General features: G+C 46.2%; 51 protein-coding genes (1 of these 51 running past the window's edge). 21 read left to right on the top strand and 30 right to left on the bottom strand.

The genetic code is table 11. The annotated features are described in order from the left end of the window. From BMY62_RS05660 to BMY62_RS05645, 4 genes are all read left to right on the top strand, one after another. Positions 1-211 carry the final stretch of an efflux RND transporter periplasmic adaptor subunit gene (locus BMY62_RS05660; RefSeq protein WP_090657530.1) on the top strand. Its footprint begins 941 nt before the window's first position, so the window shows 211 of its 1,152 coding nt (coding positions 942-1,152); its start codon lies beyond the left edge, outside the window; it ends in the stop codon at positions 209-211. An 11-nt stretch (positions 212-222) separates the two neighbouring features. Next, on the top strand, positions 223-981 hold the full coding sequence (locus BMY62_RS05655; RefSeq protein ID WP_090657528.1) for an ABC transporter ATP-binding protein: 759 nt from the start codon (positions 223-225) through the stop codon (positions 979-981). A gap of 86 nt (positions 982-1,067) precedes the next feature. Then, positions 1,068-2,291, top strand: a complete 1,224-nt coding sequence (locus BMY62_RS05650) for an ABC transporter permease (protein ID WP_090657526.1) — start codon at positions 1,068-1,070, stop codon at positions 2,289-2,291. Between the two features lie 119 nt (positions 2,292-2,410). Next, positions 2,411-3,070: an exopolysaccharide biosynthesis protein gene (locus BMY62_RS05645; protein WP_090657524.1), complete on the top strand. Its 660-nt coding sequence runs from the start codon at positions 2,411-2,413 to the stop codon at positions 3,068-3,070. Between the two features lie 223 nt (positions 3,071-3,293). Here the strand turns inward: BMY62_RS05645 and BMY62_RS05640 are convergent, their stop codons facing one another. From BMY62_RS05640 to BMY62_RS05630, 3 genes are all read right to left on the bottom strand, one after another. Next, positions 3,294-3,908, bottom strand: coding sequence for a hypothetical protein (locus BMY62_RS05640; RefSeq protein ID WP_090657522.1), 615 nt, complete (start codon positions 3,906-3,908; stop codon positions 3,294-3,296). Continuing rightward, complete coding sequence (locus BMY62_RS05635) at positions 3,905-4,495, bottom strand: SCO family protein (RefSeq protein WP_090657616.1); 591 nt, start codon at positions 4,493-4,495, stop codon at positions 3,905-3,907. The genes BMY62_RS05640 and BMY62_RS05635 overlap by 4 nt, the downstream gene beginning before the upstream one ends. A 138-nt stretch (positions 4,496-4,633) precedes the next feature. Continuing rightward, positions 4,634-6,025 (bottom strand): YncE family protein, encoded by a 1,392-nt coding sequence (locus tag BMY62_RS05630; RefSeq protein WP_256207442.1) that lies wholly within the window; start codon positions 6,023-6,025, stop codon positions 4,634-4,636. Positions 6,026-6,474: 449 nt separating this feature from the next. On the opposite strand from BMY62_RS05630, the gene BMY62_RS05625 reads away from it, so the two are divergent. Further along, positions 6,475-7,662, top strand: coding sequence for a porin (locus tag BMY62_RS05625; RefSeq protein WP_090657520.1), 1,188 nt, complete (start codon positions 6,475-6,477; stop codon positions 7,660-7,662). Between the two features lie 488 nt (positions 7,663-8,150). On the opposite strand, the gene BMY62_RS05620 is transcribed toward BMY62_RS05625, so the two are convergent. Beyond that, positions 8,151-8,402 (bottom strand): hypothetical protein, encoded by a 252-nt coding sequence (locus BMY62_RS05620; RefSeq protein WP_090657518.1) that lies wholly within the window; start codon positions 8,400-8,402, stop codon positions 8,151-8,153. 668 nt (positions 8,403-9,070) lie between these two features. Here BMY62_RS05620 and BMY62_RS05610 point away from each other — a divergent pair. After that, a complete protein-coding gene (locus BMY62_RS05610; protein ID WP_090657514.1) occupies positions 9,071-10,123 on the top strand; it encodes a multicopper oxidase domain-containing protein in 1,053 nt (350 codons plus the stop codon). Between the two features lie 33 nt (positions 10,124-10,156). Beyond that, positions 10,157-13,012, top strand: coding sequence for a multicopper oxidase domain-containing protein (locus BMY62_RS05605; protein ID WP_090657512.1), 2,856 nt, complete (start codon positions 10,157-10,159; stop codon positions 13,010-13,012). A gap of 214 nt (positions 13,013-13,226) precedes the next feature. Here BMY62_RS05605 and BMY62_RS05600 read toward each other — a convergent pair whose 3' ends face one another. Beyond that, positions 13,227-13,727, bottom strand: a complete 501-nt coding sequence (locus tag BMY62_RS05600; RefSeq protein ID WP_090657510.1) for a hypothetical protein — start codon at positions 13,725-13,727, stop codon at positions 13,227-13,229. A gap of 51 nt (positions 13,728-13,778) precedes the next feature. Next, positions 13,779-14,981, bottom strand: coding sequence for a tyrosine--tRNA ligase (gene tyrS, locus BMY62_RS05595; RefSeq protein ID WP_090657614.1), 1,203 nt, complete (start codon positions 14,979-14,981; stop codon positions 13,779-13,781). A 175-nt stretch (positions 14,982-15,156) separates the two neighbouring features. Between tyrS and BMY62_RS05590 the strand changes: the two genes are divergently transcribed. Both BMY62_RS05590 and BMY62_RS05585 read left to right on the top strand, forming a co-directional pair. After that, entirely contained in the window at positions 15,157-16,497 is a 1,341-nt protein-coding gene (locus BMY62_RS05590) for a M23 family metallopeptidase (protein ID WP_090657508.1), read from the top strand. A gap of 157 nt (positions 16,498-16,654) precedes the next feature. Further along, a complete protein-coding gene (locus tag BMY62_RS05585) occupies positions 16,655-17,752 on the top strand; it encodes an anhydro-N-acetylmuramic acid kinase (protein WP_090657612.1) in 1,098 nt (365 codons plus the stop codon). Between the two features lie 26 nt (positions 17,753-17,778). Here the strand turns inward: BMY62_RS05585 and erpA are convergent, their stop codons facing one another. From erpA to rplM, 6 genes are all read right to left on the bottom strand, one after another. Beyond that, positions 17,779-18,141 (bottom strand): iron-sulfur cluster insertion protein ErpA, encoded by a 363-nt coding sequence (erpA, locus tag BMY62_RS05580; protein ID WP_371264072.1) that lies wholly within the window; start codon positions 18,139-18,141, stop codon positions 17,779-17,781. 71 nt (positions 18,142-18,212) lie between these two features. Next, entirely contained in the window at positions 18,213-18,623 is a 411-nt protein-coding gene (locus tag BMY62_RS05575; RefSeq protein ID WP_090657506.1) for a bactofilin family protein, read from the bottom strand. Between the two features lie 14 nt (positions 18,624-18,637). Continuing rightward, positions 18,638-19,366, bottom strand: a complete 729-nt coding sequence (locus BMY62_RS05570; protein ID WP_090657503.1) for a DUF6776 family protein — start codon at positions 19,364-19,366, stop codon at positions 18,638-18,640. A 41-nt stretch (positions 19,367-19,407) separates the two neighbouring features. Beyond that, on the bottom strand, positions 19,408-20,442 hold the full coding sequence (argC, locus tag BMY62_RS05565) for an N-acetyl-gamma-glutamyl-phosphate reductase (RefSeq protein ID WP_090657498.1): 1,035 nt from the start codon (positions 20,440-20,442) through the stop codon (positions 19,408-19,410). A 104-nt stretch (positions 20,443-20,546) separates the two neighbouring features. After that, positions 20,547-20,939: a 30S ribosomal protein S9 gene (gene rpsI / locus BMY62_RS05560; protein ID WP_090657497.1), complete on the bottom strand. Its 393-nt coding sequence runs from the start codon at positions 20,937-20,939 to the stop codon at positions 20,547-20,549. 6 nt (positions 20,940-20,945) lie between these two features. Then, complete coding sequence (rplM, locus tag BMY62_RS05555; RefSeq protein ID WP_090657495.1) at positions 20,946-21,380, bottom strand: 50S ribosomal protein L13; 435 nt, start codon at positions 21,378-21,380, stop codon at positions 20,946-20,948. A 306-nt stretch (positions 21,381-21,686) separates the two neighbouring features. Here rplM and BMY62_RS05550 point away from each other — a divergent pair, with 306 nt between their 5' ends. After that, entirely contained in the window at positions 21,687-23,381 is a 1,695-nt protein-coding gene (locus BMY62_RS05550; RefSeq protein WP_090657493.1) for a glutamine--tRNA ligase/YqeY domain fusion protein, read from the top strand. Between the two features lie 131 nt (positions 23,382-23,512). On the opposite strand, the gene BMY62_RS05545 is transcribed toward BMY62_RS05550, so the two are convergent. The 5 genes from BMY62_RS05545 to BMY62_RS05530 form a co-directional block, all read right to left on the bottom strand. Beyond that, positions 23,513-23,692 (bottom strand): hypothetical protein, encoded by a 180-nt coding sequence (locus BMY62_RS05545; protein WP_090632102.1) that lies wholly within the window; start codon positions 23,690-23,692, stop codon positions 23,513-23,515. A gap of 97 nt (positions 23,693-23,789) precedes the next feature. Beyond that, complete coding sequence (locus tag BMY62_RS05540) at positions 23,790-24,467, bottom strand: Bax inhibitor-1/YccA family protein (protein WP_090657491.1); 678 nt, start codon at positions 24,465-24,467, stop codon at positions 23,790-23,792. A 201-nt stretch (positions 24,468-24,668) separates the two neighbouring features. Continuing rightward, the gene (locus BMY62_RS05535; protein ID WP_090657490.1) at positions 24,669-25,094 is read right to left on the bottom strand and encodes a YdbL family probable chaperone protein; all 426 of its coding nucleotides are present in this window, start codon (positions 25,092-25,094) and stop codon (positions 24,669-24,671) included. Positions 25,095-25,162: 68 nt separating this feature from the next. After that, positions 25,163-25,345: a hypothetical protein gene (locus BMY62_RS15920; RefSeq protein WP_143058759.1), complete on the bottom strand. Its 183-nt coding sequence runs from the start codon at positions 25,343-25,345 to the stop codon at positions 25,163-25,165. Between the two features lie 21 nt (positions 25,346-25,366). Continuing rightward, positions 25,367-27,265 (bottom strand): intermembrane phospholipid transport YdbH family protein, encoded by a 1,899-nt coding sequence (locus BMY62_RS05530; protein ID WP_143058758.1) that lies wholly within the window; start codon positions 27,263-27,265, stop codon positions 25,367-25,369. 19 nt (positions 27,266-27,284) lie between these two features. Here BMY62_RS05530 and BMY62_RS16475 point away from each other — a divergent pair, with 19 nt between their 5' ends. Further along, complete coding sequence (locus tag BMY62_RS16475) at positions 27,285-27,410, top strand: hypothetical protein (protein ID WP_256207441.1); 126 nt, start codon at positions 27,285-27,287, stop codon at positions 27,408-27,410. 14 nt (positions 27,411-27,424) lie between these two features. Here the strand turns inward: BMY62_RS16475 and cysM are convergent, their stop codons facing one another. From cysM to BMY62_RS05495, 7 genes are all read right to left on the bottom strand, one after another. Next, positions 27,425-28,312 carry a cysteine synthase CysM gene (gene cysM, locus BMY62_RS05525; protein ID WP_090657608.1) on the bottom strand — a complete coding sequence of 296 codons (888 nt, stop codon included), beginning with the start codon at positions 28,310-28,312 and terminating at the stop codon, positions 27,425-27,427. A gap of 122 nt (positions 28,313-28,434) precedes the next feature. Beyond that, positions 28,435-28,734, bottom strand: a complete 300-nt coding sequence (locus BMY62_RS05520; protein WP_090657484.1) for a ComEA family DNA-binding protein — start codon at positions 28,732-28,734, stop codon at positions 28,435-28,437. A gap of 225 nt (positions 28,735-28,959) precedes the next feature. Then, positions 28,960-29,850 carry an alpha/beta fold hydrolase gene (locus tag BMY62_RS05515; protein ID WP_090657483.1) on the bottom strand — a complete coding sequence of 297 codons (891 nt, stop codon included), beginning with the start codon at positions 29,848-29,850 and terminating at the stop codon, positions 28,960-28,962. Positions 29,851-30,138: 288 nt separating this feature from the next. Continuing rightward, complete coding sequence (locus BMY62_RS05510) at positions 30,139-31,386, bottom strand: D-alanyl-D-alanine carboxypeptidase family protein (protein ID WP_090657481.1); 1,248 nt, start codon at positions 31,384-31,386, stop codon at positions 30,139-30,141. 349 nt (positions 31,387-31,735) lie between these two features. Continuing rightward, a complete protein-coding gene (locus BMY62_RS05505) occupies positions 31,736-32,839 on the bottom strand; it encodes a lipocalin-like domain-containing protein (RefSeq protein WP_090657479.1) in 1,104 nt (367 codons plus the stop codon). Next, positions 32,839-35,400 (bottom strand): FtsX-like permease family protein, encoded by a 2,562-nt coding sequence (locus BMY62_RS05500; protein WP_090657477.1) that lies wholly within the window; start codon positions 35,398-35,400, stop codon positions 32,839-32,841. Before BMY62_RS05500 ends, BMY62_RS05505 begins: the two co-directional genes overlap by 1 nt. Continuing rightward, positions 35,397-36,062 (bottom strand): ABC transporter ATP-binding protein, encoded by a 666-nt coding sequence (locus BMY62_RS05495; protein ID WP_090657476.1) that lies wholly within the window; start codon positions 36,060-36,062, stop codon positions 35,397-35,399. The genes BMY62_RS05500 and BMY62_RS05495 overlap by 4 nt, the downstream gene beginning before the upstream one ends. 273 nt (positions 36,063-36,335) lie before the next feature. Here BMY62_RS05495 and BMY62_RS05490 point away from each other — a divergent pair, with 273 nt between their 5' ends. The 10 genes from BMY62_RS05490 to BMY62_RS05445 all read left to right on the top strand — a co-directional run bounded on the left by BMY62_RS05490 (position 36,336) and on the right by BMY62_RS05445 (position 51,814). Then, entirely contained in the window at positions 36,336-37,733 is a 1,398-nt protein-coding gene (locus BMY62_RS05490) for a TIGR03013 family XrtA/PEP-CTERM system glycosyltransferase (RefSeq protein ID WP_090657606.1), read from the top strand. A 24-nt stretch (positions 37,734-37,757) separates the two neighbouring features. Beyond that, complete coding sequence (gene prsK, locus BMY62_RS05485; RefSeq protein ID WP_090657475.1) at positions 37,758-39,848, top strand: XrtA/PEP-CTERM system histidine kinase PrsK; 2,091 nt, start codon at positions 37,758-37,760, stop codon at positions 39,846-39,848. Between the two features lie 176 nt (positions 39,849-40,024). Next, positions 40,025-41,386, top strand: coding sequence for a PEP-CTERM-box response regulator transcription factor (prsR, locus tag BMY62_RS05480; RefSeq protein WP_090657473.1), 1,362 nt, complete (start codon positions 40,025-40,027; stop codon positions 41,384-41,386). Between the two features lie 99 nt (positions 41,387-41,485). Further along, positions 41,486-43,051: an acyl-CoA ligase (AMP-forming), exosortase A system-associated gene (locus tag BMY62_RS05475; protein WP_371264071.1), complete on the top strand. Its 1,566-nt coding sequence runs from the start codon at positions 41,486-41,488 to the stop codon at positions 43,049-43,051. After that, on the top strand, positions 43,048-44,283 hold the full coding sequence (locus BMY62_RS05470; RefSeq protein WP_090657469.1) for a pyridoxal-dependent decarboxylase, exosortase A system-associated: 1,236 nt from the start codon (positions 43,048-43,050) through the stop codon (positions 44,281-44,283). The genes BMY62_RS05475 and BMY62_RS05470 overlap by 4 nt, the downstream gene beginning before the upstream one ends. A gap of 120 nt (positions 44,284-44,403) precedes the next feature. Continuing rightward, positions 44,404-46,254 carry an asparagine synthetase B family protein gene (locus BMY62_RS05465; RefSeq protein ID WP_090657467.1) on the top strand — a complete coding sequence of 617 codons (1,851 nt, stop codon included), beginning with the start codon at positions 44,404-44,406 and terminating at the stop codon, positions 46,252-46,254. Positions 46,255-46,269: 15 nt separating this feature from the next. Further along, entirely contained in the window at positions 46,270-47,064 is a 795-nt protein-coding gene (locus BMY62_RS05460; protein ID WP_090657465.1) for a PEP-CTERM/exosortase system-associated acyltransferase, read from the top strand. Positions 47,065-47,145: 81 nt separating this feature from the next. After that, positions 47,146-47,586 (top strand): type 2 periplasmic-binding domain-containing protein, encoded by a 441-nt coding sequence (locus BMY62_RS05455; RefSeq protein ID WP_256207440.1) that lies wholly within the window; start codon positions 47,146-47,148, stop codon positions 47,584-47,586. Next, positions 47,558-48,877: a porin family protein gene (locus tag BMY62_RS05450; protein WP_090657463.1), complete on the top strand. Its 1,320-nt coding sequence runs from the start codon at positions 47,558-47,560 to the stop codon at positions 48,875-48,877. Before BMY62_RS05455 ends, BMY62_RS05450 begins: the two co-directional genes overlap by 29 nt. Positions 48,878-48,892: 15 nt before the next feature. Continuing rightward, entirely contained in the window at positions 48,893-51,814 is a 2,922-nt protein-coding gene (locus BMY62_RS05445) for a bifunctional diguanylate cyclase/phosphodiesterase (protein ID WP_090657461.1), read from the top strand. 36 nt (positions 51,815-51,850) lie between these two features. On the opposite strand, the gene BMY62_RS05440 is transcribed toward BMY62_RS05445, so the two are convergent. The 6 genes from BMY62_RS05440 to BMY62_RS05415 all read right to left on the bottom strand — a co-directional run. Then, positions 51,851-53,881 carry a CopD family protein gene (locus tag BMY62_RS05440; protein WP_090657459.1) on the bottom strand — a complete coding sequence of 677 codons (2,031 nt, stop codon included), beginning with the start codon at positions 53,879-53,881 and terminating at the stop codon, positions 51,851-51,853. Between the two features lie 2 nt (positions 53,882-53,883). Then, on the bottom strand, positions 53,884-54,294 hold the full coding sequence (locus BMY62_RS05435) for a copper resistance CopC family protein (protein ID WP_177170300.1): 411 nt from the start codon (positions 54,292-54,294) through the stop codon (positions 53,884-53,886). A gap of 169 nt (positions 54,295-54,463) precedes the next feature. Next, a complete protein-coding gene (locus BMY62_RS05430) occupies positions 54,464-55,036 on the bottom strand; it encodes a hypothetical protein (RefSeq protein WP_256207439.1) in 573 nt (190 codons plus the stop codon). A 191-nt stretch (positions 55,037-55,227) separates the two neighbouring features. Further along, a complete protein-coding gene (locus BMY62_RS05425) occupies positions 55,228-56,490 on the bottom strand; it encodes a methane monooxygenase/ammonia monooxygenase subunit B (RefSeq protein ID WP_090657453.1) in 1,263 nt (420 codons plus the stop codon). Beyond that, entirely contained in the window at positions 56,490-57,314 is an 825-nt protein-coding gene (locus tag BMY62_RS05420) for a methane monooxygenase/ammonia monooxygenase subunit A (RefSeq protein ID WP_090657451.1), read from the bottom strand. Before BMY62_RS05420 ends, BMY62_RS05425 begins: the two co-directional genes overlap by 1 nt. Before the next feature lie 171 nt (positions 57,315-57,485). Beyond that, a partial coding sequence (locus BMY62_RS05415) for a methane monooxygenase/ammonia monooxygenase subunit C (protein ID WP_218142940.1) occupies positions 57,486-57,671 on the bottom strand: 186 nt, incomplete at its 5' end.

Below are 57,671 nucleotides of genomic sequence, written 5' to 3'. Positions count from 1 at the left end.
GCAGCAGCGACCTGCCGGACAGCCCGGTCAATCCGTGATTTACCGGCTGATTGACGGTCACCCTGTTGCGACATTTATATCCAGGGGAATTACAGACGGTCATTTCACTGAAATTGTCGCCGGCACCGTTAACGCTGGCGACAATGTAGTCATACGGGAAAAAAGTGATACGAAGGATTCTCAGACCAAATTTAGATTCAGGATGTTCTGATAGACTCAAACATGTCGACAAACCAGCCAGCACCCTCACCCTCTGCACTCATTCGAATTGCGCAACTGCACAAAAGCTACAAACTCATAGATGCCGATGGCAAAACGATCGAAAACGCGGTGTTACAAAATATCAATCTGAATATTGAAAAAGGTGAATTTGTCGCAATCATGGGCCATTCTGGATCGGGCAAATCGACTCTGATGAATATACTCGGCTGCCTGGACACACCAACAAGCGGGGATTACTGGCTGGAAAACCAGAATGTGGCCATGCTGTCAAATGATGCACTTGCCCGGCTTCGCAATCGTTATATCGGTTTTGTATTTCAGGGTTTCAACCTGTTAAATCGCATGACAGCGCTTGATAATGTTGCAGTTCCGCTATTGTATGCCGGAGAAAACCGCGCCAGCAGTCGACAACAGGCTATGGAGCAGCTACGGCGCACCGGGCTGGAAAAATTCGCCATGCACCATCCCAATCAATTATCCGGCGGCCAGCAACAGCGCGTGGCCATCAGCCGCGCGCTGATCAACCAGCCGCCATTGATACTCGCCGATGAACCCACGGGTAACCTTGACACCCAAACCAGCCAAGAGATCATGGTTTTATTTGAGCGGTTAAACCGTGAACAGGGAATCACAATCGTCCTGGTAACGCATGAAAAAGACATCGCGGCTTACGCCAGAAGGTTGATTCTTATCAAGGACGGCAGCATTGTATATGATGGCGATCAGGCACTTGAGAACGCACTTGACCCGGTTATATGATTCATTGTTATCATCACTCCTTCCGTTTGATTGCACACCATGATGCCATTCCCTGATGTTGACCTCTTTCTGATTGTTGCCGTGATATGAAGTTGATCACTATCATCGGAGAAGCAATGCGTGCTCTGCGCATGAACCGTTTGCGCACTGGGCTAACTATGCTCGGCATGATCATCGGCGTAGCCGCCGTGGTCCTGATGCTGTCTATTGGACAGGGTGCGCAAACAAAAATCAATCAATCCATCGAAACGATGGGCAGCAATTTGTTCATCGTACTGCCGGGTGCAACTTCATCAGGCGGCCTGAGTTTTGGCAGCGGGAGTGTAAAGACGTTGACGGTAAATGATGCAATGGCCATTGCGGAACTCCCCACGGTCAATGCAACGGGGCCGGTCATCAGCGGTACGGCACAATTAAATTTCAATGCAAAAAACTGGAGTACGTCAATCACAGGAACCACGCCGGATTATTTTATGGTTGGAAACTGGACAATCGAAGACGGCTCGATCTTTTCCGAGACTGATGTACGTTCAGCGGCGCGTGTCGTCGTATTGGGTTCCGTCACGGCTGAGAACCTGTTTGGCACGATTAACCCGGTCGGCAAAACAATCAGGATCACCAATCGACCATTTCTGGTTGTCGGCGTGCTTGCCGCCAAGGGTCAAAGCTTAAGTGGACGCGATCAGGACGATAACGTCTTTATTCCCATTACGACCAGCGAACGCCAGATAACCGGCAATCAGTTTCCGGGCTCGATACGTTATATGCTGGTTCAGGGAAAATCTGCCGAAACAATGGAAGAAGCAGAAATTGAAATTACACAGCTTCTGCGGCAACGTCACCGTATCTCCGATGGTATGGAAAATGATTTTACAGTACGTAATTTGACCGCTATTGCGGATGTCGCTACCGACACAGCTAAAATTTTGTCTATCGTCCTGGGCGCTATCGCCTCGATTTCATTACTGGTTGGCGGTATCGGCATCATGAATATCATGCTGGTTTCCGTCACCGAACGCACCCGTGAAATCGGCATTCGTATGGCTATCGGAGCCAACAGGAATGCTATTCTAATTCAATTCCTGCTGGAAGCCATAATGATCTGTTTTATGGGTGGTATGATCGGTGTCATTCTGGGGATTGGCAGCGCTTGGATAATCAGTCAGCTTATTGATATGCTCGTGGTCATCACTCTAAGTATGGTTTTTCTGGCCTTTCTGTTTTCCTCGGCAGTGGGAATTTTTTTCGGTTTTTATCCTGCCCGAAAAGCCGCGTCGCTGAAACCGGTTGATGCCCTGCGGTATGAATAACGCAATCAAAATCCATTCAGAACCACCGGCTTTCATGATCAGCAACAAAAACCGTTCATTACGACTTTACCGGACACCAATTATCTGGAAAGATACGGCCTACAGTGTAGGAAAAACCGATGAGCACTAACCCGAGCAATAATAACAATTCATCAGCGCAAAACAATCATAACGCAAAAGAGCGTTCCACCTCTGAGCTGTTGGAAACAGTCGTTGTTGTTTATAGAAGCGACACAGTGACCATTGGCGAGATCAAAAACTCTCTGCACGAACGCGGTTTTGGCATTCTGCTGGCAATCGCAGCTTTGCCGCTCTGTCTTCCGGTACCGGTACCCCCCGGTTACACCACTTTTTTTTCGATTCCACTCTTTATTTTCTCAGTCCAGATGATCATCGGCATGCAATCACCCTGGCTGCCGCTATGGATCACGACCAAAAAAATCAAACGCGAAAGTCTGGAGAAACTGATTGCTAAAGCCAATCCATGGCTAAAAAAAATAGAAAAACGGTTGCAGCCACGACTGACTTATATCAGCGTGCACACCTGGGAACGAATCATTGGCATTTTTACGTTTGTTTTCGCATTATCAATATCGCTTCCCATACCATTAACCAATTTTCCACCTGGCTGGGGCATTCTGATAATGTCACTTGGGCTGCTGAGCAAGGACGGCATCACCATACTAATCGGTATGATTATTGGCACCATAGGTGTCGGCATTACCATGATCATTCTCGTTTTACTGTGGATGGGAATGTCGCTGCCAACGTTTTATTAACAGCACACTTTGCATCATCGCTTTCTACCAGGCAAATTTCAAACATCTATTTGCATTTTCCTATACCAGCTGTTGCATACATTATTCAATTTCTCCCTGTTTGTGCGAATTTCCACAGATAGTTTCCCGGTTTTTTTATCAGATTGCCACAAAACAGCACAGGACAGTAAGACGGACAGATAAAACGAAAACAACTCACACATCGTTCAAAAAATTGTGCCGTCTATTTTTTTGGTGAACAAATATTGTTCAGCAATGTAATCGCTGATATCTGCTTGGGCTGCGCTCGTCCACGCCTGGCCTGATCATGGACAGCGTTAATCTGCAGTGTGTCTTCCTCTACGGTGGCTTCCACTGTATAAGCGTCAAAACCGAAATCTGCGCCGAAATTAATCCAGTCCAGCGGCATTGTAAATTTCGTTCCCCGTTCAATACGTGTCGCGTCAAATCCGGCATATTCGCTGCTTAGCGGCGATTCTTTAAAGGTAATCGCGGTCAACGGACTATCCGGCTCCAGTGCGGCCTCATAAATCCGAACTGCCTCATTCGCATCACTATTTAACGGAATAATCAGTGCATAGGTTTTTTCGTGCTGAATATGAAGCATCACATAATCATTACTTTCCCCGCCTACCCGCTCTCCCTTGGTTTGCACCTGGAATACCAGATGGTTGTCCGGTGTGACATCGGAAGTGACACGCAAAATATCCTGCTCCGGCGGTAACGATTTATCCATAAAAGAAATGATAACGCGCGGATCAGCCTCCAGCTGCATGGCTACAGCGGGTCCAACCAGCAAACTGAGCTGAAAAAACAGCAAGGCGATCCTGGCAATCATAAGAACAATTCCCCGTTTTCCTTAAACAGTACGGCAATGTCAGCTGCGTCTTTGACTGCATCGAACATCACCTTGATCCTGCCTTCCGGATCAATCAGAAAAGCGGTCGTGCTGTGATCAACCTGGTAATTTTCCATATTTCCTGCACTTTTCGTATAGAAAGCGACTTCAACACCGAAAGCATTTTTAAATTGCTCCAGTTGCTCACCTTCAAAACGTAAATACGAAATATCAGATCCGAACCGCTCTGTATAGCTCGACAACGCAGCAGCAGAATCACGATCAGGGTCGATTGAAACGAAAGTGCCGTTTAATTGAATATTCTCAGCGGAAGCAGCCTGAATCAGCATATACAGGTTGCCAAGCGAGGTCGGGCAAATATCCTTGCAGCGGGTAAACCCGAAAACCACCAGTTGCCATTGATCGCTTTCATTGGCGTTCACATGCGCCTGTTTCAGATGCGCGATTGTCTCTGCCTGCAGCGGGACGGGGCGCGGCAGAACGAGTGGCGCCGCCGCAAGACCGGTCTGCATGAAAAGCAGCACCGCAGTTATCACTGCAAACACGCTGCTCTCATGAAAAAACATTTTTTTCAACTTAGCATCTCCTTTTAGATTTAACACAAAGAATCGGTGCAGCGTTTCAAAAACCCACCAGCCAGAGACCGGCACGAGATCTACCGTGAGCTGCCGATGGGTTTTGACTTGCACTATAAACGCTTAGCTTCAGCGAGTTCCGCCTGCTGCAAAAATACCATGCGGCTGCACCAGACCGTCCTCAGGACCCCACTGTTTAACAACCTGGTCTGTCACCGTGTCTATTTTCAACACATAACCAGAAACCCAGCTTGCCACGATCAGGTACCGGTTGTCCGGCGTCGGGCTGATGGTGTGCGCAACAGAGTAACCCTGCGGCAGTTCATGCCCCGGTTTCATCCGCTTAATGAAACGCGGATTGTAGCGATCGGTTAAGTCCCAGACTGAAATATAACCGTCTTCACCAAAGTTATAATCCAGCGTATCTTCTTCAGCCAGATAAAGTTTGCCGTTGACAACCGCCAGATCGGAAGGCGAACGGAACACACCACGCCCGTTCACACGTTTCGTATGGCGAATGATTTTCGTAGCAGTCCCTTCAACGGTGTCCAGCAACCATACACTCGGAGGAATAATCCTTCTGGTGGTGTCCGGCGTCAGTGACGTTTTATCAAACTGCATCGAGGCCGTTACAGCGAAACGCTCGTCCAGCCAGTAGACAAAATGTGTAAAGGCGGCATGTCTTTTTTCATTACCCAGCATGATCTGGCCAACCACTTGCAATTCGCCTGTCTCTCTGTTGGGCTTGTATACATCGATCATGCTATTGTCGAAGAAATACCCAGTGCCCAGTCCGACGGTACCTGACCGATTGAAGTTAATACCATGCGTTTGTTCCGTATAACCCGGTATTGCAATCGGGTCGACACTGGCCAGCTGATTCGTTTTCAGATCGACGACCCGCACTCTGTCCGAGGTAAATTCGGTCATATACATGAAATCCGAATAAGGCAGCAGCGTATTGCCGTGAATCTGCGTACCTCTACCAATCAGCCAGTTGGGTACATTCTGGACATCATTGACCGGTTCGACGAAAGGCAGTTCGGCCGGTGTATTCGGGCTGTCCGCCACCATCAGCGATTCCAGATTCAAAGACACGGTCCCTGCATTCCAGTCAATGTCGAGCACTTTTAATGCAATCACATAAGACGGGTGGTTTTCCGTATTATCAGATGTGATATAGATCATATCGCCCTCAGGCAATACCGCGGTATGCTGCAGCGGTATATCACCCGGCCAGCCGTTAATACTGGTCAGCGGATCAATGATAATCAGTTTGTCGTTTTCATAATTAAACAGGTAGATCACACGAGTGTGGTAGTCGATCGCGGTAACCACAGGCTGCAAATGCTCATTGTAAACAGCCTGATTGTGATTGCCTGAATAGTTAGTACTGCGGAAATGCACTTCATTATCACCGTCGAACTCAGTTTCTTCGGCGCTGATCGTGCTGGCTGAGAATGCCAGCATAAATGCTGCTGTTAGCGAGGCCATATGGCCAGGCTTTATTTTTGAAATCATTTAAATTCCTCCAAGATTGACATGAAATTCCTGATTCATTGTGCATAAGTGACTCAATGAATCAGGAAAACTGAACCGCAAGCTGTTTTTGAAACAGCTTCCGGTTTTAAAACCCGGAACTGAACCGGAAGACCCGCCCAATTACGGGGCACAACTTAACGTAAAACGCCCGGCATCATAATTTGAAACAGGCGTCATTCCCTGTGAGTTTTCCCACATTACCCCGGTCAATTTATCGTTTATGGACAATCAATCTAAGGTGTGAGAATCCCCACATCTTTCGCGGTCCGACTGCTTTATCGTTCGGCTCCGTTTTCATCAAAATGAAACGATTCGGCTTTATCTTCCCACTTGCGCAGACCTGGAAGGATTGTAGAAGTCATTTGTTACAGGCTTATAAAGCTTTGTTTTCAAATTTATTAAACATTTCATACAAAAAGAGGATTATGATGAATAAGCATTTGATTGCTATAATATTGACCGGTCTTGTCACATTAATTGCCACAGCATCCGCTTTCGGATCTAAATTTTCTGTTGTTGGCAGAATCCAGTCTGAATACAGTCATATCAATATCGAGGGATATTCCAGTCAGTCCACGGTAAACGACCCAACGTTTTTTTCCTCATGGGGTTTCCGTGTGTTTGAAGACCTGGGCGGGGGGTTTCAGGCAATGGCGATGATCGATTTCGGTTTCAATACCAACGGCGCAACCCAGGGCAGCCGGGAAATTTTTGTCGGCATCAATAACGACAAAATCGGCACATTAAAAATAGGACGTACGCATTCGCCGTTCGCGGATTTTGCCGGTGGCTGGACCATTGATCCATTTGTTTATACAACCTTGCAGGCTGCCGGCAGTGGCGGCACCATGGTTGCCAGCGCCAACGGCCTCGGTGCCGGCGCGTATTCTGCGGTCAATAGTGTTGTCAGGTTTACCTCCACAGAATTTCATGGTTTTTCTTTCGCCGTCCTGTTTATGCCCGGAGACGCTGAAAAACTGGAAGCTCATCTCGGTGGCGCTCTCGGTGGTGACGGCTTCAACATCGGCGAAACCGGTGGTGAAGACGGTGAGTGGGACGTTCAGGTTGCCGCGAAATATAATTTTGATTTTCTGGCGCATAAATTCCAGGTCTTCGGCGGATACTCAAGGGACAACGTCAGTACGTTCCAGAAACGAGTGACAACTGCCAACCTGAAAACCGAAGAAGTCGGTCGCATCGGCGGCATCTGGTCATATAATGATTTTCAGCTGCAGGGTCAGTATGAATTCGTCAGCGATGCGATAGGCGCCGCAACCTGTTCGGACGCTGCCGCGCTCGGTTCAATCAAGGAAACAGCAACCCGTCAGTGTAACTCTGCCATGAATCCCGGCGGCGATGGCGACGTCTGGTATGTTGGCGGTCAATACAAACTGGGTAACGCCACCCTGGTTGCGCAAGGCGGAATGACCCATGCCGAACGTACGGTTTTTGCGAACAAGCGCGATGCCAAAAGCTTTACCCTTGGCGCACTGTATCATCTGAGCAAGCGGACGAATCTTTTCGGCGGCTATCAACGTGTCAATGTCATCGACAGGAATACGACAGTCGACCGTGACCGCAACACCTGGACAGTCGGCTTACGACACCTGTTTTAACCCCACCCGACCTAACACCCCTTCACAGGCCGTAAAACAGGTATTCAAGTCAAATCTCAGAATTGGCGAAAACAAGCGGCCCAATTACTCAAAGCGGATTCCGGATGACCCGGAATCCGGTAACAGCGCGATACAGAGAATAAAATTCAGGAAAATACTCCAACTGCTGATTAATACAATACAACACTATTTGCGATCGCTGCCCGCCTTAATGTAGCAACGTCATACCTTGATGGAGCGCTGACAGGTTATCTGCCGCACTGCGCGGGATAGCAGAGCAGTTGATTATCGAAAAAAAAAACAGCCTTCCATGAAAACGGGCGTTTCCGGAAGGCTCGAGATACAAATCGAAAACTGCGAAAACCAGGATGGCTTTACACAGTTTTTATTGCGTGTGGCGTGATAAATGAAAAATTGTTAGAACTGAACGAACAGTCGAAAAGTATTTACTCATCAACAACTGTCACGACTATTCATCAGGCATGGTTCTATTTGGCCTCGAGCTTATTTTTATAACGCTGGACAATACTGTCACCGGTAGCTAAGGATGACGATTCCTTACGTAATTTCAATAATTTTTCTTTGATCTGCTTACTGAGCGAACTGGTTGCAATGCCCACAGCATTTTCCCGAAAACTTTTTTTCAGCGCAGTTTCATTTTTGGCAAATGACGGACCGCTTGTCATCGCAATGGCCAGTGCAAAGATTACCAATCCTCCAGAGATATTTCTGTACTTCATGTTTGACACCTCGTAATCATTAAAAAATTTACTATAAAAACAACAATGTTGCAGGAACACACGATACACTGCATTTATGTACAGAGGATTACAGATTATTTAACTTTTTATGAAATTTCGTGTAATGGCATGCATTGATTTGCCATATTTTCATGAAGCTGTATTTATACGCTCATCGCTGGTCCGGATTTTTGTTACACACATTTTCATTCCGGGCAAATACTCAATAAGTATTTGATAAATAATTCATCAAACGCGGCTTGATCTCCAGTCTTTTGTGCTCATCTCATCACACTGTCGAAAAATTTTACACTGCATTTTGGGCATAGGTGCGACAATTTGTCGCACCTATGCCTGTGAAAATTGCATAACTTTCAACAAATTGAAACCATTTTGTAACATTTCTAATGTTTCAATAACCTTATGAAAAATAGTGTCTTTAGCACTTAAATTGTGTCGAAATATTTTACTTAATGTCATTGTGGTCTTTTGTTTCGCGATGCAGCCCGTACAGCAAAATTTATACGACATATAAATCAACAACTTAAAATAATTAAGCATTTCTGGCACAAAAAATGCTTGGAAAAACATTGACGTATTCTTCACTGGAATTACGTTTCCTGAATTTGGCACCAATCTAGATAAATAATTAACGGAGGGAGAATTAAATGATACGTAAAGTAATGCATACCTTACGGTCGAAACATTCGCGCTTTGCGCCTACGGCAGCAGTGCCTGCTCGACGGGGCGCGCAAAAGCAGACCAAGCTTGTTTTTCATATTCTGACCATGCTAGCGTTAATGTTGTGCGTCCAGACCGCATTCGCTGCCAGTGCGGGAAAAATGCACATAATCGAACTGTGGGCCGAGAAAATACCGGCCGGCGTTGAAGGCGGAAACGATCTGTTTGCTTACCGTATGGCACAGCACATCGTTAAAAGGGGCAACAAGGAGACCGATGTGACATCCAGGTATGTATCCGAGCCGACGATACCGGGACCAACCCTGGTCATCGACGAGGGTGATGAAGTCGTGCTCACGTTGAGGCATGTATTTGATCCGGGCAATTCGGCCACACTTGAACAGGTCAGTGTACATGTACATGGTGTGCATTACGATATTCACAGTGACGGCACCCTCGAATACATTAATCTGGTTGCGGACGAAAGCGCCACGCCCACGATGAGCTACACGTATCACTGGATTGCCGCACCCGGCACAACAGGGACATGGGCCTACCACGATCATAATATGATCACGCTCAATGGCGCAGAGGACAGAGGGTTGTATGGCGCAGTCATTGTCAATGGCAGCACCAGTATGCAGGCCCTGAACAAGGCCGGAAAGTTAAAAAATGTGCCTGTTTCCAGTATCAAAAAGGAATATGTCCTGTTTATTGGCGATGACGCATTTTGGGGAACGGAAATCGATAACCAGACAGGCCAGCAGACGCCACTCTGGCATAACCCGACGCTCACGGCCCATCAGGGCAACAATGTCCGCTTCCATCTGATTGCGCTTGGTTCCAATTCACACAATTTCAAAATGAACAATTACGGATGGATCGATCCCGGCACAAATCTGATTATTACTGAAAAAGTAATCGGCCCATTAGAGAAGCATGTTTTTGCTGTCCAGGCAGCATGGGATTCACAGTATAAGGATGACACCTTTCCCGGTAATTCACTGGGCATGCAGGGCAACTTTAACGTTAATCCCTAATTGAAACGTAATTCTCAATCAAAGGACAGAAGAATGAAATTTATTATCTTTGGATCGAATAAAAAAACAGTGGCGGCAACGGTTGTGTTCATAGCCGCATTGTTCTTTTCAAGTATCGCGCTGGCAGCCACGCATGATGGGAACATATATTATTTTAAAGATGGGTTGTTGCTCAAAAAAACCAAAGCCGAATCCATTAGCGCTACTACCACGCATACAATCAATCTTTCAGCGGAGACGCTGCCAAACGGCCAGCTTGGCTATAAAATGATCAGCCACGCCGGGTCGAATCAGAATTACCCGGCAGAAACAGCCATACCCGGTCCGACGCTTTTTGTTCAACAGGGCGATACAGTCAACATTTCACTGACGAACAACACCAGCGTTCCCGTTGGCATTAATATTCCCGGCATTCTGGAAAACGCGGCCGAGGCTGCTGCCGGCGGCGGTTCGCAGAATTATTCCTTTACTGCCAGCAAAACCGGCACATATCCGTATTATGACGACGGATCCGGATTGCTGGGCCTGTTTGGCGCTCTGGTCGTCAACGCCGCCGACGGTTCGGTGCAAAGCTATATCGACGGTGACGGCACCATCATCCCGACCGATATCGCCGATCTGGACAAGGAATACATCATGTTCATGGTTGGTTCCACGTTCTGGGGCGCCGAGATCGTCAACGGTACGCAGACTCCTCTCTGGACCAACCCGGTACTTGGCGCCAATCTGGATGAAATAGTGCGCTTTCATGTGTTGTCACTTGAGCACGACCATACATTCCATCTGCACGCACACCGCTGGCTTGACGAGGTCGACCCGATTAACCAGGGCCACACTCCGCATATTATTGACGTCAAAATACTGGCCGGTAAGGCCGACAGTCACGCCTTCACGCTTAAGTCAGGCACCGGTGTCGGCGCGGGCATGTGGCACTTGCACTGCCACGTGGTATCGCATATGGAATCCAACATGGCGGCGCGGTTCCGCGTGGATGAACCCGGCGCTGCATCCGGCGTCAGCGTTGCGGGCGCGTCACCGTATGGCGCGATACTCCTGAGTCCCAACCAGAGCGATCCCGGTCTGGTGACCTTTGAAATTTCGGACGAGCCCGGCAGCTGGTTCAGAAGCACGCGCAGCGATGCGATCATCGACCCCGCCGGTCCGATCGGTGCGCTTAATATCAAAACCCGCTCACTTGAAGTAATGGCCCCCGGCAGCAGTGCGCATTTCATTATGTCGGACACCAACGCGGTGCACACCATTACAACCCTGATCTGGCCAAGTGATGCGGACACGGATAACAAACATGACATCCCGTTTGATCAGACCAAGGCCTACCGCGGCGGCGGCATTGTACAGCTCAACACACCGGGTCTGTATGTATTCACCTGTAAAATCCACCCTTATATGTTTGGCGCCGTAATTGTAGACGACCCCAGCACGGATGGACTGGATTTGGGCGAAGCTATTGATCTGGTGGTTGGCATCCATGATCTGCCAACTACCAGCGATCTCGCTACACGCTTGCTGAGAACATTTTTTGTCGCTACGACCCAGGGAAACTGGCAGGATTACACATCTGCCGCGCCATGGCATGCGGAATACCCGAACGTTGACGTACGCTTGAGCGGTGGAGCGGTGTTGAATCTGAAAGCTGTACTCGAAAGCCGGTATGGTCAGGACATTGCCTTGGGTCCATTGTCCAATCCCGTTACGCCAGGCGTTGGCGAGGTATGGATCAATACGCAGTTTGAAAAAACGGCCAGTAAAACCAAACCCGGAACCATCACTGTGCTCGACACATCGGACTGGACGATCAAACGCAAGATTGCATTGCCGTCAATCAATATGAATCATCCACATAATATGTGGGTTGACCGAAATCAGTCGACCGTTTTCCAGACGCAATGGTTCGACAACAAGCTGACGTTCATTAATCAGTCCAACGGCCAGTTGATCGACAATATTCGAATTGGCGATTCACCATCGCATGTCATGACGATGCCGGACAGTGATGATATTACCGTGGCCATTAATGGCGAAAACAGGGTGGTCACCATTCCGGCAGGCACGACGACGCCGGAATCCAGCATTCCTACGCAATTGCCTGGACAGGTACCGGCAAACCCGCATGGTCACTGGATTACACCGGCAGGTAAAATCGTTACACCGAATATCAACACATCGGATACCGGTTTTTATGACGGCAATTCCGGGCAGATCATGGCACGTCCGGCCGCTGGCGGCAACTTTCCACACGGGCCACACCCAATCGCGATTGGCGTCGGCAACGACAGAATTTACGCCGCCAACCTGCTGGACCATTCCTTGAGTGTTTACGACTTTGACGGGAATCCGGTTCCGGTAGCTGCAAACGGCGGCAAGCCATACATCAATCTGATTGCTGCTTATAATCCCGTAACGGGCGAAGGCGCGGCAAATTCCGGCATTTTACCGATTCAGACGCCCGTTGATCCGACCGGCCGCGTGGTGGTCACGGCAAATACGGGCGGCACCATCACTGTTGTCGACACCAGCTCTGACACGGTCGTGGCCATATTACCTTGCGACCCTGGCTGTCATGGTGTCAATTTCGGTGCCAAGGCCGGTGGCGGTTATTATGCCTATGTCAGCAGTAAATTTTCCAACCGGCTGATTGTGGTCGACCCTGACCCGAATGGCGACGGCAATTTCTCTGATGCTACTGTTGCCGGCACAATCTCCATGGCAGATAACACTGCAGCTACGGATGACGCTGTGGTCAGCCTGGCGGGCATGGGCGGCCAGGGCGTACTGGCAATCCCCAATGTGTATAACGGCTGGGTACAACATCTGCCATCCGGATGGCAGGCTGGCTTGACTGATGCGCAGAAAAATGCTGTTCCCTAACCGGTCAGCTGTCATTTGCATCATTAGAAAATAAGCTGTATTACTAAAAACCGTGCATCGATTTTGGTGCGCGGTTTTTATTTCGCCTGTGCAACCGGATTATAAGTGGCATTCAGGCTGGTCATTCAGACGTACTTTTGCTGGCTTCCTAAACCGCTTATTACTCTTTTCCTTCAATCAACGAAGGATTCAGGTGCTGACCGGATACCCGACCTTATTCGTAACGTAAAAACTCCTCGGCCAGCGCATCACCACCGTGCCGATTGATTAACGCATCGATTTCTGCAAGTAGCGCATCATCTTCGTCCTCATCCAGCACACCATCACCAACGAGTCTTGCCGGCAACCCCATTGCGATAGCTTCTCTGACTGCTTCCAGTGTCGGCGGGTTATCCTGATCCCTACTGTTAATTACCGCGTCAATGACTCGTGACATAGGTTCGCTGGCGCTGTTTTGCACGAAATCACTCGCCAGCGCCGTTTCACCAAATTCTTCAATCAATGCGTCCAGCTCGTCAAGCAGCGAATCATTGATATCAAAGTGATGGATATGTTCCGTCTCGGTAAACGCCGCCGACAGCATATCGGTTAGATAGTCTCGTATAACTGCGAGCGTGACATATTCCTCGGGATCATCCGTGTTCAAACGAGTCTCAATCAATGCTGAGAGATTGGAACTCACACGCGTGGACACATCTATTGGATTACGAATCATGATTTTTTCCTTAAATAAAAATTAGACAAACCGGACAAAAAATCAAGTGGCTTATGCAGTTGTCACTCTGGCAAACTTGCGCTTGCCGACTTGTATAACAATCGTCTCACATCGCTGTATTTCTTTCGATTTATCCTCGACCTTTTCTCCATCTACTTTGACAGCACCCTGATCAATCATGCGCATTGCTTCACTTGTGCTTGCAGATAGCCCGGCCTGTTTCATAAGAGACGTCAACCGGATGGCTGTACCATCGACCTGAACAGTCTTTTCAGGTATTTCGTCTGGAAGCGCTCCTCGCTTGAATCGCATTTCAAAATCAACAAGCGCTGACTCGGCTGCGTTGCGACTGTGAAAGCGCGTAACGATTTCCTGTGCAAACATTACCTTGATATCTCTTGGATTCCGTCCTGCTTTGACCTCCCGCTGCCAGCCATGTATGGTTTCGATAGGCTCGGATGACAGTAATTCAATATAACGCCACATTAATTGATCTGAAACCGACATTAATTTGCCAAAAATTTCTGTCGGGCTTTCTGTAATTCCGACATAGTTGCTCAGCGATTTGGACATCTTATTGATACCATCCAGGCCTTCCAGCAGAGGCATAGTAAGAATGCACTGCTGTGGCAGACCAAAATGCTTTTGCAGTTCTCGCCCTACCAGCAGATTAAACTTCTGATCCGTACCTCCCAACTCCAGGTCAGCTTTCAAAGCAACAGAATCATAACCCTGTACCAACGGATACAAAAATTCGTGAATCGCGATAGACTGATTATTGCGGTAACGTTTCTCGAAATCATCACGTTCCAGCATGCGCGCGACGGTATACGTCGAAGCCAGCCGGATCAAATCCGCTGCATCAAATCCATCCATCCAGGTTGAGTTAAACACAATTTCAGTCTGTTCAGGATGCAGTATTTTAAATACCTGGTCCGTGTAGGACCTGGCGTTTTCGGCTACTTGTTCACGTGTCAGCGGTGGCCGTGTCGCATTTTTACCGCTTGGGTCGCCTATCATGCCGGTAAAATCACCGATCAAAAACAAAACATGATGCCCAAGCTCCTGTAATTGCCGCATTTTGTTCAACAGTACCGCATGACCAAGGTGTAAGTCCGGAGCAGTTGGATCGAACCCTGCTTTAACCCGCAACGGCTTGCCGGCTTTCAACTTACTCTCGAGTTCCTTTTCTATGAGCAACTCATGGCTGCCGTATTTTATTATTTCTATTTGCTGATTGACTGTATTATCCACAATTAAATTTTTAACAAGTAGTTCCAATCGAAATTCATTTCCGCCTCGACATTCAATTTTACTATCTGAGTAGTGTACTTAGGTACAATGTTTTTGATTTATCGTGTTAGAATTAAGAGTATTTGCGACATGACATGAATTGAATCAATATAAAAGAGAAGGGGGACTGTCCTGTATGCGATTTATGCCAATACGCAGCAATTCGAGCATTTTAGCTCAAAAATCATCGAGACTAACCAAAAAAACACTCCGCTGGCTCATAGTATTATCAACCATTCCATTATTTGGATTTGTCACCGCTTTCGGCATTGCGCCAAATTCGCCTTCCCTTCATGAAGTCGAGATCAAGGAAGTCGTTCGCGACCTTTACCTGCCCGACGTATTACCTGAACTGGAGGCCAGCTCAGATCAATCATTCTGGCGACAGGAAACCATTCGCCGCGGTGATACCATAGCCGCGATACTGGATCGTCTTGACGTCAATCAACATGACAAGCAAAATTTTCTTCAGGCGGCCCGTGACAGCCGTGCCATGCGACGGCTGCAGCCTGGAAAAATTATCCACGCACAAACAACCGCGGACGGTAATCTACTGACACTGCGCTATTTCTTCGGCAATGAAGAACTGTTCCTGATGGAAAAAACGGAACATGTATTCAAAATGTCCGAACAGAAAGTTGAACTTGAGTCACAAATCCAGATGAAATCGGGCACTGTCAACAGCTCGCTTTTTGCCGCAACAGACAAAGCCGGCATACCCAACACCATCGCCACCCAAATGATCGATATTCTGGCATCCGAGATCGATTTTCACCGTGATCTGCGACAAGGCGACCGTTTCACAGTCGTCTATGAAACATTAATCGACAGTAGCGGCGGTGCCAGCAAATCTGGAAAGGTTATCGCAGTCGAATTTACCAATCATCGCAAAACTTACCAGGCGATATATTTTCAATCATCCAATGGTGACTTTGGCTATTACACGCCCGACGGAGAAAGCCTGCGCAAAGCATTTTTGAAAGCACCGCTTGAATTCTCACGCATCAGCTCCGGCTTCAGTAAAGCACGCTTTCACCCCGTACTCAAGAAATGGCGCGCACACAAGGGAATTGATTATGCAGCCCCAACTGGCACACCTGTAAAATCAACCGCTAATGGCAAAGTCACATTTGCAGGCACACAAAGAGGTTATGGTAAACTCATCATAATTAAACACGATGATCAATACGAAACCGCTTATGGGCATTTATCGGGCTTTGCCAAAGGCCTCAAAAATGGCTCGCGTGTCAGCCAGGGCGATGTTATTGGTTACGTCGGTATGACGGGAATGGCAACAGGCCCACATCTGCATTATGAATTACGCGTCAACGGCGTGCAGCGTGATCCATCAAAAATAGCGCTACCGACAGCGACACCGATTGCAAAAAAAGATTTACCAGCATTCCAGAAGGAAGCTACGGCACTGCTTTCCCGTCTGGATATCATGCGAAGTCTGCACCTTGCATCGAATAATTAACTGATCGCTGCACTGATACGGATAATACCCAGCCAAAAAACAGGCTGCAAACCGGACTTTAAATTATTGATAATAGTGTATTGAGCTCGAACTTGGCATCGCATAGGAATTGCAAAACGCCTTCTACTGGCCTTGTGTAACGTTTTTTGGGTTAATCTTGGAATCCGCTTATTACATCGGCATCATGTCTGGCACCAGCCTGGATGGTGTCGATGCTGTATTAGTCGATTTCAGATCGGACGGGATTTCACTTGCAAAAACCTTTTTTCTGCCTTACGACGATGCACTCAAATCAAAATTACTCGCTCTGAATCATCCCGAGTATGACGAGCTCAATACGGCAGCAGTAGTCAGCAACCGTCTTGCCCACGTATATGCAGCTGCAATCAAAGAGCTCTTGAAAGACAACGCAGTATCGCCACATGAAATAACCGCAATCGGATGCCATGGACAGACGATTCGTCACTGTCCGGAAATCGAGAAAAAATACACTATACAGCTTGTCAACGCCGCACTACTCGCTGAATTAACCTGTATTTCCGTTGTTTCCGATTTCAGAAGCCGCGATCTTGCCGCCGGAGGCCAGGGTGCACCACTGGTACCCGCCTTTCATCGCGCTGCATTCATGGATTCGAGCTACCGCCGTGTCATTGTCAATATTGGCGGCATCGCCAATTTGACTTACCTAGATCCATCTGCCGAAGTCAGCGGATTTGACTGCGGTCCCGGTAATATACTATTGGATGCCTGGTGCCAGCGACACACCGGCAAACATTTTGATAACAATGGCGATTGGGCGGCAACCGGCAACATCATTCCTTCACTACTTGATAAATTACTGTCGATCGATTTTTTTTCTTCCCCCCCTCCCAAAAGTACGGGCAGAGATTTGTTTAATTATAAATGGCTGGAAAGCCACTTACGAAATGAACTTCCTGAGGATGTGCAGGCAACATTAATACAGTTATCGACCGTATCCATTTCACAGGCCATCCAGACATATTATCCAAACGCCAATGAAATCTACTTGTGCGGCGGCGGCGCACGCAACCTGCATCTGGTACATCACTTGAAGAAATCGCTCTCCGGTATGAAAGTTGCCTTGACCGATGAACTTGGAATACCTGTAGATTGGGTCGAAGCCAGCGCTTTTGCATGGCTGGCCCGTCAAACAATTTTAAGAAATCCGGGAAATATCCCCGCCGTCACCGGCGCATTGGGCGAGCGGATACTGGGTGCAGTATACTCCGCATAACATACGATACTGAAATACTGATTATCTTAAACCGTGAATGAAGAACCACATCCACAAGTACTGGATGCCCCTGGGTTCTTGATGACGAACTGGGCACCTTTTATATTTTCCTGATAATCAATCTCAGCCCCGATCAGATACTGGAAACTCATGGAATCAATTAACAATTGCACACCGTTTTTTTCCATGACCATGTCATCTTCATTGACCGCTTCATCAAATGTAAATCCATACTGAAACCCCGAGCAGCCTCCACCACTGACAAAGACTCTTAATTTAAGCGCCTCATTGCCTTCCTCTGTTATTAGCTGTTTGACCTTGTTTGCCGCGTTCTCGGTAAACAAAATAGGTGTATTTTCGGTATTGGACATACCTGCTTCAGTTATCATTTTTTATCAAATTCAGTTGTTTTGTTGAACAAACCGTTGAGATTACAACGCCTTTTTCACTACCGCTGTTTTCATTCGGATGCAGCCGGTATTAATGAGACCAATTTCTCGGACTGAAGTTTATCCTGATGAATCATTTTTCCATCGACAGAGGCGCCCAGCTTGACTTCAATTGAACCGTAATACACATCACCATGAATTTGTGCATTTTCTTGCAGTTCCAGATACCTGGAAGCATGAATAGGCCCTTTTACCGTACCATTAATAATCACATTGGCGACTTGTATCTTCCCTTCAATATAACCCGCGTTACTGAGAATTAATGTGTGCTGGTCACCATCTTCAGCGATGATATTACCATTGATATTCCCATCCACACGTAACCCGCCGCTAAAGCAGACATCACCGGTAATATGAGTTTGAGCGCCAATCAAAGTGTCTATATGGCTGTGAAGTTTGGCTTTCTTTTTTTTCCCAAACATGATTTTCTCCTTTACTACGAAGGTTCTGCAGTTTGTGTCAACTTGACCTGCGAATCCCCCTGTTCAAAAACCTGTACTTTCATGCTTTCCACAATTGTATCGGGCGGTATTTTGAACGACTCTTCAATTCTATGATAAAACTTAAAACTGATAGAGAAGCTTTTTTCTGCGTTTTTATTAGTCAACAGCACAGTTTTTCGCTGATCATTCTGCTGGAGATTCACAAAAAACTTCAGGCTTCCATTAAAATCTTTTGGCCGCTGCCCACCCTGCACCATTGAAACAGAGTATCGGTATACGCCTGGCTGAGCATCTTTTTTCAGATTGAATTGATGTATTGAAACACCATTATCAATCTTTGTGTTCCCCGTCATTACATGCTCGAAAAAATCGAGCTCTTCCTTCAATCTGTTATTTTCTTTACTCAGTGAACGCGTCTGCCTGGCCAGGTCTTCATTGGTCGTCTGAACAATCTGAAACTGCCTTGTTAATTCGGCCAGTTGTGTACATAGCTCCGACCGTTTCTTTTGCAAACACGTAGCCACATGATACGGTTCACTCAATGTTGCCAGTGATGCAGCATCCACAGCTCCTGCTGTCCTTTTTCCTGCTTCATACATACCCCAGGCAAGCATCGCCAGCAACATGCTGACCAAAAAGACAATCAACAAACGGGTCTTCCAGGAAACATATGCGCGTATGATTACTCGTTCAGGCAACAATTCAGACTTTTTTTTGAACAATTTATTCCCCTTCAGCACCTGATAGCCAGTCCGACAATCGGCTAAGGTATCAAAGGAATCTGACTGATACCCAGCGTTTCAGGAAAACCAAACATAATATTCATATTCTGCACAGCCTGTCCCGCAGCTCCCTTTACCAGATTATCTGTAACAGACAGAATTACAACGGTATCACTATTTTGTGGTCTGTGCACAGCAATCCGACAAATATTCGAACCGCGAACTGTTCGCGTCTCAGGGTGTTTTCCCGCTGGCAACACATCTACAAATGCTTCTGTTGCAAAACGTTCCTCATAAATTGCCTGCAAATCGATCTTGCGCTTTTTAGTCAACCGGGCATACAGAGTAGCATGAATACCCCGTATCATCGGCACCAGATGCGGTACAAATGTGAGCTCGACCGGTTTGCCTGCAACCCTGGTTAATCCTTGTCTGATTTCGGGATGATGTCTGTGCCCTGGAACTCCATACGCTTTGAAATTATCTGAAGCTTCTGCCAGCAATGTATGCACTTCTGCTTTTCTACCCGCACCGGACACACCTGACTTTACATCGGCAATTAAATGATTTGTGTCAACAATACCCATCTCAACGACAGGCAAAAAGCCCAACTGTACTGCTGTAGGATAACAACCGGGATTGGCAACCAAACACGCACTTTTAATTTCTGCACGATTAATTTCTGGCAAACCGTAAACAGCACTTGCTACCAGTTCGGGGCATGCATGTTGCATGCCATACCATTTTTCCCATTCTGCAATATCTTTTATACGAAAATCAGCAGCCAGATCAATTATTTTCACACCCGCATCCAGCAATGCTTCAGCTTGCTGCATAGCAATCCCGTTGGGCGTTGCAAAGAAAACCAGATCACATTGATCAAGTGCAGACCCTGATGGATCGCTGAATTTCAGATCAATATGCCCTCTTAAACTGGCGAACAATTCTGCCACATCCATACCCGATTCATTGCGCGATGTAATGGTTGTAATTTTAACTTCAGGATGTTGAATCAGAATACGCAGTAACTCTACGCCCGTATAACCTGTTCCACCTACAATACCAACTTTAATCATATGATTTCATGATACAAAATTTATATTATCCAGTACATAAATATGATGAAAATAAAAAAGCCGCCATAAAACGGCGGCTTTGTGCATTCATATGAAGCAATATCTCAGCGTTTGGAAAACTGCTTGCGCCGCCTCGCTTTACGCAATCCAACCTTTTTTCTCTCAACTTCACGTGCATCGCGCGTTACTAGTCCGGCCTTGCTTAATACCGGTTTCAGCTCGGCGTCATAATCGATTAAAGCACGGGTGATACCATGCCGCACTGCACCAGCTTGTCCTGATTCCCCGCCACCGCGTATATTCACCATGATATCAAATGTTGTCAAATGTTCTGTAAGCTCCAGCGGTTGTTTGACAACCATTTGACCCGTTTCACGCGAAAAATATTCATCGACAGGTTTATTGTTTACAATAATTGAACCTGTACCCGGTTTTATATAAACGCGCGCTACGGCGCTTTTACGTCGCCCGGTTCCGTAATTAAACTGTGTTGTCATATTTAATTATGCCCTGATTTCAAGGGGTTGAGGTTGTTGCGCTGCATGTGGATGTGCATCGCCTGCATACAGTTTGAGCTTTTTAATCATGGCATATCCCAATGGACCCTTGGGTAGCATCCCTTTGACTGCTTTCTCGAGCGGTCTACCGGGAAAACGTGCGCGCATCTTCCTGAAGTTCGTTTCATATAAACCACCCGGATAACCCGTATGCCTGTAATATTTTTTATCATCCGCTTTATTACCGGTTATACGTAATTTATCGACATTGATGACGACTATATAATCGCCTGTATCAACATGAGGTGTATAAATGGCCTTATGCTTGCCACGCAAGCGGTGCGCTATTGCAGAAGCAAGGCGACCCAATACTTTATCCGTAGCATCGATAACATACCAGTCATGTTTTACTTCGTGTGCTTTGGCTGAGAATGTTTTCACGAAAAAATCTATCCTGCAAATTCTAAAAGAGGCGGTGATTTTATTCGACACAACTCCAAAAGTCAATTAAAACAGCTTTTGGAAAACGTGAAGTTTGAATAGATTTTGAAACAATCAAAGTTATAATTGTTGCGATTAATTAAATATATTAAGACTAACGTCCATGCAATGATTAAACGGCTCTTTCAGAGTAATTGCAAGTTACGGCATGTTCCGCCTATTGGAAAGACTATTGCAATAGGCAACTATTAAAAAATCCAAAGCAAGTATCATAAATCACATTCAAAAAACAAGCTCTTTATTTTTATGAAAAATCCATCCACAGTAGAATCGACAGCTTCCAATTTTATTCGCAGTATCATTAATGAAGACAACAGAACTGGTAAATGGCAAGGTAGAGTAGAAACCCGATTTCCGCCAGAGCCCAACGGTTATCTGCATATCGGACACGCAAAGAGTATTTGTCTGAACTTTGGTATTGCCAAAGAATTTAATGGCGTCTGTCATTTGCGCTTTGATGATACCAATCCGGAAAAAGAGGCACAGGAATTTGTCGATGCTATCTGCGACAATGTTCGCTGGCTGGGTTTTGACTGGGGTGAGCATCTGCACTTTTCTTCAGATTATTTTGACCAGTTATATGCGTTTGCAGAATATTTGATTGCAGAGGGCAAAGCTTATATCGACAGTCAGTCTGCTGACGAAATACGTGAAAGACGCGGCACTCTAACCACTCCGGGGGAGCCCAGCCCTTTCCGTGATCGTTCTGTGACGGAGAACATGGATTTATTTCGTCGCATGAAAGCAGGTGAGTTCGCAGAGGGCGCCCATGTATTGCGTGCCAAAATCGATATGTCATCGCCGAATATCAATATGCGCGATCCGGTTATCTACCGTATCCGCTATGCACACCATCAGCGTACCAGGGACAAATGGTGCATTTACCCGATGTATGATTACACACATTGTATTTCCGATGCACTTGAAAATATAACACACTCACTGTGCACGCTCGAGTTTGAGGATCACCGTCCCCTTTATGACTGGGTGCTGGATCAACTACAAGAAAAATTACCCTGCCACCCGCAACAAATTGAATTCGCGCGTCTCAATCTAACCTACACTGTGATGAGCAAACGAAAACTCATCGAACTGGTTGAACAAAAACTTGTCGACGGCTGGGATGATCCGCGCCTTAGCACATTGGCAGGCGTGCGGCGTCGGGGTTATACACCACTATCAATTCAGAAGTTTGCCGAACGTATCGGTGTCAGCAAGGCAGACTCCTGGATCGATATGGGCGTACTGGAAGATTGCTTGCGCGAAGACCTGAATGAACATGCGCCGCGCCGTATTGCAGTTCTGAAACCCTTGAAACTGATAATCGACAATTATCCGGAGGATCAGGAAGAAGATTGCTTTGCACCCAACCATCCACAAAAACCCGAGTGGGGAAAACGCACGGTACCATTTGCCAAGGTTGTGTATATAGAACAGGATGATTTTATGGAAGAACCTGTTAAAGGTTTTTTTCGGCTCAAACCTGGCGGGGAAGTTCGCTTGCGTTATGCTTACATCATAAAATTTGAGCGCATTGAAAAAAATGCACAAGGCGAAATCGCAGCGATCCACTGCACTTACGACCCTGAAACCAAAAGCGGTACAGTTGGCGCTACGAAGCGAAAAGTAAAGGGAAATATACACTGGCTGGCCGCCAATCAAGCCAAGACCGTGGAAATCCGACTTTTTGACCGTCTGTTCAACGATCCCTATCCTGACAGTGGCGACAAGGACTACAAAAATGCCCTTAACCCGAATTCAAAAATGACACTCCATGCTTTTGTAGAGCCCACGCTGTTAGCAGCAGAGCCGGAACAGTGTTTTCAGTTCGAGCGCAACGGTTACTTTATCGCAGACCGTATCGACAGCCATCACGGCAAACCAGTATTCAACAGAGCGGTCACATTACGGGATTCCTGGGGAAAAACTGCGGGCACATGAATGACGTCTTTACGTACCGTATATAAAAAATAATAAGTTTGCCCTTTTGAACATCGTCTGCCTCATTGGAGAACGGAATGATGTATTGGACAGGCTAGTGCTCTTTCAATATGATATTGATAGAGTACTAGCTAGACCAACTGGACAAGCAACATAACAAATAACACAATTACCAGTATTGGCACCACAAAACCCATCCAGTCAGCCGATGAACCTTTAGGGCTGTTTTCCATCATATGGCGCGCTCTTGGAAATAAATAGACAATGAACATGATCAAAGCCAGCGCAGCAACTATTTTCATCCAGTCCATAGGAGTATCACTTTCTATTGTGTTTCAAACAATGATTCGACCAAAAACAAAACCCCGGCTAGCCGGGGTTTTTCCTATCAATCAATATATGTGATAATTAATCATCACCGCCCATAATGCCCAGAATCTGCAGCAGGCTGATAAAGATATTAAAAATCGTCATATACAATCCAATGGTCGCCAGAATATAATTGGTTTCACCGCCATGAATAATTCGGCTGGTATCGTGCAGAATGAACCCGCTCATCAGCATGATTACAACCGCTGATATCATAAGCGACATGGCAGGAATAGCCAGAAAGATATTCGCTACAGCAGCGACCAGCACCAACAAAAAACCAACCATTAAAAAGCCGCCAAGGAAGCTGAAATCCTTACGTGTTGCCAGCACATATGCTGACAGTCCCATAAAGATCACACCCGTCCCACCCAGCGACAGCATAATTATGTTACTGCCGTTAGGTACTGATGCATACATGCTCAGTATAGGTCCCAGCCCAAATCCCAATAGACCGGTAATCAGAAAAACTATACCAATGCCAGCTGTTGAATGTGCAAAACGCGGCAACACAAACATGGCAATCACCATACCACCAATCACAGATATTAAATAGGTCATCGGCGGCATATTCATCATCATTGAAATAGATGCAGTCAGCCCACTGAACAGCAATGTCATTGCCAATAACATGTAGGTATTACGCAGCACCTTATTAATTTCAATTGCTTGCTTCGTTCGTGAACTTCTGCCGATAGTCGAGTAATTTTGATCCATTATTAAACAACCTCCTCTTGAGAATTAAATATCAGACAAATCTGCCAGATTAATGAGACATATTACCATCTTCTTAAGTTCAAGCATATCACACAAAACCATTCTGCCAACAGGCTTATTTGTATACGTATATCACGAAAATACCAAGCCTGTATATCATCGATACAATCCAAGCTGATTATATCTCGATCAAAACGTATTTTATTTCTGCTTCCACCGCCCGCCGGCCTGATACCACCACCCGGATCTTGCCAGATTTATCCAACGTTCACCAAACGTTGAACGTATTTTTGATTCCCATTCAGGATGATTGTTTGCACGCGCAATTTCACGGTACAGCGCGTTTCTATCCTGATTTTCGGCTGAAACCAGCGAATTGACATGCTGACGTTTGGCCAAAGAAACCGCATTTGCATCGCGTACCATAACCATACCATCCTGAGTTAAACCGATAGCCCCGCTGTTGTAATACTCCACAAGCTCAGAATGCCTGCTTTGCATCCGCTGTTTAATGTTGCTAATGGCCGGTGAATTGATTTCGAGATTCGCCTCTGCATAACCCAGCATCGGTATTGATGCACACAATAAACAAAGTAGCAGCAGATAATATCTTGTGTAATTAACCATGACTAACCTGAAAAAAGTTGACTGATTCGCGCTCTCTTGCCGCGACTACAATTATTCCATTTGACCGGTCATTCCTCTTTTTCTTGATTTTCTTCATTTTGTTCACGCTCCAGTTGCCAGACCTCCTCGATGATTTTATCTGCTGCTTTTTCAGCTGCAGCAGCAGGAAAATAAATATTGATCGTAACGCATGCTGATAACACCATCGTTACACATATAAACTGCACTGTCTGCGTTAACTTTCTTTGCATTCTTATACTACAGTATTAAAACTATTGAATAATCGGTTCATTTTCACTGGTAATACGCTGCAGGCGGCTGATCAATTCCTGCCACCCTACTTCGCGATTATAGCCTATTACTGTTATTGCCGGGATACCCCCTCCCTGGATTAACGTATAACGCGATTCCGATTCTGAATCAATACCGCCCATATAACATATATCAAGTCGTAGCTTGCAACGCCAACCGATTTCCGCATAGCGAAATTCTTCGAAAAATCGCAAAAAACTGCGCTGAATAGCAGCCACGGCTCCTTTTCCTCCCAATGCCGAAATATTCTCAATCGCCGCCTGGCTGATGCGGCGGGAATAACTGCCAGGACTGCTGAACAAGTGCGCATCAAAATGAACAGGAACCCAGTTGGCAAGTTCGAGATTCAGCACATCTATATCCACCCGGCCTTCTACCTTGCCAAAGGAGAAAGTCCCGGTCAACAATTCCAGATCCAGATTTCGCATGGCTATATCAGTCATTAGATGCGGCGCTAATCCCATCGGTTCAATCAATTTAAGGTTGTGCATTACAACACTGCCATCAAAAACACTGAGTTGCAGCACGCCGTTCACTGAAACAGTATTTCCATCAAAGCTGACTTCCGGTATGTAACCGGAAAGTGTGCCGCGCATAGGCTGGGTTTGCAATGCACTCGTTAACGCTTCCATTGAAATCGGCGATAATCCGCCATTAAACTTCCAGCGCCAACCGTCTTCTGTATATTTTGCGCCAAAATTTTCAAGTTTCAGATGCCCATCCAATACAGGCAAAGTAACCTGCGGCAAGAAAATGTCGAACTGATTCAACTCCAATGGCACGCGTACCGCTCCCAGCGGAATAGATAACACATGACCGCTCAGAATACTGATATCGGCAACTGTAGCGCCTTCAAACAACCAGGGAATGTGTGCATTGATACGGTGAAATGCAAAACGATTTCGTGCGTCTTCGATGTTCACTTCATCCAAATCGATTTGCAATGACTGCACCACGCCGTCTTCCATACGCACCAGCCAATCAACATTTCCTGTTAACTGTATTTCCGCAAGCGCAGTATTTCGCAAAAACGGTTGTAACAACTGTTCATACAGTGCCGCCAACCGCACCCCATCGGCCTTCAATTCAAAAGTACTTAACTGTTTGCGTAATAGATTGAAAATGCCTGTAAAATGAAAAATCCCCAGTCCGTTTAATTTAACCGTACTCTCCATCAGGCGTATAGTTTCGCCATCGAATATACCCTGCAAATTTAAATAGTGATCCGATCCCACCATATAGATCGGTTGCCAAAAAACCTCACCCTGTTGCCAATAAACATCGCCGTGCCAATGCCACCGGCTTTGATGCGGCGTGCGGTTTATACCACCTTTCAACGACAGATTAATATTTTCACCGGCATGCAATCCGTCCCGGTCGGAAAAAGCCAGTTCCTCGACTGACAAATCCATTGCGGCAGATCTCAGATCCACCCCATCCCCAGAAAAAGAAACATTTCCACTTACACGACCATTGCCGGGTATGGGCGTTTTTTCCTGGTCAGGAAACCATTTGGCAATAGAGTCCAGAGAAATATTATGAATTGTCACAATACCCTGCCAAGAAGTATTGTTCCACTCCAATGCGACTTCCCAGCTCTCATTTTTTGCAGGAAATCCTTTGATGATTAATGTCTGCGCATCGAAAAAAACATGCAACGCGACCGGGAATGCGATAAATTCAGGAATCCTCACGTATCCTTTTTCGCACTGCATCGTCGTGCGCCCATACTGGAAATCGCTGCATGACAACCGTATGTTTTTCCAGATATAGTCCTGAGCTTTAAACTCTCCAATCACGATTTCGATTTCACCTGTTTCATCGCTTCCACTGACAAAATGAAGCAAAACAGTTTTCATTTCAAAAGCCGGATGTTTAATGTCATCGAGAACCATCGCAAAGCGGGAAAAAGCTGTTGAAGCACATAGCATCAACACACAGGCTATCAATATCAGAGAAATAACTGTGATCGGCCTGTTACGCAGACCGGAAGAGCAATATTGACTCATGCAATGGTTTTACGCAGGAAAAACACCTGTAGACAGGTAACGGTCACCCCGGTCACAAACTATGAACGCTATCACGGCATTTTCAAGCTGAACCGACAGCTTGAGCGCAGCAACAAGAGCGCCGCCCGATGAAATACCGGCAAAAATTCCTTCTTCCCGCGCCAGCCGTCGCGTCATTTCCTCTGCTTCCACCTGTGATACATAAATCATGTCATCCACCCTTGCCGCGTCATAAATTTTGGGCAAATATGCTGCAGGCCACTTGCGTATTCCCGGTATTTGAGCACCTTCTTCCGGCTGAACACCAATAATTTTTATACTTGGCAGCTGTTCTTTGAAAAAGCGTGAACACCCCATTATGGTGCCTGTCGTTCCCATACTGCTGACAAAATGTGTGAGTTTTCCTGCTGTATCACGCCAGATTTCTGGAGCGGTACCTTCATAATGGGCGAGCGGATTGTCCGGGTTGGCAAATTGATCCAGAATGAAACCTTTACCCTCATCACGCATTTTTTCGGCAAGATCTCTGGCGTGTTCCATGCTACCGGTCTGTGGTGTCAGAATAATTTCAGCACCATAAGCGCGCATCGATTGCCGCCGCTCAATACTCAGATTCTCGGGCATGATAAGTATCATACGATAACCCATGATAGCAGCGGCCATAGCCAGCGCAATACCGGTGTTGCCACTTGTCGCTTCTATTAGCGTGTCTCCAGGCTTAATATCACCGCGCTGTTGCGCATGCTTGATCATGGACAGTGCAGGCCTGTCTTTAACCGAACCAGCCGGATTGTTTCCTTCAAGTTTGGCAAGAATGATATTGCTGGTGTCACCGGGTAAATGCCTTAACCTCACCAGTGGCGTATTACCGACAAAATTTTCTATAGTTGTAAACATGAGCAGATGCTCCATCATTAATTATTCTCTTACATGAAGTCTACTCGATACACTGAAGTTTATAAATAAAAAAGCCCTCCGGTAAGATACAATCCGGAGGGCTTTTTTAGTGAAGCGGATATCTAGTCTTTTTGAACCGCCACGGCAGCTGAGGTTGCTGTTTCCGGCATATCACCCACCGTAATACTGTCGCGCAGCTGATTCATGGTTCCCTGACCGATACCATCGACCTCTATCAGGTTTTCCGTGGAAACGAATAACCCCTTCTGGTCACGATGCATCACGATCGCTTTTGCTTTGGCAGGTCCAATACCCTGGAGCGATTCCAGCTCCGCCTGTGTTGCCGTATTGATATTCACAACCGCAAATGCAGGCCCAGCAAAAACAAACATCAGAAATACTAATATGAAATTTAATTTCATAAATTCTCCTATAAATTGGTAAAAAGCGAGTTGAGCAAATGTTGTTACCCAACACGCTTTCCACGTGACTATAAAAGATGTCTTGTAACAGTTGACTAAAAGCACTGCGTTCAGACATTATTTACATCGGACACTTTCAAGTCTTTATTGAGAAAATTTTTCATCACAATATTTAAATTGTTTAGAAACAGCAAAATATAATGATGCCAATAAAAAGTTTGATAATTATTGGTTTATTAAAAAATCCTTGACAATTGATACCTGTTTATTATCAAGCAGTATTGGCGCATGCCCGATACCGGGCAACTCAATTACTGTGGCGCGAGGACCTCGCTGTTGCATCTGGACTGCAGTTTCAGCTTGCAATACATCCGAATCAGTTCCTCTGATCACCAAGGTAGGCGCTTGCAGCATGTCCCAGTATTGCCATAAATCAACGTCATCCTGCAGCGCGTGCTCTTTGAAGCTTGCTGAAATTTTGGGATCATAGTAGAAAGTGTAGGTTCCGTCGTCAAGCAAACGGGCGCTGTGTATTGTCAGGTGTCGCCACTGCGCATCGGTTAAAGGGCCAAATGGCGCAGATATTCTTCGAATATAAGCTTCGAAATCATCCAGATTACCAAATCGAATCTCTTTACCGACATACTCAGACATTCTTTTTAAAGCCGCTACCGGAATCAATGGCCCAATGTCGCTCATCACCAGTCTGCGAATTGTGTCTTTAAGATCAATGGCCGTCATCATGCCGATTAATCCACCCATTGAAATTCCTACCCAGTCAATGGTTATTGTTGAGCTGTATTGGCTTTGAATATGTTTAACGAGTAAAGCCGCATCTGACAAATAAACCGGGTAGTAATCATAATCCCGCTCATCCACGAGCCAGTCGCTTTGACCTCGTCCAACAACATCAGGACAAATAACACGGAAATGTGACAATAAATCGGATGCCAGATAATCAAAATCCCGGCAGTTGCGGGTCAAGCCGTGCACACAGATTACAACGTGTGGATTATTTTTATCACCCCAGTCCATATACGCGATCTGATGAGGGGGTTTATGCGCACCATCTGGCGACAGTGTTGGAACAAGCAGTTTTTCAAGGTGTTTACTCATACCTATCTCTGGAAAAATTAGACAGCAGCGGTTATGCAGCGTTTTCAAAGAAAAGCAATCGTTGCCCGATAACGCATATAACGCCATCGATTTGTTCGCAGATACCGTGCCAGATGGAAATTAGCAGCAATCGTGTCTGACTATTACAGCCCTGCCAGCTGGAATAATATCGTTATGCTGCTGGCAGTTAATTTGAGCAAAACAGACGGTAATGGCAATCCATAAACCACTAACCTTACTTATTCAACACACCCACACCCGGTACGGCAATATCATATTGATAGAGTACTAACCGTGAGAACGAACAACCATGCAGTCCATGCCATTGCGTGACAGGCTTTGACACGCTGTGTGTGCCTGATTTTTTTTCAATCCTATCAACCGGGCTCGATAAAACGTCCGGTTACTGATTTCCACCTCAACCACGGCAACCTCCCCTGCTACCCAGCGAGTCGCCGCCTGCGCCTGGGCATGTGCCCGATCAGGCTCGAAATACGAGCCTATTTGAACTGCCCAGCTATTGTTCTTTGGAAAATCAGTATTTTCCGGTAAGTCTCTGACCGGCGTTAATTCGCCACGTAATATTGCTGCCGGGTCAGCAGGCTGGTTATCCGAAAATACATTCGGTTTAGTGGTGGGAACAGGCGCTTCGGCAAGTATCTGTTTACGGTCGTTTGGTGAACCAATCGTGATAAAGTCTGAAGCCGCCAAGTGAGTAGCAGGTGTTTTTTTGAAGCAACGATCAAGTAATGCTGCTGTATGCTGGTCTCTGGAAGCAGCGGTTTTTCCACCCATAACAACCGCAATCACTCTGCGATTATCACGCTTGGCAGATGTTGCCACGTTGAATCCGGATGCACGAATGAAACCGGTTTTTAAACCGTCAACGCCTCGTGTATTACGAACCATACGGTTGTGGCTGTTGTAGGTTGTTCCTTTGTAGCTGAAGGATTGTGTGGAGAAATAGTGATAATACTGGGGAAAATCCTTCATAAGACGCACTGACAGTTTCACCATATCCCGTGCAGTCGTTTTTTGCTGATAATTCGGCAGTCCTGAGGCATTTTTGAAAGTAGTCGAGCTCATTCCCATTTTTCGCGCCTTTTCAGTCATCATTCGGCCGAAATTCGATTCAGTCTGACCGAGCGTCTCGGCGATTACAGCAGCTGCGTCATTTGCGGAACGTACAATCAAAGCTGGAATCGCATCACGTACTCGCAAAGTCTCGCCTGCACGCAAACCGATATTTGTTTGCGGCATTGATGCAGCGTGCGTTGATACCGGCATTTTAGTATCCAGCGCCATTTTACCCTGCTGTATCGCTTCGAACAGCATGTACAGCGTCATCATTTTCGTCAAAGAGGCTGGGTAACGACTGGCATCTGCATTGGATTCATGCAGTACAGCACCTGTATCCGCATCGATTACAATCGAAGCGTAACGAGGGTTTGCATGCACGTGGCTGCTCAATGCAATGAACACCCACATCGCAGTAACAATAAACCCTTTTATTCCGGCAAGTTTTAAATCAAACATGAAATCTGCTCCGCTAAATGAGTTGATGTCCACAGGATATTAAATACCAGCAATATGTTCTGGCTGCACCCTTTATTTATTCAAGCTTTCAACTAAAAAATAGTTGCATAAAAGACTTTACCAAGAAATCTGAAAATTTCAGTGTTGCTCTTGCTATTCGATACTTCATGGAAAATTGTCTTTCAAGCAGCTACAAACTGCGGCACTATTTTAATAGCATGGAATTCTAATCATTCTATAAAAAAGCCATAAAATATTGACGTTTTCCTTATATAACAAAACGGAACAAATGTTAACAATTTTTTTAAGTTTATACTGCAATATAATGATTTTTATCAAACAAATATTGTCATAAATCCAAAGATTGCAGATATCCCGTCAATTCAAGGTACCCTTTACCCATATTATTCCCGTCTTGAAAAACGGTCACCGCGCCTTCCCAGTAAACGGCACCAGCCGATCCACGGGAATCCAGTTCCTGATCATCGAACAACGGCACTAACCGCCATTCTGTTTCCCCAGTACGGATTCGCATCTCTACTGGATAGTGTGCCTCGGTATGAGGAGATTTCCAAACGCGTTCCGGAACAAACTCAACCTGATCGGGAGCAAATTGTTTAACGCGCCCCGCTGCATCACGCCGCGTAGCATAAGCCCACAATTTTGAACCATCCTTTCCTCGAATCCTGAATACCATCAAAGCGGAGCCATCGTCGAGATTCGCACTCATCCAGTCCCACCCATCCGCACGCGGGTCAAGTATCTCCGACGACCATTCGTGATCGAGCCAGGCGCGTCCGCGTACACTTATTGGGCTGTCTTGCTGAGTTATCGTGCCAAAAACATCCAAATGTGGCTCACTGTAATAATAGCTGGCCTGTTCAATATTGGGCCCTTTGCGTGAAAAACCCCGCTCACCCTGCAACATGATCGATTGTGTTGGCGTCAATGACAATTCAAAACTGAATTTATCGGATTTAACTTCAGTAACATATTGTCCATCGGAATTACGTTTGAAATACCAGTCATCAATTTTCACATCGGTGCCCCCCTCACGGGCGTATGCCAGATCAAATCCAGCGCGAGCAGTTTTTTCATCGTAGATAAGCCGGCCCAGCGCCGGGTCCGACAATGCAGCATGCGCGATAATGATCTGTTGGGGTGCAAAACGACTGGGATTACTCGAATGCTGAGGGGCCGCAGTGCGAAAAAAGGTAACCTGAAAGCCGAGGGCTTTATTTTCAGATGTTTCAAGCCAGCCTGTAACATACCACCATTCAATGCGAAAATCAGGGTGCGCTCCGTAATCCTGCGGAAATACCAGTGTATAATCAGGGACAACCGGTGCATACTGGTGCTCTTCTGCTTGCAACTGTGGTTGCAGCATGACAAGCAAGATCATCATTAATAGTGAGGCGACCAGATTACTGGGCTTACTGTATTTTTTTGGCATCACCAGTCTTCCCGAACAGCACGAACAACACTGCCGGAAACCGCGCGGCGCCCGGCAATTAATGCTGTGACGGTTGCCGCAACCAGCATGATGGCAGCTATTAATAATAACCAATTCCATGGCATCGATAATTGCATGGTCCAGTGAAAGGATTGCGGATTAATGATAAAAATCAGTATCAAACTGATAATGCCTCCCAATATAAATCCCAGCACAACTCCCAGCATGGTCAGCAGGCTGCCTTCAGCAGCCAGCAAAGCCAGTATCTGCTTGCGGGTTACACCAATGTGGCGCAGCATGCCAAACTCCTTTGAGCGGGCGAGCATCTGCACCGAAAAACTCGTAGCAACACCAAGCAAGCCAATAATCACAGCGATTATTTCCAGCAGATAAGTGACGGCAAAACTTCGATCGAAAATCTGCAAACTTGTAGTACGTATTGCCTGTGATTGCGTAATTTCCAGCGTATCGGCGTAGGGTAATTGCTGCAACGCTTCGTATGCAGCATCCATGGTAGCCTGTGATCGCAACCACATCGCAGCAGTGTTTACACTCATATCATCTGTTAACTCCTGATAATCAGAGAGCTGCATCTGCACAGCACCAAACTGACGACCGTAATCCCGCCAAACACCAGCGACGACAAAAGTATGTATCCCATTACCGACAGGCAACCTGACCTGTTTACCCACGGTATAACCGTACAGATCAACCATCGCTTCAGAAACCCAAATGGGCCGGTCATGTTCAGACAGTTGCGAGGATTTAATGAACTCGCCCACTATCGGCAAAGTATTTCTGGGGTCCGCCAAATCAACCGCTCTTGCAATCAGCGTAACTTCGGGTCGTTCCGGATCAAGAACCAATTGCTGGTAACGTAAAAAATCAATACGTGAGAACAAAGGCAGTCCAGCCAGTGATTCTTGTTCATCAGCAAGAAAACCACCCTGCCTGCCGCTATCGGCCGAACGAACATAGAGATCTGCCGGCAGAACCTGCTCCAGCCAGTTATCAACCGACACACGAAAACTAAGCACCATTATTGCCATGGCAACCATTAAGCTAAAACTTGCCAGCACACCGCTCAAGGCAACCGAAGCCTGACCGGGCACATTCGCCAGACGCGCCAGCACCATCAGAACGATTGCATTCAACTTGCCATCACTGAACCTTTTCTTGACGATATGCAGCACAAAAGAAAAAAACCATGCAGCAAAGCGTGGCATCAATGCAATACCACCAATCAGCAGCAATGCGATTGCCAGATATCCAAATACAGGCAATTCACCAACAGGCGGCAATTGCGTCAACAGCAAAGCCACCACCAGGCACGTAAACGCGGGCCAGGGTGATGACAGCCGCTCTATTGCGTTGCTTTTATTGTCCGATTTCAATGCCACGGCAGGCTTGATTTGCATTGCATCTCTGGCCGGCAACACTGTTCCAAGCAAAGTAACGCCAAGCCCAACAGCAAAATACACCAATGCGGCATCCAAATCCAAGTTCAAATCAGGCTGTATGTCTGAAAAAAAAATGCTCCCCAGATCGCCGCCGAACAACTGAATGACCAGTGTCGCGAATCCATAACCTAGAGCCAGTCCCAAAAAAGAACCGATAACACCCAGTACAACACCCTCCGTGACAATTTGCCGCATCAACTGTTTTCGCGTAAAACCCAACACGCGCAACAAAGCAAGCTGGCTGCGGCGACGCATCACTGACAACACCTGGGTTGAAAACACCAGAAAAGCACCGGTAAATAATGCCACCAGTGCAAGCATATTCAAATTAACACGATATGCACGTGACATACTGGCCAGACGCGCCTCCTGTTCTTCGAGTTCAGTGACAAAAAACTGCGCCCCCAACTCTCTTTCCAGCTCTTTCCTGAACGCTTCATGGTGAATCCCGGCGTCAAGTTTTAACTCAATACGCGACAGCAACCCGAGATAATTAAAGCGCCACTGTGCCGCACCTATATCCATAACCGCTATCCGCTGCCCGGCTCTTACCCGTGTAACTCCTCCCGCTACGCGCAGCGCAAATGTTTGCGTACCAACATTAAATCGCAACATATCACCCTGCCCGACCTGCAGCCACTCCATTGCTGCGGGAGACAAAAAAACTGCATCATTGGCCAAACCATCCATTCGCCGGTCTTCAGCAGGCACACCCAGTAAATCTGGCGAAATACGGGCAGCCCGGAACATATCTATACCAAGTATTTTCAGCTTGCGCTCATTCTCTCCATTTTGTTTATCTGAGATGCGAGCTGTAAATTCAAGCACAGGATTGACCAATCTGACACCCTCGTACTGCGCGAGCCTCGGATATAGTAATTCGTCAAAATAACCCTGCCTGCTATAAATCTGCAAATCCGACTGTCCTGAAAGGCTTTTACTCGCTGCAGAAAATTCGTTGAAAGCGGCTGTATTAACCAGATGGATCGAGAAACCCAGCGCTACACCGATCGCAATAGCCATCACCGCAACCATAACCTGCACGAAACGCGCTCGCCATTCCCCGAGCAGCAGCCAGCCGGACAAGGTTGATGCGTTCATTGGCGCTTGGCCGGCTCGGTTTTTTGCAAACCGTGTCTGGTCATTGTCAATACAGCATCTGCCGTAGCCGCTGCAATATGTGAATGCGTAACAAGTATGCCTGATGCATTGTTATTTTTGATTTCCGTACGGATGAGTTGCAAAATGTCGTGAGCCGTTTCTGGATCAAGATTGCCTGTTGGCTCATCCGCCAACACGAGCCTGGGGCAATGCACCAGCGCGCGCGCGATCGCCACACGCTGCAATTCTCCTCCTGACAATTGATGGGGAAAATGATCTTCCCGACCGTTCAAACCGACTTCGGTCAGCATCTGTTCAACGCGGTCCACAGACATGTTATTTAACAACAAAGGCAGCGCTATATTCTGCCTCAACGTCAAATGCGGTAAAATATGGAACGCTTGGAAGATAAAACCCAGCGCTGTTCGACGCAACAGTGTTGCAGCAGCATCATCAAGCTGAGAAATTGCAATACCGTCAATTAACACTTCTCCGGAATCGGGTGTGTCCAATCCTGCAACAATATTAAGCAAAGTCGATTTCCCGACACCGGATTCACCCATAATTGCAACATACTCGCCTGCCTTTAGCGTATATGTCAAATCAGACAGTACCTGCCGTCCTTCCGCATAGGCCTTGCTGACACGACGTAATTCAAGCATAAGACTGAATTTGAATACTTCTTCTATAATCGGAAACTTTACTTCTCATAGCTATATAAAAAAAATTTGCCAACATCAACCGTCCATCTCAACCCGAATCTACACATGACACTGATTCTAGAAAATTAAATCATTCTTGGGTACACTTTGCCACTGACTGATCCCGATATGTCTGGCTGGCTGAATCACAAAGAATTGTACACTTTCTTGGTGCAGTTTGGAGTCAGTACCAATTATTAACAACAGCAAGTGTTTAGTACGCTGGAGAAAAAATTGCTCAAAATCAACAATCTTTACATACCCAAAATTTCCATCCTGATCATCGGCATTGATTTTTTATTGTTACTGATCGCTTTTTTTGGAGGAATCCATTTGCGGCTCGCCGAAGGGCATGATTTTACTTTTACATTGTACAGGGATTCATTTTATGAGGCCTGTATATTCATTTTTGCCATGATATTCAGTATGGCGGCAATGGGCATGTATCTCCCCGAGACACAACGTGACTTCAACACGACATTATTTCGCCTGATGCCCTCCGTGGCACTGTGCTTTGGATTGATGACACTTATCTTTTATATTTTTCCAGACACTTACCTCGGGCGCGGTGCACTGTTTTTTGTCATGATTTTATCTTTCGTCGGAATATTAATCGCCAGAGCCATTTTGTACAAAGGAGTCAGCACGGATATATTCAGACCCCGTACAATAGTACTGGGTATAGGAAAAAATGCAAAAGAACTGATCAATCAGAATGGCAAGTTACCCGCACACCATCAACCGAAAATAATCGGGTTTGTCCCATTTCAAGGTGAAGAGCGCCATGTACCTACTTCCCTGATCATTAGCGGCAAAGACTCGCTGTTGAAACTGGCCAGTCAATACAAAGCGGAAGAAATAATAATTGCCCCACAGGAAAGAAGAGGAGGCTATTTTCCCATTCAAGAACTGCTTGAGTGCAAAATGCATGGTATTCGAGTTATGGATATCGCCACTTTTTACGAGCGGGAGAACGGTCACATCCGTATGGATTCCTTATATCCGAGCTGGTTTGTTTTTGGCGGCGGATTTGACCAGAGTCTACTGAGGTCGATAATCAAACGGACTTTTGATTTACTCGCCAGCCTCACATTATTAGCGATCACGCTGCCAATTATGTTGATTGCAGCATTGTTTATTTTAATCGAGGACGGATTCCCCATATTCTATCGTCAGGAAAGAGTTGGTAAAAGTGGAGAAACCTTCATGGTGCTGAAATTTCGCAGCATGAGAAAAAACGCAGAAAAAGACAACAGCCCTCAATGGGCCGCAACCAACGATCCACGCATCACAAGAGTTGGTAACATTATCCGCAAGTTGCGCATTGATGAGCTGCCCCAAATTGTCAACGTACTCAAAAATGAAATGAGTTTTGTTGGCCCCCGTCCCGAACGCCCTTATTTCGTCAACATGCTCAATGCTCAGGTACCGTACTATAATGTACGCCACAGCGTCAAACCGGGAATAACCGGCTGGGCGCAGGTACGTTTTCCCTATGGCTCTTCTGTAGAAGATGCAATCGAAAAACTTCAGTATGATTTATATTATGTCAAGAACCACAGCCTATTTCTGGATGCCGTGATAATAATCCTGACTGTTGAGGTCGTTTTAATGGGCAAAGGAAGCAGATAAACAGAGCACGGCAATCGATTCGTTATGTGGACAAATGTTGCGACTATCAGCTATTCATCAGCAGCGGTCGCTTTCCTTTTTTTATCCATCCTGTTACTGACAAACTGGCGGGGCAGACTGTACGGAATGATGCTGGCCGTCGCCTGCATCGTATCAGCGATATGGGCAGCAATAACGGCCATCAACACGGTCTGGGGTTACTCGCTTACATCTTTGGTATTAATTCTGGAAATTTTAAGAAACGCGTGTTGGTCGGTATTCCTCATAGTACTGATAGGCCCGTTTCGAACCCAGCCAGATAATTCCTCACAACTGCGGCTAAGGCCCTCTATTCTTTTCATTGCCCTGATCTACCTGTTGTTTATAGGTTACGCAATTTATACCTTCCAGGATGATACTTTTGCGCCTGGCATATCCATCAAAAAACTGACCAGCGTGATGGGCTGTATGTTCATGGCGATCATCGGCATCATTCTGGTCGAACAGTTTTATAGAAATACACCGCCCGAGAAACGCTGGGGCATCAAATTTATCTGCCTGGGTATTGGCGCAATATTTATTTATGACTTTTATCTGTTCAGTGACGCACTACTATTCAGATCCATCAATTTTGATATCTGGGCTACGCGAGGCATTATCAATGCAATCGTCGTGCCGCTGATAGCCGTATCAGCAGCCCGCAATCCCAAATGGGCAGTCGGCATAGCAGTCTCCCGCCAGGTTATCTTTTACACAGCTGCGTCTTTCGGTACAGCAGTTTACCTGCTAGTCATGGCAGGTGCCGGCTATTATCTGCGCTTTTCTGGAGGTAAATGGGGACCGATCTTGCAGGTAAGCTTCTTATTCGGCGCAATTATTTTGCTTATAGGCATTTTGTTTTCCGGCACGATCCGGTCATGGTTAAAAGTGTTTATCAGTAAACATTTCTACAGCTACAACTATGACTACAGGGAAGAATGGCTGCGATTTACCCGCACCCTGTCTGAAGGTAAAGGAGAATTGAAGGAACGTGTTATACAATCACTTGCACAACTTGTCGAAAGCCCGGGTGGCGGGTTATGGTTGACACAGGAATCAGGCCTTTTTGTTCCGGTCCAGCAATGGAACATGCCCCGCATCAAAGAAACCATAGAAAACAACAGTTTACTATGCACATTTATGGTGCAGAAAGACTGGATTATAGATTTAAACGAATATCGATCGAACCCGGCAAAGTATACTCCACTCGTTATACCGCAGTGGCTTGATGAAATACCGGATGCCTGGTTTGTTATTCCGTTAATACAGAACGGAAAACTTTTAGGATTTATCGTCTTGATTAAACCCAGAAGCAAAATAAAACTAAACTGGGAAATAATAGACCTGCTCAAGATCGCAGGCAACCAGGCTGCCAGCTACTTGGCCCAGGAAGAAGCGTCGCGCGCACTGATGGTTGCCCGTCAGTTTGAATCTTTTAATCGCATGTCCACATTTGTCGTACATGACTTAAAAAATTTGATTTTTCAACTGTCACTGCTACTATCAAACGCACAAAAACATAAAAACAATCCTGAATTCCAGGATGATATGATACAAACAGTAAACTTATCTATTGGCAAAATGAAACGCTTGCTTGAGAAATTAAGCAGCAATAGCTCGCTGGACAAGACGGACAGCATTTCCTTAAACCGGTTGCTACAGGAAATTATTGAGAGTAAGTCCATTTTTGAGCCCAGACCCAATTTCACAGCGCACGCAAGGGAACTGCATGTGTCTGCGGAAGAAACACGTTTGAAACGGGTTATTAGCCACATTGTACAAAATGCGATCGAAGCCACACCAAAGGATGGCACTGTGAACGTTTACTTATCCCAAAAAAATAACAAGGCTGTTATTGAAGTAAGCGATACAGGCCATGGCATGAGTGAAAAGTTTGTTCAAGAAAGACTGTTCAAACCATTTGAATCAACCAAATCAGCAGGTATGGGCATTGGCGTTTTTGAAAGCAAAGAATATTTACAGGAGATTGGCGGCAGACTTGACGTTTCCACTCAGGAATTTATTGGTACGACTTTTACGATCACTTTAAATTTATTAGATACCACACCCGGGAACAGCATTATTAAATCCATTTAAACTGTTAATAAAAAGACAAGTCACATGCTTGTTTAACAGAAAGGTTAAAAAAATCGCCGGTAAAATGTTGATTCACAATTTCGGGATACTTTTGGGCATCAATAACATGCTTTGAAAGCATCGTTGTTGATTGATCAATTCAATTTCGGGCTAACAGCAGGAAACAGTTAAATACTATGTCGGGAAATCGGGAAAAACAAAGGTTGCTGATTATAGAAGACGATCTCGGTTTACAAAAACAGCTTCGCTGGAATTTTGATAAATACGAGACTAGCGTGGCTTCTGATCGCGAAAGCGCCCTTTCAAGTGTCAGGCGGCACGAACCTGCCGTTGTAACTATGGATTTGGGTTTGCCGCCTGATCCGGATGGTGCTACCGAGGGGCTGGCAACGTTGCAACAGATCCTGGCGCTGGCCCCAGATACAAAAATCATCGTACTGACCGGTAATCAGAATCACGCCCATGCTTTGAAAGCGGTTGAAATGGGCGCTTATGATTTTCATCAGAAACCTTTTGATCCTGATATGCTGAAACTGGTCGTGGAGCGCGCGTTTTATTTACATGCAATCCAGCAGGAAAATCGTCGATTAAATCAGGCGCAGAGCAGTTCACCAATAGATGGTCTAATCACGCGCGACCCTGAATTACTAAAAGCATGTCGCAGCATTGAAAAGGTAGCGCCTTCTGATGCAACCGTAATGCTGCTGGGCGAAAGCGGAACAGGCAAGGAAGTGCTGGCAAAAGCGTTACATAATCTGAGCAACCGCAAATCCAAGCGTTTCATGGCAATCAATTGCGCGGCCATCCCCGAAGCGCTTTTAGAAAGCGAATTGTTTGGCTATGAAAAAGGCGCTTTTACCGGCGCATCAAAACAGACACTCGGTAAAATCGAGCTTGCTGATGGCGGCACTTTTTTCCTGGACGAAGTGGGCGATTTACCATTTCAGTTGCAGGCAAAACTATTGCGTTTTCTGCAGGAAAGAGTGATTGAGCGTATCGGGGGGCGCGAAGAAATTCCCGTAGATGTACGTATAGTCTGTGCCACCCACCAGGATCTCAATAAACTGATGGAAGACGGAAAGTTTCGTGAAGATCTTTATTTCAGACTGAGCGAGATCGTCATTACAATCCCGCCAGTAAGAGAGCGGATAGGCGACGCCTTGCTGCTTGCTCACCATTTTAAAAACAAGTTTTGTGCGAAGGAAGGGAAAGCCACCCTGAATTTCAATCCGGAAGCCATCGCGGCTATTGAACAGCACCAATGGAGTGGCAATGTCCGCGAAATTGAAAACTGCATCAAGCGGGCCGTGATCATGGCTGAGGACTCGATCATCACGGCAGAAGATTTGGGGCTGCACACATCCGATACAAGCATCGAGCCGCTCAATCTGAAATCCATACGTGAACAGGAAGAGTGCAAAGCGCTTGTTAAAGCACTGGCCAGAGCGGACGGCAACGTTGCTCAGGCTGCTAAACTTCTAGGGGTCAGCCGCCCCACGATTTATGATTTAATGAACCGATGCGGTATTAAAACATAGCGTGCTTCACTACTGCACCATGGTTAATGCTGTCATACAACGGACGCAAATAACCGGTAACCAAGAGGCCTTTCACACGTGGTTTATTTAGTACATGACTTGATTTTTCAATCTGCGTATCAAACACCCGATAAAGATGCGCTATCGTACCTTGGACGAACAAAAAACTATGCCACTCTTGCAAGTGAAATTGAACAGCTAGCATCCGGTTTTTTAAATATAGGATTTGACCGCAATGAACGACTGGCGGTTTATCTTGAGAAACGGCCGGAAACTGTCAGCGCTTTATTTGCTGCCAATGCTGCAGGAGGTGTATTTGTACCCGTAAACCCGTTACTGAAGCCGGAACAGGTGGGATATATTCTGGCTGACTGCAACGTTCGTATTTTAGTGACCTCGGCTGAAAGATTGAAATTGTTAACCGGCGTCCTGCCTTCCTGTCACGATCTTCATACAATCATCGTTGTTGACAATAAGGCCGGTATTCCTGAACTTGCCGGTTTGAGCATTCTTAACTGGTCGGATGTATGTTCTGTTCAACGCAAACCTATAACCAACCGTACCATAGACGGTGATATGGCCGCCATCCTTTATACATCGGGCAGCACCGGAAAACCCAAAGGTGTAGTACTCTCGCACAGAAATATCGTTACAGGCGCCAAAAGCGTTGCACAGTATCTCAAGAATGAATCGGGCGACAGAATCTTATCAGTATTGCCGCTCAGTTTTGATTATGGCCTGAGCCAACTGACTACAGCATTTCACGTGGGGGCAACCAATGTACTCATGAATTATCTGCTGCCGAGAGATATCATACGAACAATCGAAAAAGAAAACATCAGCGGTCTTGCTGCAGTCCCGCCGTTGTGGATCCAACTGGCTCAATTAAACTGGGACAATGCCCAATCATTACGTTATATTACCAATTCAGGAGGCGCTATGCCGCGTGCTACGCTTGATTTGCTCCACAAGGCACTGCCACGCACCCGGATTTTTCTAATGTACGGTCTGACGGAAGCTTTTCGGTCAACCTATCTGCCGCCTGAAGAAATTGTGCGTCGCCCCGACTCAATTGGCAAAGCCATACCCAACGCGGAAATACTGGTACTGCGCGAGGACGGCTCACCTTGCGTACCGGGAGAACCTGGAGAGCTGGTACATCGAGGCGCTCTGGTATCTATGGGTTACTGGAACGACATTGAAAAAACTGCGGCGTGTTTCAAACCGATCAGTTCGCGTCAGAGTGGTTTGACGATTTCTGAACTTGCTGTATGGTCAGGAGACACTGTACGCATGGATGAGGAAGGATTTCTTTACTTCATTGGCCGCAGAGATGAAATGATTAAAACCTCGGGATATCGGGTAAGCCCCACAGAAATTGAAGAAATCATATACGCCACAGAAAAAGTTGGCGAGGCTGTAGCTATCGGAGTTCCGCATCCTGTTCTTGGCCAGGCAATACTGGTTATAGCCACACCGCGCGAAGGAGAAACACTGGTAGCAGACGAACTGCTGGCAACCTGTAAACAACGGTTACCCGCGTACATGTTGCCCAGTCATATTGAAGTACGTGAAAACAGTTTACCAAGAAGCCCAAACGGCAAAATTGACAGAAAAAAACTTTCCCAGGAAATGGAACATCAATTCACAAATACCAATCCATGACCGGCATTCAAACCCAACATTTCGCGCTTGCGCACTTTCCGGTACAAAACGGCTGCCTGGAAATTGGCGGTATACCACTGACACGGTTAGTACAGCGAGTCGGAAGAACACCATTCTATGCTTACGACCGTAAAAAAATCACCGAGCGTATCCAATTACTGCGCCGATCATTACCTGAAGACATTCATATCCATTATGCTATGAAAGCAAACCCGATGCCGGCAGTCGTGCAGCACCTGGCCGGGCTTGTTGACGGAATTGATGTAGCCTCTGCTGGTGAAATGCGCATAGCTCTCGATACCACCATGCCAGCCGAGCATATCAGCTTTGCCGGACCGGGAAAAACCGAGCATGAACTGTCTAGCGCAATTGCTGCCGGTATCGTTCTGAATATCGAGTCTGAAAGAGAGCTGATGCTGATAGCCCGGCTGGCGGATCGGTTAGGCATTCGCCCCAATATCGCCATTCGCATTAATCCTGATTTTGAGCTTAAATCCTCGGGTATGAAAATGGGCGGCGGCCCCAAGCAATTTGGCATTGACGCAGAATTGGCACCTGGGCTGCTGGCGCAAATTGGCAGACTTGATCTGAATTTTATCGGTTTTCATATTTTCAGCGGCTCGCAAAACCTGAAAGTGGAAGCCATCCAGGAAACGCAGGAAAAAACATTTCAATTAGGTCTGAAACTGGCGGAATACGCCCCGTCACCTGTACGTATGCTAAATATTGGCGGCGGATTTGGCATCCCTTATTTTCCCGGAGAAAAGGCTTTGGACATCAAGGTGATTGGCCAGAATTTGAAAGATTTGCTACCCTCAGTCAAGCAACAGCTTCCGCAAGCCCGGGTTGTGATTGAGCTTGGTCGCTATATTGTTGCTGAAGCAGGCATCTATGTTTGCCGCATTATCGAGCGCAAACAATCCAGAGGTAAAATATTTTTGATTACCGATGGCGGTCTTCATCACCATCTTGCCGCTACAGGCAATTTTGGCCAGGTTATTCGAAAAAATTATCCGGTTCTGATTGGTAACAAGGCCCACAACACCCCCAAAGAAACCGTTTCAGTTGTCGGGCCATTATGTACACCGCTGGATTTGCTGGCAGAACAGATGGAAATGGCACAAGCTGAGGAAAATGATTTCGTGGTTGTATTGCAGTCAGGTGCTTATGGACTCACTGCCAGCCCCACGGCATTTCTTGGCCATCCCGAACCATTGGAAATTCTGGTTTAACGGATTGTACTCAATGCGGCTAAATTTTGATTTACCAAGATGTTTTCAACTAACTCATTATAATAGAAACATTAGTCACGCTGCTTCAAGCTGAATTTCAAGAAAAATAAGGAGATCAACATGGGTGGTATGTGCGGTTGGACAGGCTGCGAAATGGCGGATACTGAAAGCCGTGTGCTTCTTGACAAAATGAATGAACCCATAATCCGGTATGACAGTCGTCCCGTTCAAAAGCTCATTGGAAAAAAATCGGCACTGGCTGTATCCGGCCATCCTGGCAGCGTGCATACCTACCAGGATCAGGGAATAATCATCGGCATATCAGGACATATTCGATTTAACAATATTCAATCAGGCCAGCATTCCGATCACCGAAATAAAGCACGGATTTTTCTGGAAAACTGGTTGGCCAAGGGCGAAAGAGCACTAACCAGTATCGCCGGGGAATTTACTCTCAGCATTATTGATGAAAATAATGACCGGTGCTTACTTGCTGTTGATCGCATGGGAACCAAATCACTGGCTTGCCATGCCAATGGTGAACATCTGGTGTTCTCAACATCGCTGGATGCGATTATCCGCCATCCGCAGGCAGCACCCCAAATTGATTCCCAAAGTCTATTTAATTACGTTTATTTTCATATGATCCCCAGTCCGGGAACTATTTATAAGAACCAGCACCGTTTATTGCCGGGGGAGTACCTGACATTTAAGAATAAAGAAGCTAAAACCAAATACTACTGGACACCCGGCTTCGAAGAAACTGGTACACGCTCATTTGAAGATTTAAAGACCGAACTGAAAACATTGCTACGATCCAGCATACAGGATGCTGTCGGTAATGAAACAGCCGGCGCATTCTTAAGCGGAGGAACAGACAGTTCGACAATAGCCGGCATACTTGGCGAAGTTACCGGAGAACCTGCGGCAACCTACTCCATTGGCTTTGATGCCAAGGGATATGACGAAATGGAATATGCACGTATTGCAGCCCGCCATTTCTCGACCCGGCATCACGAATACTATGTCACACCCGATGATGTCGTCACGGCTGTTCCTGACATTGCGGCAGTATTTGACCAACCTTTTGGCAATGCATCTGCAGTACCCGCTTTTTTTTGTGCTCGCATGGCAAGAGCGGACGGCATCACCCGAATACTGGGCGGTGACGGCGGCGATGAACTGTTTGGCGGAAACGAACGCTATGCAAAGCAATATCTCTTTTCATTATACTCGTACCTGCCTCCATTTCTACGCGAAAAAATCCTTGAGCCCTGGGCAGAAAATGTTTCCGGAAAACAGCTGCCGTTGCCTTTTCGAAAAGCATATCGATTTATTGAACAGGCGGCGATTCCAATGCCCGCACGCATGAATACGTATAATCTGCTGCTGCGCCATGGTATTTCATCAGTTTTTACAGCAGATTTCCTGGCTGGTATCGACACTACATTGCCCGATACATTAAATGAACAGACCTATCACCAGATTAATGCAAAAAGCCTGGTTAACAAAATGCTTGCTTATGACTGGAAATTTACGCTCGCCGATAACGATTTGCCCAAAGTGGTGCATGCCTGCGAGCTTGCACAAATAGATGTCGCGTTTCCGTTAATCAGCGATGAAATGGTAGCTTTCTCGACGCAACTAAGACCGGACTATAAAGTAAAAAAAACCAGATTACGGTATTTTTTCAAAGAAGCGCTGAAAGACTTCCTGCCCAAAGAAATTATAGCCAAACAAAAACAGGGATTTGGTCTGCCATTCGGCGTCTGGCTGCAAGACCATCCTCGACTTAAGGCGTTGGCCGCAGACAGCCTGACCGATCTTAAATCACGCAATATAATCAGGGGCGATTTTATCGATACACTACTCGGGCAGCATTTACAGGAACACGCAAGCTACCATGGTTCCATGATCTGGATATTAATGATGCTGGAACAATGGTATAAGCTTCGTCAAACACAATTATAGATAAATAGGTATGTGATGAGTGAGACATATGATACTTTCAAAAGAGCGTTCAATTTGATTGAAGCAGATACTGAAGAGCTCCGTCGCATTGTATTTCAACTTCGTTACCAGGTGTTCTGTCTGCATTATGAGTATTTACCAGCTTCAAATTATCCGGACGGGCTGGAAAAAGATGAATATGATGAACGTTCAGTACACATGCTGGTACAATTTATTCCAACTGGAAAGTTCGTCGGAACTGTCCGCCTGATATTACCCGATCGATCAAATACTGAAAGCTCATTCCCTCTTGAACTGAATACCCAAATAGATCCCGTTTTATATAACGCCGATGCTGCAACAAAAAAATATACTGCTGAAATTTCTCGTTTTCTCATTTCACCAGATTTCGATCGTAGAAGACGAGATCGTAGAAAACCGTCTGGAGATAATCAGCCCTCGAATTCTGCAATTACAATTCAATCAGCTACAAATAACGTGCCTGTGAAGGAGCGGCGCAAGGAAGAACGACGCAAAAGTGACCGTCGTTGTCTCAGTTTTTACATGGTATTAATGGCAGCGGTTGTCCGCATGACAGTAGCGCATGATATTAAATACTGGCTGTCCGCCATGGATCCGGCTTTAAATCGGCTAGTGGGTTTTTCAGGAATGAATTTTGATCCTATTGGCCCTATCATAGATTACCATGGTTTACGCCGTCCGTATCTTGGAGTAGTAAATGATGTACTTCACAGGGTATCTGAACGCAATTTTGGTGCATGGGAAGTCTTGACAGACCGCGGCAAATACTGCTGGCCGAAAAAAAACTAACTATTTAGAAATTTCATATTTTGTTCGCTATTTACAGTGACTACCTTCTACAGTATCAGATTGTAAACTGAATCTTACAGCATGATGCGTACACCCAATACAAAACACCTTTATATTCTATTGACAATGCTTCTTTTTGTCATTACAGACATAAAGGCAGAAAGCCACTATCAAATAGTAACGCATCCCTCTGTAAACGAAGACAGTATTTCCAAAAATTATCTGCGCGCTATTTTCAGCATGCGTCCTCGGGCCTGGTCAAATGATTTGATCATCAAGGTGTTCGTCCTTCCGGACGATAATCCCCTCCACCATAGTTTTGCGAAAGAACAATTAGGTCTGTTTCCCTACCAATTACGTCAGTCATGGGACCGGCTGGTTTTCTCTGGTACAGGTCAGGCACCAACCACTGTATCTTCAAACGAGGAAATGCGACTCAGGATCATGAATACACCGGGTGCTATCGGATACTTAGAAACTGCTTATATCGACGATGAAATCAATATACTCCAGATTAAATAACCGGCGGATAGTCATATCTTTCGCGCCGCTAGAAGTAGTTATTATCCTGTTCGCGCTTGCACTTTCGGTGCATAGCCAGTTTGTTTCTGCTCAAAATAAACCAAACGGGACCAGTTCTGAAAATATCACATCATTATCTTCAATGTGGCCCACCGCCAAGGATTTACTCGATAATCTGCAGATACAAGGGTTTGCAAGTCAGGCATTTATGGCAACTTCCGACAATGATGTATTTGGCAATACCGACGAGGGCGGCGGATTTGGTTTCACGGAATTAGGATTGAATGCGCTGTTTAGTCCGCACTCAAGGTTGCAATTATCCGCGCAAATGCTGTCAAGACGCGCAGGTAAAGATAACACAGGTGTCCCACGTCTTGATTTCGCTTTTCTGGATTACCGGTTGTATTCACACGAAGCCAATCAGTTCGGTATACGTTTCGGTCGGTTGAAAAACCCATTTGGTTTTTATAACGATACTCGGGATGTGCCGTTTACGCGACCCAGTATTTTATTACCGCAGTCAATCTATTTTGACAGAACCAGAAATGTAGGACTCTCTTCGGATTCGATCCAGTTTTATGGTGAAACCTCAAACGCCAAATGGGGGGACTTTGCTATCCAATTTGGAATTATTCGACCTATTGTCGATGACCGAGATACTGAGATCTCTCTGTTAGGACCCAGGTTGACAGGAAATTTATCTCCTGATGTTTCACTGATTGGGCGCGGTCTTTTTGAAACCCCTGGCAAACGTTTCCGACTCGCGGTCAGTGGCATATGGTTTAATGCCGACTACAAGCCCGGCGTGAAAGAAGCAGGTTTAATTAATCCGGGATCAATCGAGTTTTCTCCGATTTATGTATCAGCCCAATACAACACAGAGCGCTGGACCCTGACCTCCGAATATGCGTTGCGAAAGTTCAGGTATACAGATTTCGATGTTACAGATCTTGACATTTTGGATTTTTATGGAGAAAGTTTTTATTTTCAGGGGGAATACCGCTTCAATCACAAGTGGGAAGCTTTGATTCGTTATGATGTACTGTATACAGACCGCAGCGACCGTGATGGCAGTGAATTTGCCGCTTTGAGAGGCAAGCCTGCACATTCACGCTTTGCCAAGGATCTGACCGTAGGGCTGCGCTGGAATATCACACCACGGATCATGGCGCGACTGGAGTATCATCGCATTAATGGAACCGCATGGCTTGCGCCGCTTGATAACCCGGATGCGTCGATGACATCCAAGAACTGGAATCTTTTTGCAGCGCAGCTTTCGTTCCGTTTTTAGACATATAGATATCTGATGTTACAGATTGTCAAAAAAAATACGCTGACCACAAATGCACAGCCTGAGACCGAAAAACGCGCATTTGTCAGTTTTAAATGGAAAATCACCTCACTGAGCAGTCTGATCTTATTTGCTGTTGTGCTGTTGTTTTGCATAGTCAGTTATCTGGGACTGATTACTAATTTTAACGATCAGCGGAAAATTGAACACCAGCGTTTCGAAAGAGAGATTGACAGTCTGATAGAGCGATTGACACAGAAAATACGCCAACAGGCTGAAATAATTCCTTTCCTGGACGGCATGGGGAAAGCACTGGTATCCAATGATAAAGATGCCATTAGCAAAATGTTCGACCAGCATTGGACATTATTACATTTTCACAGCGGTGTCGAATTTGTCCGCTTCTATAACACCGCAAACGAACTTACCGCCGACTGGGGCATCACTGAACTCAATGAAAATGATAATCAGACCATCTTTGAATGGGTCAAGCAGGTTAACCAAAATGAGGTACCTATCGACCCCCTGCTGTGCAGGCAGAACTGCATTCAACTGACAATTGCACCACTCTTGATTGAAGGCCAGACGGCCGGTATTGCTGTCATCGGCATTACGCTGGCTGACGCGCTTTTGGCATTCAAACGTATTTCTGGTGCGGATATAGGTTTATTGTTACACAATCCGCACCCTACCGACCTGGAAGCATCGCATATTGAAGCGTGGCAGACTTCCGTTGCAGCATTAACCAACAAAAGTGACAGTTACGAGATTTTATTGGCAACTTCGAAAATTTATTCAATTACTGACAGCCTTAAAAACATTGTCCAGATTAACCAGAATAGCCGTCACCATCAAGTCAAGCTTTATCCATTAGAATCAGTCAACAAAAATCTGGCGTATCTGGTAGTTATTTCTGACGTCACGCCCGCGGTTAACAATATATACGACTCAATATGGAAAATTGCACTAATCGGATTTTTAGGTCTGGTCATTTCAGAATTTCTTTTATTCAGCATTTTCACGCGCTTACTTTCCCGCTTAAAAGACGTCTCGTTTACTCTGCCTTTGCTGGCCAGTGGGCAGTTTGAGGATTTCAGGCATTCGCTGACATTAACCAATAAAAAACAAATATACAGAGATGAAATTGACATGCTCTATGATGCTGCCGTCAAGCTGTCAGTGCAATTGGAAGATCTCGAACAGAAAGTTTCTTCGCGTACAAAGCTACTGATTCAGCAGAAAGATGAACTGAGTAGAGAAAGAGATTTTGTAGCCAACTTGCTCGACACTGCCCAGGTTATCGTTCTGACACAAAATTCGGGTGGGAAAATTATTTCCATGAATGCTTACGGTGAAATGCTCACCTATTATTCCGAAAAAGAGCTCAAGAATACACCTTTTTTAAATATCCTGGTATCGGACTTCGATTCACACGAACTCTCCATGCACCTGGATGAAATCAATCAGGGATTAAGGGAACAGCTACGTCATGAAGCTATTACCCATTGTAAAGATGGCACTACACGCCATGTAGCCTGGCTGCACTCACGCCTTTCCTGGAATTCCATTGACGACCCTTCAGTCCTTTCCGTAGGTCTTGATATTACTGAATACAAACGGGTAGAAGGTCATCTGGCCTGGCTGGCTGATCATGATCCGTTGACCAACCTGTATAACCGCCGCCGTTTCAGTGAAGAACTTGAGCAGGCCATTAGCCGGTCCGATCGATACCATCATCCCGGTGCGCTGCTTTTCTTCGATCTGGACCGGTTTAAATACATTAATGATACAAGCGGCCATCAGGCCGGCGACGCCCTACTCAGAATGGTGGCTGGAATGCTGCTGCGCACAATACGTTCTGATGACGTATCCGCCCGCCTGGGGGGCGATGAATTTGCTGTGATCCTCCCGGAAATCAACACGGAAGGGGCCATTGAAGTAGCAAAAAAAGTACTTGCGCATCTGAGCGAGACGCAATTAACAATTAACAGCCGCACCCATAAAGTTTCAGCAAGTATTGGCATAGCGCTTTTTCCCGAGCACGGTGAAAACGTACACGATCTACTGGCAGCAGCTGACTTAGCCATGTATCAAGCCAAAGATACTGGACGTAACGCCTGGTATCTGTTTTCAATTGAAGACCGAAGCAGGGAACGCGTGCAGACCCTTGTCTACTGGAAGGAAAAAATAGAATATGCACTGTTGCATGACAGATTTATGCTGTATTTTCAGCCAATCATGAGTGTGCAAACAGGAGAAGTACAGCACTACGAGGTGTTATTGCGTCTGCATGATGTTGATGGCGCAATTTTGTCTCCGGCCGGTTTTATTTCTGCCGCCGAACATACCGGACTTATCCATTCGATTGATCATCTTGTCTTACATAAAGCAATTATGCAGGCTGCCAAAATCAATCAGAACCGGGAAAAAACCATTAACTTCTCTATAAATTTATCCGCACATGCATTTAACGATCCCGAGTTATTGCCAATTATCAAACAAAAGCTTATTGATCATAAAGTTGATCCCAAAACTTTAATGTTTGAAATCACTGAAACCGCTGCTTTGGAAAATCTACCAGGCGCACGCGCCCTTATGAAAGAAATCAAGGAGTTGGGATGTGGGTTTGTGCTGGATGATTTTGGCGTTGGTTTCTCGTCTTTTTACTATCTGAGAGAACTGCCTGTTGATACAGTAAAGATTGATGGTTCGTTTATACGTAATATCATTGACAACAAAGATGACCAAATCCTCGTAAATGCTTTATGCAGCGTCGCCAGCGGTTTTGGCAAGAAAATAACGGCAGAGTTTGTTGAAAACGAGAAAATCCTGGCAGTCCTTAGAAAAATGAAAATTGATTATGCTCAAGGATATCACATCGGCAAACCCGCTCCCTATGATCGCTGTTTCTCTCAGGACAGTGAATTCTCAGAGTAATCGCTCTTAGTTTGAATGTATCGGACTTGTATTTACTTAACTTATAAATTCACTGGCTGTAGCAGCATTTACATTTTCCTTTTTTAACAATTCAACTTGTCTGAGAAGCAATTCCATGTTTTTCCAGCCTACATCTTCAGCCAGTGGAACCCATCGCGCCCGCAGATAGCCATCTCGATCGATCAAAAATTCCATATGATCGGGAACTGATCCACGTCCCAGCAAATCCGGACGATTCAGTGTGCGACGTGATAATGCATAGCTTTCTACAATCTCCTGCGCGCCTTCTACAATGAGCGGAAAAGGCATATTGTCCGTTACTTCAATCAACTCTTCTGAAGTCAACGTTTTAGTTGGAACAGCCAGGACAGCAAGATCATGCGCTTGAAGATCAGCGTAGTTCTGTTTTAGCTGCTCTATGCGATCTTTTGATTCAGGCCAGGAAAAAACAACCAGCAGTACCGGCTGCTTTTTACGAAACTCCTGAAGAACGCCGGTTGTTCCTTCATGGGTGGTATAGGAAAATACAGGCGGCTGTATATTTTTTCTATTGGGAATAATTTCTGATGACAGGATTCGCGCCTGGTAACCCCGGGATAACGCGTAAACATAATTCACCAGGTCCCAGCGTTCCTCTTCGGACAATTTATCTTCATAACCGGGCATGTCAGTATCTTTGATACCATGAGATATCCAATAGAAAAAATCACCAGGTGTATGCTCAACAGTATGCGGCTCCGTCAACATATCCGGCACCACCGTAGATAATGTTCTTGCCTTAATACCGTTTCCCTTACCCTGGAATCCATGACAATCTACACAATTTTCGGAATAGAGTTCTGCGCCATAAAAAATAGAAACTGCATCATACGGCACTGGTGGCTTTAAATAGGTTTCAGGATAGGCTTCTATGGACAATGGCGGCAACGCAACAGCAAGCCCGGAAATAAACAGTGCAACAGGCACAGTAATCAGCCGTTTAAGGCTCCAGTTTGCAACACGTCCAAAATATATCGCCACCGCGGCCAATGTGATGATCGCAAGACCACACCAAACCTGTATGGCAACATTCTCCGTACCCCATGTGGCCACAATCGAGAAGCGGAATGGGAATGGCCAGTCTTCGATAAGAGCGTGTTTAGCAGGTGTTGCATTATTTGCAATAATAGTTGCAATAAATAACAACACAACAGCCAGTAGAAATTCGATCCGCACCCATTTGCGCATTCCTGCGGCGCTTCTCTGAGTTTCCTGGCTATCCTTACTATTGGCGAAAAGAGGCAACCAATAAGATCGTACACTCGCGGCTATAAGCAAGATAATGCACAATAATAATATCTTTGCACTGAGCAGCCAGCCATAGGGTGTTGCCACCAACGCCGCATAATGTCCATCAAAAATCCGGTCTCCTACAATGATGCCAGTCAACACGATAATCAGCATAACAGGCAATGCCATTGAGGAAAACCGGTTAAGTATCTGAACATCCATAAAGCTGGATTTCTTGCCCTTTTCCTGTTTTACATATTCATATTTTAACAGCAACAATGCAGGCAGGCCTCCCAGCCAAACGCCGGCTAAAATAATATGTAGTGCATAGGGCAAAACATTAGCAAGCGTCATACCTTCAGAAGCAGAATGACTGACCATCGCATCGGCAATCAACGGGAATGTTGCGATTAAGGCGCAGAACAAATAGCGTGTACGCGATTTGGTGCTCTTTCGAAGAAAAACAACCGATAGAATTACTAAAATAGCGGAGATTGTATGGACCAACCAAATCTGGCCAGTATGAGTACCACTGATAAAATCAAGCCATACCTGCAATTGCAACAGCTTGCCAGTATCGCCTGTAACCTGCCCGATAGTTGCCGCCAGAGTTACGATAAGTCCAGCGACGATACTGATTGCCAGTTTAGGAAATAATCGTTCTAGTTTCTCAACCCACTGTGCTGAATAGACTCGCTTCTCTGTACCGGCAATTACTAAAAAAACACAGCTTCCTAATATAATCAAATTTGCTGCAAGCTGGAACCAGCGAGCAGCTGCCGCGATTATCTCTAACATTTTTATTGTTGATTGTTTTTTATTCTAAAACCATAGCTCGATTCAACAACATGCCCGTCTATTGATAACACCCTGAATTGCACTTTATAACTGCCGGGAGTCAGGGCAGGCAAGGCCAGTACAACGGACTTTGCATCGTCAGGCACTGCTTCAGGCTCAGCAACTGCAACATTTTTCTCATCAGCATCCAGAACTTGCACTGAAGCATAAGCAGCTTCTATTTCTTCATTGAACCAGAGCTGTACATGAGCGGGTGATTCAGACAACGAAGCTCTTCGTGGTGGATCAGATTTAACCAGCGAAGCGTGCGCCCATACATGATTTACTTGCAGCACCATTACAAATACAATCATGCCAGCCATTAATTTCAGGATACTTTTTACAACATTCTCATTAGATTTTTTATTTAACATTGTGTTTACCATTTATGTGTACTTTTTATGAAAAGCCGTGTTGAAATTAATTTTGATGTTAAATGATGAACCGAGTTCCTTTATCTAAATAGTTCAACCATATTCTGAATTTATGCGTTTTCACATACTACAGGAAATGCTTTTAACCCCAGAAAAACAGGTTAAACCATTATCTTCTTGCAGCCAGCCAGTCTTTGAATCGCTTGGACCTGAAGAGCTTGTAACCAATCAATACTGTCAGCAACAGCCCGACCACAGGACCAATCGTGGCCCTGAACACCTCCGCATAATTGACCATGTCAACCCGCAGATGATAAACATACTTCAGCGGCTGCACACCTTCCGCCGTCACAACCAGCAAATGCCTGCCCTCTTCCAGCGCCTGCTGCGTATTGATGACGCCATCCTCGTATATGTTTGAAAGTATGTCGGCAATCACATCGCCATCCTCGCTGCTGCCCCGTATCAGCTTCAACCCAACCGGCATCTCACGAAGCATCGGCTCAACCAGGTCCACTACCAGCACCGTCTCGCCCACCGCAGGTATGTCCGTGCAATAATGCCCTGCCATGTCATTCTGTGGCTGGTATACGCTCAAATGTATCATGTTCTCGCCCACCCGGCGCATGCAACTGTCGTCCTCCAGCGCTTCCGCTCCATGTGCAAATACCGCGCCTGTATATAATAACGCCGCTGCACACATTATCACTGTCGCGCCAATCTTCATGGCTCGCTTTAACACTATCTCTCCTCCTGTGCTGAAACGCATCTGCCTTTTACCATGCGCTCCTGCAGTCCTCTTCTCGTATTTCTGTCTCTTTTCCCGCACCCGTTACAGTGCGCCCAGTTTTATTTTGCTTTCCCCGAACAAAAAAGCCGGTACACCGGCTGTCATATGACAGTGGTGTACCGGCGTTGTTGCTTGCTTCTGGTTTACAGTCTGGTAAAGACCGGGATCACCGCTCCAGCAATACTGTTAATATAACGATTGCCTTCCTCATCCCATGTCATCAACAAACCTCCAAAACGGCTCTCAGGGTCACCCAGCAATGCCATCAAACGCTGTACTTCCCATAACGCATCTTTGGCTTCCAGCTTGACTTCACGTGTCTCGCCAGGCTCTATCGCCGCTTCGTTATCCAATGTCAAACCAGTCGCAACCAGTTCCCTCGGATAATCCGGATCAAGATGTTCACGTCCCAGCGCGTTTACAAAACGTACACCCGCCGTGGTGAATTCACCTATGTTGATCGCCGTATCTCCATTGTTGGTAATGTCCATGGTTACACGTAACGCACGTCCAGGTACGTCATAGTTCGCATGGGTTACCTTGATCGCAACAGGGTTCGGCTCAATCGGCAACGGATCTATCTTGGATTCACCAGCCTGGATCGGAATCGTGTACGGATGTTTGCTCTCCGTATAACGATATCCACCCCATACCAGCGCACATGTCAGGATCGCAACACCCCAGGCCACTTTACGATCCATCGGATCCAGCAGCAGATCGTCACCATACGCCAACAATACACGGCTGCGTGGCAGGAACATCGGACGCGCTACATAGTAGCCAATCCAGAATATGCCCAGACCCGCCCATACTACGTGCCAGAATATACCATTGGCAAAGTTGAATGTCTCTGTGTCAATGGTCTCTCCCGTCAGCGTCTTGACAGGGTTGGTAAAGTCATCCCAGCTGCCCGTGATGTTCATCCATGATGCAGGTCCCGCAATCGGCCCCGCTTCTTTCACGTTGACCATCGCGTGCATATGATGTCGCCCAGGTATACGTGCTTTCAGCTTGACTTCAAACTCATAGTCTCGACCAATTACCAGCGGACCAGATATGAACATCGGCTCGCCATTCAGCTTGGTGCTCAAACGTACAAACACCGGGCTCGGGCTACCTACGTTGAAAAACGCACGCTCCGGCTTGCCAACCGCACGCGGCCAGTCTTCCGCCATGTGGAATTTACCAGTCATCGTCGCAATGTCGTTTACTTTGGTGACCTTCGGTTCCCACCTCATGTCATACCACTGGATGGTACGCATACGAAGAAACGGCTCCTGTGAACGTTCACCATGCGCCGCTACCGGCGTAACATCTACCGCTACTGTCAACGCTAATGTCGCCGCGCCTACCGCCGCTCCATAAAGCCCCATGACGCCCAGCTTGAATATGTTCTTTATTCTCATTATTTGATCCTCTCTGCAAATCCTGGTTCACCAAATGCCGTGACGTCGTGTTTCTGCGAGATACGGCCTCTTTCGCCTTTAACATAGTAAAACGCGGTGCAATAGATTTTGCCCAAGTACCACCAGACGCAGAACATCAGCATCGATACAAAGGCCGAGAAGAACGCTGCAATTACCGTCGTGTGTCCTCCAAACGTTCGCAGTGAGCCTTGCTCAATCAGCCTCACATACTCCGGTGTACCCGTACGTACATACAGGAAGCCCGTGTAGTCAGCTACTGACAACAGTACCCCTTCTACAACTACAGGCAGATGGGTCGGCCCAAATATCGGCCAGTTGCCAGGGTAAAAGAACAAGCCCCAGAATCCACCACCCAGCAGTGCCGTGATCAACCAGTTACCCGTCAACAGCATGATCGTATCCAGCATCAATGCGCCAGGTATCATGGTCGAAGGCAATACAAAGTTGATCGGGTAGTGTGACCACCAGTAAAAACCCCAGTAACGTGTCAGCCACTCTCCTGTCAACAGGCATACAATACACAGGGTCGCTCCATATGGTAAACGGTAGTTCACCCACAGGTAATACATCAAGGCCGCACAGTACATGACACCTACTATCGGCGTCACTACCGGCCACCATTGACGGTCTTTCCAGTCAAGCCAGAAATCCCAGTCTCCCGCCAACAGCATGAAATGCATGTGGAATGTACCTACCAGCAGAATGCACAGAATCGGAAAATACACCGCATCAATATATCTGGACATTCTGATCGCTTCTGGCGGCATCTTCGCCGCCGCTAAAATTTCGTCTGTTCTGCTCACTAGACTCTCCCTTCGTTTGTTTCGTGTGATATTAATTTTAATAACATGACGATTCCTTATTGTCTTTTACGACTCCCCTTACAAGCAGTACGCTCTCCTTACTCCCTCGGCACCATACCACTATCAGGCATCGCCCCCACCCTTCAGCAGAGGCGATGTAGTCAGCCTAGCTTAAGGAACAATCCGGTTGTTAAGGATTTCTTTGCTTTGGTTGTTCCAGATAACGTCCGTCAGGTTAGAGTAGCGCGTAATGATCTGCGCTGCTATACCACCCGAGAACAGTCCAGCCCAGCCCAGTATCACAAAGCCCCAGTGCAACGGCGCGCTAAACAGCTCTTCCATAAACCAGAATGCATG

Origin of the sequence: Nitrosomonas marina, from assembly GCF_900111605.1 — a bacterium.
In the GTDB taxonomy this organism is placed as follows: domain Bacteria; phylum Pseudomonadota; class Gammaproteobacteria; order Burkholderiales; family Nitrosomonadaceae; genus Nitrosomonas; species Nitrosomonas marina_A.
This window is presented reverse-complemented; position numbering and strand designations above follow the sequence as displayed.

Bases quoted from the DNA above. Each gene is read 5' to 3' on its own strand.
- BMY62_RS05440 (WP_090657459.1), bottom strand. From the start codon at position 53,881: ATGTTAGAGATAATCGCGGCAGCTGCTCGCTGGTTCCAGCTTGCAGCA.
- prsK (WP_090657475.1), top strand. From the start codon at position 37,758: ATGTGGACAAATGTTGCGACTATCAGCTATTCATCAGCAGCGGTCGCT.
- BMY62_RS05515 (WP_090657483.1), bottom strand. From the start codon at position 29,850: ATGAGTAAACACCTTGAAAAACTGCTTGTTCCAACACTGTCGCCAGAT.
- BMY62_RS05610 (WP_090657514.1), top strand. From the start codon at position 9,071: ATGATACGTAAAGTAATGCATACCTTACGGTCGAAACATTCGCGCTTT.
- erpA (WP_371264072.1), bottom strand. From the start codon at position 18,141: ATGATAACTGAAGCAGGTATGTCCAATACCGAAAATACACCTATTTTG.
- BMY62_RS05425 (WP_090657453.1), bottom strand. From the start codon at position 56,490: ATGAGAATAAAGAACATATTCAAGCTGGGCGTCATGGGGCTTTATGGA.
- cysM (WP_090657608.1), bottom strand. From the start codon at position 28,312: ATGTTTACAACTATAGAAAATTTTGTCGGTAATACGCCACTGGTGAGG.
- BMY62_RS05600 (WP_090657510.1), bottom strand. From the start codon at position 13,727: ATGATTCGTAATCCAATAGATGTGTCCACGCGTGTGAGTTCCAATCTC.
- BMY62_RS05465 (WP_090657467.1), top strand. From the start codon at position 44,404: ATGGGTGGTATGTGCGGTTGGACAGGCTGCGAAATGGCGGATACTGAA.
- BMY62_RS15920 (WP_143058759.1), bottom strand. From the start codon at position 25,345: ATGCAAAGAAAGTTAACGCAGACAGTGCAGTTTATATGTGTAACGATG.
- BMY62_RS05510 (WP_090657481.1), bottom strand. From the start codon at position 31,386: ATGTTTGATTTAAAACTTGCCGGAATAAAAGGGTTTATTGTTACTGCG.
- BMY62_RS05605 (WP_090657512.1), top strand. From the start codon at position 10,157: ATGAAATTTATTATCTTTGGATCGAATAAAAAAACAGTGGCGGCAACG.
- BMY62_RS16475 (WP_256207441.1), top strand. From the start codon at position 27,285: ATGTCATCGAGAACCATCGCAAAGCGGGAAAAAGCTGTTGAAGCACAT.
- BMY62_RS05620 (WP_090657518.1), bottom strand. From the start codon at position 8,402: ATGAAGTACAGAAATATCTCTGGAGGATTGGTAATCTTTGCACTGGCC.
- BMY62_RS05460 (WP_090657465.1), top strand. From the start codon at position 46,270: ATGAGTGAGACATATGATACTTTCAAAAGAGCGTTCAATTTGATTGAA.
- BMY62_RS05535 (WP_090657490.1), bottom strand. From the start codon at position 25,094: ATGGTTAATTACACAAGATATTATCTGCTGCTACTTTGTTTATTGTGT.
- prsR (WP_090657473.1), top strand. From the start codon at position 40,025: ATGTCGGGAAATCGGGAAAAACAAAGGTTGCTGATTATAGAAGACGAT.
- BMY62_RS05530 (WP_143058758.1), bottom strand. From the start codon at position 27,265: ATGAAAACTGTTTTGCTTCATTTTGTCAGTGGAAGCGATGAAACAGGT.
- BMY62_RS05635 (WP_090657616.1), bottom strand. From the start codon at position 4,495: ATGTTTTTTCATGAGAGCAGCGTGTTTGCAGTGATAACTGCGGTGCTG.
- BMY62_RS05640 (WP_090657522.1), bottom strand. From the start codon at position 3,908: ATGATTGCCAGGATCGCCTTGCTGTTTTTTCAGCTCAGTTTGCTGGTT.
- BMY62_RS05500 (WP_090657477.1), bottom strand. From the start codon at position 35,400: ATGAACGCATCAACCTTGTCCGGCTGGCTGCTGCTCGGGGAATGGCGA.
- BMY62_RS05455 (WP_256207440.1), top strand. From the start codon at position 47,146: ATGATGCGTACACCCAATACAAAACACCTTTATATTCTATTGACAATG.
- BMY62_RS05540 (WP_090657491.1), bottom strand. From the start codon at position 24,467: ATGGATCAAAATTACTCGACTATCGGCAGAAGTTCACGAACGAAGCAA.
- BMY62_RS05625 (WP_090657520.1), top strand. From the start codon at position 6,475: ATGAATAAGCATTTGATTGCTATAATATTGACCGGTCTTGTCACATTA.
- BMY62_RS05655 (WP_090657528.1), top strand. From the start codon at position 223: ATGTCGACAAACCAGCCAGCACCCTCACCCTCTGCACTCATTCGAATT.
- BMY62_RS05550 (WP_090657493.1), top strand. From the start codon at position 21,687: ATGAAAAATCCATCCACAGTAGAATCGACAGCTTCCAATTTTATTCGC.
- BMY62_RS05445 (WP_090657461.1), top strand. From the start codon at position 48,893: ATGTTACAGATTGTCAAAAAAAATACGCTGACCACAAATGCACAGCCT.
- BMY62_RS05435 (WP_177170300.1), bottom strand. From the start codon at position 54,294: ATGTTAAATAAAAAATCTAATGAGAATGTTGTAAAAAGTATCCTGAAA.
- BMY62_RS05590 (WP_090657508.1), top strand. From the start codon at position 15,157: ATGCGATTTATGCCAATACGCAGCAATTCGAGCATTTTAGCTCAAAAA.
- BMY62_RS05495 (WP_090657476.1), bottom strand. From the start codon at position 36,062: ATGCTTGAATTACGTCGTGTCAGCAAGGCCTATGCGGAAGGACGGCAG.
- argC (WP_090657498.1), bottom strand. From the start codon at position 20,442: ATGATTAAAGTTGGTATTGTAGGTGGAACAGGTTATACGGGCGTAGAG.
- BMY62_RS05630 (WP_256207442.1), bottom strand. From the start codon at position 6,025: ATGATTTCAAAAATAAAGCCTGGCCATATGGCCTCGCTAACAGCAGCA.
- BMY62_RS05470 (WP_090657469.1), top strand. From the start codon at position 43,048: ATGACCGGCATTCAAACCCAACATTTCGCGCTTGCGCACTTTCCGGTA.
- BMY62_RS05575 (WP_090657506.1), bottom strand. From the start codon at position 18,623: ATGTTTGGGAAAAAAAAGAAAGCCAAACTTCACAGCCATATAGACACT.
- rpsI (WP_090657497.1), bottom strand. From the start codon at position 20,939: ATGACAACACAGTTTAATTACGGAACCGGGCGACGTAAAAGCGCCGTA.
- BMY62_RS05450 (WP_090657463.1), top strand. From the start codon at position 47,558: ATGAAATCAATATACTCCAGATTAAATAACCGGCGGATAGTCATATCT.
- BMY62_RS05650 (WP_090657526.1), top strand. From the start codon at position 1,068: ATGAAGTTGATCACTATCATCGGAGAAGCAATGCGTGCTCTGCGCATG.
- BMY62_RS05505 (WP_090657479.1), bottom strand. From the start codon at position 32,839: ATGCCAAAAAAATACAGTAAGCCCAGTAATCTGGTCGCCTCACTATTA.
- BMY62_RS05645 (WP_090657524.1), top strand. From the start codon at position 2,411: ATGAGCACTAACCCGAGCAATAATAACAATTCATCAGCGCAAAACAAT.
- BMY62_RS05520 (WP_090657484.1), bottom strand. From the start codon at position 28,734: ATGAAATTAAATTTCATATTAGTATTTCTGATGTTTGTTTTTGCTGGG.
- BMY62_RS05545 (WP_090632102.1), bottom strand. From the start codon at position 23,692: ATGGACTGGATGAAAATAGTTGCTGCGCTGGCTTTGATCATGTTCATT.